At 64.5% G+C, this 55907-nt stretch carries 53 protein-coding genes and 1 pseudogene (2 of these 54 only partly in view); 33 read left to right on the forward strand and 21 right to left on the reverse strand.

What is annotated here, in order from left to right:
• A protein-coding gene (gene hemF / locus PNI01S_RS14400; protein WP_084358471.1) for an oxygen-dependent coproporphyrinogen oxidase crosses the window boundary here: on the reverse strand, window positions 1–862 show its 5' portion. 53 nt of this gene lie to the left of the window's left edge; 862 of the gene's 915 nt are visible here — the first part of the coding sequence; it begins with the start codon at window positions 860–862; its stop codon lies beyond the left edge, outside the window.
• A 182-nt stretch (window positions 863–1044) separates the two neighbouring features.
• Between hemF and PNI01S_RS14405 the strand changes: the two genes are divergently transcribed.
• Window positions 1045–2022, forward strand: a complete 978-nt coding sequence (locus PNI01S_RS14405; RefSeq protein ID WP_084358472.1) for an NADPH:quinone reductase — start codon at window positions 1045–1047, stop codon at window positions 2020–2022.
• Between the two features lie 117 nt (window positions 2023–2139).
• Here the strand turns inward: PNI01S_RS14405 and tsaC are convergent, their stop codons facing one another.
• The 3 genes from tsaC to PNI01S_RS14420 all read right to left on the reverse strand — a co-directional run bounded on the left by tsaC (window position 2140) and on the right by PNI01S_RS14420 (window position 4996).
• On the reverse strand, window positions 2140–2697 hold the full coding sequence (gene tsaC / locus PNI01S_RS14410; RefSeq protein ID WP_084358473.1) for an L-threonylcarbamoyladenylate synthase type 1 TsaC: 558 nt from the start codon (window positions 2695–2697) through the stop codon (window positions 2140–2142).
• Window positions 2698–2738: 41 nt separating this feature from the next.
• Window positions 2739–3839 carry a DNA-processing protein DprA gene (gene dprA, locus PNI01S_RS14415; protein WP_084358474.1) on the reverse strand — a complete coding sequence of 367 codons (1101 nt, stop codon included), beginning with the start codon at window positions 3837–3839 and terminating at the stop codon, window positions 2739–2741.
• Between the two features lie 131 nt (window positions 3840–3970).
• Window positions 3971–4996, reverse strand: a complete 1026-nt coding sequence (locus PNI01S_RS14420; RefSeq protein WP_038803456.1) for a LysM peptidoglycan-binding domain-containing protein — start codon at window positions 4994–4996, stop codon at window positions 3971–3973.
• Window positions 4997–5134: 138 nt separating this feature from the next.
• On the opposite strand from PNI01S_RS14420, the gene def reads away from it, so the two are divergent.
• The 6 genes from def (at window position 5135) to PNI01S_RS14450 (ending at window position 11325) form a co-directional block, all read left to right on the forward strand.
• Entirely contained in the window at window positions 5135–5641 is a 507-nt protein-coding gene (gene def / locus PNI01S_RS14425) for a peptide deformylase (RefSeq protein WP_024763655.1), read from the forward strand.
• Window positions 5642–5695: 54 nt separating this feature from the next.
• Window positions 5696–6655 carry a methionyl-tRNA formyltransferase gene (gene fmt, locus PNI01S_RS14430; RefSeq protein WP_084358475.1) on the forward strand — a complete coding sequence of 320 codons (960 nt, stop codon included), beginning with the start codon at window positions 5696–5698 and terminating at the stop codon, window positions 6653–6655.
• Window positions 6652–7962 (forward strand): 16S rRNA (cytosine(967)-C(5))-methyltransferase RsmB, encoded by a 1311-nt coding sequence (gene rsmB / locus PNI01S_RS14435; protein WP_084358476.1) that lies wholly within the window; start codon window positions 6652–6654, stop codon window positions 7960–7962. Before fmt ends, rsmB begins: the two co-directional genes overlap by 4 nt.
• Before the next feature lie 45 nt (window positions 7963–8007).
• Entirely contained in the window at window positions 8008–9381 is a 1374-nt protein-coding gene (gene trkA, locus PNI01S_RS14440) for a Trk system potassium transporter TrkA (RefSeq protein WP_024763653.1), read from the forward strand.
• 127 nt (window positions 9382–9508) lie between these two features.
• Complete coding sequence (locus PNI01S_RS14445) at window positions 9509–10960, forward strand: TrkH family potassium uptake protein (protein ID WP_084358477.1); 1452 nt, start codon at window positions 9509–9511, stop codon at window positions 10958–10960.
• Between the two features lie 47 nt (window positions 10961–11007).
• The gene (locus PNI01S_RS14450; protein ID WP_084358478.1) at window positions 11008–11325 is read left to right on the forward strand and encodes a tetratricopeptide repeat protein; all 318 of its coding nucleotides are present in this window, start codon (window positions 11008–11010) and stop codon (window positions 11323–11325) included.
• 150 nt (window positions 11326–11475) lie between these two features.
• On the opposite strand, the gene PNI01S_RS14455 is transcribed toward PNI01S_RS14450, so the two are convergent.
• From PNI01S_RS14455 to ehuR, 9 genes are all read right to left on the reverse strand, one after another.
• Window positions 11476–12855 carry an aspartate aminotransferase family protein gene (locus PNI01S_RS14455; protein ID WP_084358479.1) on the reverse strand — a complete coding sequence of 460 codons (1380 nt, stop codon included), beginning with the start codon at window positions 12853–12855 and terminating at the stop codon, window positions 11476–11478.
• A 16-nt stretch (window positions 12856–12871) separates the two neighbouring features.
• Window positions 12872–14329 carry an NAD-dependent succinate-semialdehyde dehydrogenase gene (locus PNI01S_RS14460; RefSeq protein WP_084358480.1) on the reverse strand — a complete coding sequence of 486 codons (1458 nt, stop codon included), beginning with the start codon at window positions 14327–14329 and terminating at the stop codon, window positions 12872–12874.
• 134 nt (window positions 14330–14463) lie between these two features.
• Complete coding sequence (locus PNI01S_RS14465) at window positions 14464–15111, reverse strand: 7-cyano-7-deazaguanine/7-aminomethyl-7-deazaguanine transporter (protein WP_024765028.1); 648 nt, start codon at window positions 15109–15111, stop codon at window positions 14464–14466.
• 259 nt (window positions 15112–15370) lie between these two features.
• Complete coding sequence (locus PNI01S_RS14470; protein WP_024765027.1) at window positions 15371–15859, reverse strand: Lrp/AsnC family transcriptional regulator; 489 nt, start codon at window positions 15857–15859, stop codon at window positions 15371–15373.
• Between the two features lie 13 nt (window positions 15860–15872).
• Window positions 15873–16889 carry a N(2)-acetyl-L-2,4-diaminobutanoate deacetylase DoeB gene (gene doeB, locus PNI01S_RS14475; RefSeq protein WP_084358481.1) on the reverse strand — a complete coding sequence of 339 codons (1017 nt, stop codon included), beginning with the start codon at window positions 16887–16889 and terminating at the stop codon, window positions 15873–15875.
• A gap of 4 nt (window positions 16890–16893) precedes the next feature.
• Window positions 16894–18084, reverse strand: coding sequence for an ectoine hydrolase DoeA (gene doeA, locus PNI01S_RS14480; RefSeq protein ID WP_084358482.1), 1191 nt, complete (start codon window positions 18082–18084; stop codon window positions 16894–16896).
• A 212-nt stretch (window positions 18085–18296) separates the two neighbouring features.
• Window positions 18297–19289, reverse strand: coding sequence for a cyclodeaminase (locus tag PNI01S_RS14485; RefSeq protein WP_084358483.1), 993 nt, complete (start codon window positions 19287–19289; stop codon window positions 18297–18299).
• Complete coding sequence (eutB, locus tag PNI01S_RS14490) at window positions 19282–20256, reverse strand: hydroxyectoine utilization dehydratase EutB (RefSeq protein WP_084358484.1); 975 nt, start codon at window positions 20254–20256, stop codon at window positions 19282–19284. Before eutB ends, PNI01S_RS14485 begins: the two co-directional genes overlap by 8 nt.
• 199 nt (window positions 20257–20455) lie before the next feature.
• Entirely contained in the window at window positions 20456–21850 is a 1395-nt protein-coding gene (gene ehuR / locus PNI01S_RS14495; protein WP_024765022.1) for a MocR-like ectoine utilization transcription factor EhuR, read from the reverse strand.
• A 407-nt stretch (window positions 21851–22257) separates the two neighbouring features.
• Here ehuR and ehuB point away from each other — a divergent pair, with 407 nt between their 5' ends.
• The 4 genes from ehuB (at window position 22258) to ehuA (ending at window position 25383) form a co-directional block, all read left to right on the forward strand.
• Window positions 22258–23112: an ectoine/hydroxyectoine ABC transporter substrate-binding protein EhuB gene (gene ehuB / locus PNI01S_RS14500; RefSeq protein WP_024765021.1), complete on the forward strand. Its 855-nt coding sequence runs from the start codon at window positions 22258–22260 to the stop codon at window positions 23110–23112.
• 77 nt (window positions 23113–23189) lie between these two features.
• On the forward strand, window positions 23190–23846 hold the full coding sequence (gene ehuC / locus PNI01S_RS14505; RefSeq protein ID WP_024765020.1) for an ectoine/hydroxyectoine ABC transporter permease subunit EhuC: 657 nt from the start codon (window positions 23190–23192) through the stop codon (window positions 23844–23846).
• Complete coding sequence (gene ehuD / locus PNI01S_RS14510; RefSeq protein ID WP_024765019.1) at window positions 23846–24502, forward strand: ectoine/hydroxyectoine ABC transporter permease subunit EhuD; 657 nt, start codon at window positions 23846–23848, stop codon at window positions 24500–24502. The genes ehuC and ehuD overlap by 1 nt, the downstream gene beginning before the upstream one ends.
• A 56-nt stretch (window positions 24503–24558) precedes the next feature.
• Window positions 24559–25383, forward strand: a complete 825-nt coding sequence (ehuA, locus tag PNI01S_RS14515; protein ID WP_084358485.1) for an ectoine/hydroxyectoine ABC transporter ATP-binding protein EhuA — start codon at window positions 24559–24561, stop codon at window positions 25381–25383.
• Window positions 25384–25459: 76 nt separating this feature from the next.
• Here the strand turns inward: ehuA and PNI01S_RS14520 are convergent, their stop codons facing one another.
• From PNI01S_RS14520 to PNI01S_RS14530, 3 genes are all read right to left on the reverse strand, one after another.
• On the reverse strand, window positions 25460–25726 hold the full coding sequence (locus PNI01S_RS14520) for a PilZ domain-containing protein (RefSeq protein WP_024765017.1): 267 nt from the start codon (window positions 25724–25726) through the stop codon (window positions 25460–25462).
• A gap of 57 nt (window positions 25727–25783) precedes the next feature.
• The gene (locus tag PNI01S_RS14525) at window positions 25784–27097 is read right to left on the reverse strand and encodes an Nramp family divalent metal transporter (RefSeq protein WP_084358486.1); all 1314 of its coding nucleotides are present in this window, start codon (window positions 27095–27097) and stop codon (window positions 25784–25786) included.
• 97 nt (window positions 27098–27194) lie between these two features.
• Complete coding sequence (locus PNI01S_RS14530; RefSeq protein WP_024765015.1) at window positions 27195–28082, reverse strand: lysophospholipid acyltransferase; 888 nt, start codon at window positions 28080–28082, stop codon at window positions 27195–27197.
• A 159-nt stretch (window positions 28083–28241) separates the two neighbouring features.
• On the opposite strand from PNI01S_RS14530, the gene PNI01S_RS28450 reads away from it, so the two are divergent.
• Window positions 28242–28403, forward strand: a complete 162-nt coding sequence (locus PNI01S_RS28450) for a hypothetical protein (protein ID WP_157837663.1) — start codon at window positions 28242–28244, stop codon at window positions 28401–28403.
• Between the two features lie 336 nt (window positions 28404–28739).
• On the opposite strand, the gene PNI01S_RS14535 is transcribed toward PNI01S_RS28450, so the two are convergent.
• The gene (locus tag PNI01S_RS14535) at window positions 28740–29294 is read right to left on the reverse strand and encodes a DNA-3-methyladenine glycosylase I (protein ID WP_084358487.1); all 555 of its coding nucleotides are present in this window, start codon (window positions 29292–29294) and stop codon (window positions 28740–28742) included.
• A gap of 189 nt (window positions 29295–29483) precedes the next feature.
• Between PNI01S_RS14535 and glyQ the strand changes: the two genes are divergently transcribed.
• The 4 genes from glyQ to PNI01S_RS14555 all read left to right on the forward strand — a co-directional run bounded on the left by glyQ (window position 29484) and on the right by PNI01S_RS14555 (window position 33904).
• The gene (glyQ, locus tag PNI01S_RS14540; RefSeq protein ID WP_015474809.1) at window positions 29484–30431 is read left to right on the forward strand and encodes a glycine--tRNA ligase subunit alpha; all 948 of its coding nucleotides are present in this window, start codon (window positions 29484–29486) and stop codon (window positions 30429–30431) included.
• Window positions 30431–32485 (forward strand): glycine--tRNA ligase subunit beta, encoded by a 2055-nt coding sequence (gene glyS / locus PNI01S_RS14545; RefSeq protein ID WP_084358488.1) that lies wholly within the window; start codon window positions 30431–30433, stop codon window positions 32483–32485. The genes glyQ and glyS overlap by 1 nt, the downstream gene beginning before the upstream one ends.
• A gap of 101 nt (window positions 32486–32586) precedes the next feature.
• Complete coding sequence (gene gmhB / locus PNI01S_RS14550) at window positions 32587–33117, forward strand: D-glycero-beta-D-manno-heptose 1,7-bisphosphate 7-phosphatase (protein ID WP_084358489.1); 531 nt, start codon at window positions 32587–32589, stop codon at window positions 33115–33117.
• Between the two features lie 13 nt (window positions 33118–33130).
• Window positions 33131–33904 carry a lysophospholipid acyltransferase family protein gene (locus tag PNI01S_RS14555; RefSeq protein ID WP_024765013.1) on the forward strand — a complete coding sequence of 258 codons (774 nt, stop codon included), beginning with the start codon at window positions 33131–33133 and terminating at the stop codon, window positions 33902–33904.
• Window positions 33905–33969: 65 nt separating this feature from the next.
• On the opposite strand, the gene gyrB is transcribed toward PNI01S_RS14555, so the two are convergent.
• The 4 genes and pseudogenes from gyrB to dnaA form a co-directional block, all read right to left on the reverse strand.
• Window positions 33970–36387, reverse strand: a complete 2418-nt coding sequence (gene gyrB, locus PNI01S_RS14560; protein ID WP_024765012.1) for a DNA topoisomerase (ATP-hydrolyzing) subunit B — start codon at window positions 36385–36387, stop codon at window positions 33970–33972.
• A 3-nt stretch (window positions 36388–36390) separates the two neighbouring features.
• Window positions 36391–37493: pseudogene (recF, locus tag PNI01S_RS14565) on the reverse strand (DNA replication/repair protein RecF).
• 9 nt (window positions 37494–37502) lie between these two features.
• On the reverse strand, window positions 37503–38609 hold the full coding sequence (gene dnaN, locus PNI01S_RS14570) for a DNA polymerase III subunit beta (protein WP_024765010.1): 1107 nt from the start codon (window positions 38607–38609) through the stop codon (window positions 37503–37505).
• Window positions 38610–38638: 29 nt separating this feature from the next.
• Entirely contained in the window at window positions 38639–40171 is a 1533-nt protein-coding gene (gene dnaA / locus PNI01S_RS14575) for a chromosomal replication initiator protein DnaA (RefSeq protein WP_038803450.1), read from the reverse strand.
• Between the two features lie 521 nt (window positions 40172–40692).
• Between dnaA and rpmH the strand changes: the two genes are divergently transcribed.
• The 17 genes from rpmH to atpD all read left to right on the forward strand — a co-directional run.
• Window positions 40693–40827, forward strand: a complete 135-nt coding sequence (rpmH, locus tag PNI01S_RS14580; RefSeq protein ID WP_003100258.1) for a 50S ribosomal protein L34 — start codon at window positions 40693–40695, stop codon at window positions 40825–40827.
• A gap of 14 nt (window positions 40828–40841) precedes the next feature.
• Entirely contained in the window at window positions 40842–41249 is a 408-nt protein-coding gene (rnpA, locus tag PNI01S_RS14585) for a ribonuclease P protein component (RefSeq protein ID WP_081754025.1), read from the forward strand.
• Window positions 41242–41490, forward strand: coding sequence for a membrane protein insertion efficiency factor YidD (gene yidD, locus PNI01S_RS14590; protein WP_037007231.1), 249 nt, complete (start codon window positions 41242–41244; stop codon window positions 41488–41490). Before rnpA ends, yidD begins: the two co-directional genes overlap by 8 nt.
• Window positions 41491–41492: 2 nt before the next feature.
• Complete coding sequence (gene yidC / locus PNI01S_RS14595; RefSeq protein ID WP_024765009.1) at window positions 41493–43241, forward strand: membrane protein insertase YidC; 1749 nt, start codon at window positions 41493–41495, stop codon at window positions 43239–43241.
• A 107-nt stretch (window positions 43242–43348) separates the two neighbouring features.
• A complete protein-coding gene (mnmE, locus tag PNI01S_RS14600) occupies window positions 43349–44716 on the forward strand; it encodes a tRNA uridine-5-carboxymethylaminomethyl(34) synthesis GTPase MnmE (RefSeq protein ID WP_084358490.1) in 1368 nt (455 codons plus the stop codon).
• Between the two features lie 546 nt (window positions 44717–45262).
• On the forward strand, window positions 45263–47155 hold the full coding sequence (mnmG, locus tag PNI01S_RS14605) for a tRNA uridine-5-carboxymethylaminomethyl(34) synthesis enzyme MnmG (protein WP_084358491.1): 1893 nt from the start codon (window positions 45263–45265) through the stop codon (window positions 47153–47155).
• A complete protein-coding gene (rsmG, locus tag PNI01S_RS14610) occupies window positions 47155–47805 on the forward strand; it encodes a 16S rRNA (guanine(527)-N(7))-methyltransferase RsmG (RefSeq protein WP_024765006.1) in 651 nt (216 codons plus the stop codon). Before mnmG ends, rsmG begins: the two co-directional genes overlap by 1 nt.
• Before the next feature lie 18 nt (window positions 47806–47823).
• A complete protein-coding gene (locus PNI01S_RS14615) occupies window positions 47824–48612 on the forward strand; it encodes a ParA family protein (RefSeq protein WP_024765005.1) in 789 nt (262 codons plus the stop codon).
• A gap of 17 nt (window positions 48613–48629) precedes the next feature.
• The gene (locus PNI01S_RS14620) at window positions 48630–49502 is read left to right on the forward strand and encodes a ParB/RepB/Spo0J family partition protein (protein ID WP_024765004.1); all 873 of its coding nucleotides are present in this window, start codon (window positions 48630–48632) and stop codon (window positions 49500–49502) included.
• Between the two features lie 151 nt (window positions 49503–49653).
• Window positions 49654–50061: a F0F1 ATP synthase subunit I gene (locus PNI01S_RS14625; RefSeq protein ID WP_024765003.1), complete on the forward strand. Its 408-nt coding sequence runs from the start codon at window positions 49654–49656 to the stop codon at window positions 50059–50061.
• Between the two features lie 16 nt (window positions 50062–50077).
• Window positions 50078–50947 carry a F0F1 ATP synthase subunit A gene (gene atpB / locus PNI01S_RS14630; RefSeq protein WP_017518843.1) on the forward strand — a complete coding sequence of 290 codons (870 nt, stop codon included), beginning with the start codon at window positions 50078–50080 and terminating at the stop codon, window positions 50945–50947.
• 110 nt (window positions 50948–51057) lie between these two features.
• Window positions 51058–51315 carry a F0F1 ATP synthase subunit C gene (gene atpE / locus PNI01S_RS14635; RefSeq protein WP_003457994.1) on the forward strand — a complete coding sequence of 86 codons (258 nt, stop codon included), beginning with the start codon at window positions 51058–51060 and terminating at the stop codon, window positions 51313–51315.
• A gap of 52 nt (window positions 51316–51367) precedes the next feature.
• Window positions 51368–51838 carry a F0F1 ATP synthase subunit B gene (locus PNI01S_RS14640; RefSeq protein WP_017518842.1) on the forward strand — a complete coding sequence of 157 codons (471 nt, stop codon included), beginning with the start codon at window positions 51368–51370 and terminating at the stop codon, window positions 51836–51838.
• Window positions 51839–51850: 12 nt separating this feature from the next.
• Window positions 51851–52387 carry a F0F1 ATP synthase subunit delta gene (locus PNI01S_RS14645; protein ID WP_024765001.1) on the forward strand — a complete coding sequence of 179 codons (537 nt, stop codon included), beginning with the start codon at window positions 51851–51853 and terminating at the stop codon, window positions 52385–52387.
• An 18-nt stretch (window positions 52388–52405) separates the two neighbouring features.
• Window positions 52406–53950 (forward strand): F0F1 ATP synthase subunit alpha, encoded by a 1545-nt coding sequence (gene atpA, locus PNI01S_RS14650; protein ID WP_017518840.1) that lies wholly within the window; start codon window positions 52406–52408, stop codon window positions 53948–53950.
• A gap of 52 nt (window positions 53951–54002) precedes the next feature.
• Window positions 54003–54863: a F0F1 ATP synthase subunit gamma gene (gene atpG, locus PNI01S_RS14655; protein WP_017518839.1), complete on the forward strand. Its 861-nt coding sequence runs from the start codon at window positions 54003–54005 to the stop codon at window positions 54861–54863.
• 30 nt (window positions 54864–54893) lie between these two features.
• A protein-coding gene (atpD, locus tag PNI01S_RS14660; protein WP_017518838.1) for a F0F1 ATP synthase subunit beta crosses the window boundary here: on the forward strand, window positions 54894–55907 show its 5' portion. Its footprint extends 363 nt past the window's final position; the window shows 1014 of its 1377 coding nt (coding positions 1–1014); the start codon lies at window positions 54894–54896; its stop codon lies off the right edge, out of view.

Genomic DNA, 55907 nt, shown 5'->3' on the forward strand with positions numbered 1-55907 from the left:
CTTCCTCGCTGCCCGGTTCCGGCTTCCAGTCGTAGCCCCAACGTACCTGCGGCGGCAGGGACATGAGGATCGATTCGGTGCGCCCGCCCGACTGCAGGCCGAACAGGGTGCCGCGGTCGTAGACCAGGTTGAATTCGACGTAGCGGCCGCGGCGGAAGGCCTGGAACTCGCGCTGCTGCTCGGTGTACGGGGTGTTCTTGCGCTTGCGCACGATGGGCAGGTAGGCGGAGAGGTAGGCGTCGCCGATGGCCCGCAGGAAGGCGAAGCTGGTGTCGAAGTCCCACTGGTTCAGGTCGTCGAAGAACAGGCCGCCCACACCGCGCGGCTCGTTGCGGTGCTTGATGTGGAAGTAGCGGTCGCACCATTCCTTGTAGCGCGGGTAGACGTCCTCGCCGAACGGCGCGCAGGCGTCGCGGGCGACCTGGTGCCAGAGCACGCAGTCTTCTTCGTGGGCGTAGTAGGGCGTCAGGTCGAAACCGCCACCGAACCACCACACGGCCTCTTCCCCTGCCTTCTCGGCGATGAAGAAGCGCACGTTGGCGTGGGAGGTTGGCACGTGCGGATTGGTCGGGTGGATCACCAGCGACACGCCCAGCGCCTGGAAGCCGCGGCCGGCCAATTCGGGCCGGTGTGCGCTGGCGGACGGCGGCAAACCGCTGCCGAATACATGGGAGAAATTCACCCCGCCTTTCTCGATCAGGGCACCGTCGCCGATCACCCGCGTACGACCGCCGCCGCCGGCCGGACGCTGCCAGGCGTCTTCGACGAAGCGTGCGCTGCCGTCCTCGGCTTCGAGTGCGGCGCAGATGCGGTCTTGCAGGTCGAGCAGGTAGGCCTTCACGGCCTCGATGCGGTCGGTCACGAGAATCACCTTGGAGCGGGAAAGCCACGCGTGGCGCGGGCCGGAGCGGGATTTAAGAGCGAAAACGGGCGCAAGCATACCATCGCCGCCGGCAAAGCTGGTCTTGACGGCCGTCAAGCTGGCGGCTTGGATGAAAGTCTTTTCCCCGGCGAGGCAGAGCCTCGCGCCATCAGGAGAGCGACATGGCCAAGCGTGTTCAATTCGCCAAGACCGGCGGCCCGGAAGTCCTCGAAATCGTCGACTACACCCCCGCCGAGCCCGGCCCCAACGAGGTGCGGGTGCGCAACCGCGCCATCGGCCTGAATTTCATCGATACCTACTACCGTAGCGGCCTGTATCCCGCACCGGCGATGCCGTCAGGGGTTGGCACCGAAGGCGCCGGCGAGGTGGAGGCGGTGGGCAGCGCGGTGACCAACGTGAAGGTCGGCGACCGCGTCGGCTACGCCACCGGCCCGCTGGGCGCCTACAGCGAGCAGCACACGCTGCCGGCCGCCAGCGTGGTGAAGCTGCCCGATGCGATCACCTTCGAGCAGGCCGCCGCCGTCATGCTCAAGGGCCTGACCGTGCAGTACCTGCTGCGCCAGACCTACAACGTGCAGCCGGGCCAGACCATCCTCTGGCACGCGGCCGCCGGCGGCGTCGGGCTGATCGCCTGCCAGTGGGCAAAGGCCATCGGCGCACACCTGATCGGCACCGTCAGCTCGGCGGCCAAGGCGGCGCTGGCGAAATCCCACGGTGCCTGGCAGACCATCGACTACAGCCACGAGAACGTGGTCGAGCGCGTGCTGGCGCTGACCGACGGCAAGAAGTGCCCGGTGGTCTACGACTCGGTGGGCAAGGATACCTGGCTGACTTCGCTGGACTGCACCGCGCCGCGCGGCCTGGTAGTGAGCTTTGGCAACGCCTCCGGCCCGGTGGACGGGGTGAACCTGGGCATCCTCTCGCAGAAGGGCTCGCTCTACGTCACCCGCCCGACGCTGTTCGGCTACGCCAGCACGCCGGAACGCCTGCAAGCCATGGCGGACGACCTGTTCGACATGATCACCAGCGGCAAGGTGAGGGTGGAGATCAACCAGCGCTTCAGTCTGGCCGAGGCGGCCAAGGCGCAGACGGAGCTGGCGGCGCGGCGTACCACCGGCTCGACCATTCTGCTGCCCTGACCGGAACAGCGCTCGCGAGCAAGGGCTAGGCGCCCCCTCGGTCCTACAGGGTGCGGCGGTATCGCTTTTTGTAGGAGCGAGCTTGCTCGCGAACCGGGTCGCGTCGTGGTGACCGGCTTATGACGGGCGAACGGTCTCGCCGGTGCGCAGGTCGCGGATCAGGCTGGGATTGCGGCGCCCGCCCAGGGCGCCGCCGAGCACGCCGTCCAATTCGCCCCGGAAGTACTGCTCGACGCGCAGGCGGCTGCGCGCGGCGGGGCGGCCGGCGGGGTTGGCCGATGTGGAGATCAGCGGGCCGGTGTAGCGGCACAGTTCGCGCACCAGCGGATGATCGGTGACGCGCAGGGCAACGGTCTCGTGCTCGCCGGTCACCCACTCGGGCAGGCGCCCCTGGTGCGGCACCAGCCAGGTGTTGGGGCCGGGCCAACTGGCGGCGAGCTTGTCCTGCCAGGTTCCGGGCAAGTCGTCGAGGAGGAAGTCGAACTGGCGGATATCGCCGGCCACCACGATCATGCCTTTTTCCACCGGCCGCGCCTTGATCGCCAGCAGGCGGTACACGGCGTCGGCGTTCCACGGGTCGCAGCCCAGGCCCCAGACGGCTTCGGTCGGATAAGCGATCACACCGCCATCGCGCACGACCTGAGCCATGCGCTGGGTACGCCAGTTGCTGTACATCGGGAACTCCTCGGATCTGCGATGCGCGGCAGTTTACGTGCTCAGGGAGCGCGATGCACCCAGACCCCAGCTTCGCAGGTAACCCGTCCGTCCAGCTCCAGTTCGGTCAACGCCACCAGTACGTCAGGCAACGCCAGGCCGCTGCGCAATGCCAGCTGCTCGCTGCTGTGTGGCGCGGCGCGGAGCAGGTCGACCAGCGGGTGGGGCGGCAGAGCCGGCGCGCGCTCCAGCGCCGACGCGCTGCGTGTCCAACCCTGCAGGCCGTCGAGGATGTCCTCGACTGTCTCCACCAGCGTCGCGCCCTGGCGGATCAGTTCGTGGCAGCCACGGGCGCCGGGATGATGGATCGAGCCGGGAATCGCATACACCTCGCGTCCCTGCTCAGCGGCCAGGCGCGCCGTGATCAGGGAACCGCTGGACGGGCTGGCCTCCACCACCAGGGTGCCCAACGACAGGCCACTGATGATCCGGTTGCGCCGGGGGAAGTTCGAAGCCTGGGGCGCGCTGTTCAACGGCAGCTCGGAAATCACGGCGCCGCCTTGCTCGACGATGCGTTTCGCCAGCCCGAGATGACGACGCGGATAGAGGCGCTCCAGGCCTGTACCCAGTACGGCGACGGTCTTTCCGCCGGCCTCCAGCGCACCTTCATGGGCTGCACCATCGATCCCCAGGGCCAGCCCACTGGTGATCACGAAACCGCCGCCGGCCAGGCTGCGAGCGAAGGCTCGCGCCGTATCTAGCCCCGGTTTGCTGGCCCGGCGGCTCCCGACCATCGCCAGTTGCGGCCGCTCCAGCAGGTTCGGCTCGCCGGCCAGGAACAGCAGCGGCGGCGCATCGCCCAGCTCGGCGAGCAGGGCGGGGTAGCCGGGTGCATCCCACATGACCAGATGATGTTCGGCGGCCTCCAGCCAGTGCAGCACCTCTGCTGCCTGCTCGCGGATGGACGCATCGCGGCGCGGTTCGGCGCAGGCGGCCGGCAACCCGAGCGAACGCCAGGCGGCCGCCGGCGCACTGAGTGCAGCGGACGCCGAACCGAAGGCCTCCAGTAGACGATGAAAGCGACGCGGTCCCAGCTCGGGCAGGGCGTGCAGGCGCAGCCGCGCTTCGAGCTCGGCGGGTGAAAGGGTCGGGGCAACGGGCATGGCGCAATCCTTGGCGTGCGGAAGACCCCCGGACTATGCCGCGCCGGCCTGGGCCTTCGCTGTCGGACCCTTCCGGATCACGCCCAACAAAAAACCCCGCCGGAGCGGGGTTTCTTCAAGTCACTTGCGCATCAGGGGTTCAGGACGCGGTCGTTGACTTCCAGCGAGCGGGTAGCGGTCAGCACCAGCCCGTAGCTCAGGCGGTTGTAGGTGCGGAAGACCATCACCAGGCCCGAGCGCTCGTCCGGGATCTTCACCATTTCGTCGGTGACACGATCGCGGACGGTCTCGCCCAGCTTGTAGATGGCCAGCACGTTGCCTTCGGCCAGGCCGTCGCGGGTGCCCTTGTCGATGGTCACCACATCGTACTTGCCGATCTGGGTCACGCCGCGCGGCACATCGATGATGGTGCCCTTGATCGGGGTGCTCGGCTCGCTGGGCATGAAGGTGGAGGTGATCGCGCGCTCCTCGGTGGGGAACAGTCGATCGCCCGAACGGACTTCCTGGGTGGTGCGGGTCAGCATCAGGGTGGCGACGTCGCCTTCCTTGGCCGTGACGTTGGCACCGCCTACGTCCATGGCGTCGATGCCCAGGACTTCGTTGGTCTCCGGGTCGGTGTAGACCTTGGCCTGGCGGAAGATGCCATAGCTGTTCTCTTCCGACAGCGAGTTACCGCGAGCGTAGGCACGGTCGCCGGCGCCGCTGATCACGCTCTCCTGGTCGCCAGCGACCACGTAGGGGGCGTTGGAGAAGTCGGCGTCGCTATCGACGATGCGGTTGGAAAGCAGGAAGGCGTTGATCTTGTCCAGCGGGATGGTCGGGATCGCCTCGGCGATCGGGGTGCTGCGCACCCGCGGCGACAGCTTGATGGTCCCGCGCGACTCGCCGCGATTGAGCATCAGGCGCGGCTGGCCATCGATGTACACCAGGCTCAGCACGTCACCCGGGTAGATCAGGTGCGGGTTCTGAATCTGCGGATTCACCTGCCAGATTTCCGGCCACTTCCACGGCTTGCTGAGGAACTTGCCGGAGATGTCCCAGAGGGTGTCGCCCTTCACCACGGTATAACGATCCGGATGGCCGTCCTTGAGCTGCACGGCAGCCTGCGCCACCCCGCCTGCGGCGAGCAGCAGCAGGGCGAGTAGTGTTTTCCTCATGCGGTGAATCCCTTTATTATGTGTACACATGAAACGCCTGGAAGCCGCCCCTACCGCGCTTTCCAGCCGTTTTTCGATGCTGCTCAGCATATTAGCAGCCGATTTTGACTTTATTCCACAAGTGCATCACAAACGCATATGGCCATTCTGAACATTCTCGAATTCCCCGATCCGCGCCTGCGGACCATCGCCAAGCCGGTCACGGTCTTCGATGACGCCCTGCGCACGCTGATCGACGATATGTTCGAGACCATGTACGAAGCGCCCGGCATCGGTCTGGCGGCGACGCAGGTCAACGTGCACAAGCGTGTCGTGGTGATGGACCTGTCCGAAGACAAGTCCGAGCCCCGGGTCTACATCAACCCCGAGTTCGACTACCTCACCGAGGAAATGGACCAGTACCAGGAAGGTTGCCTGTCGGTGCCCGGCTTCTACGAAAATGTAGACCGCCCGCAGAAGGTGCGGATCAAGGCCCAGGACCGCGACGGCAATTCGTTCGAGGAAGAGGCCGAGGGCCTGCTCGCCGTGTGCATCCAGCACGAATGCGATCACCTGAACGGCAAGCTGTTCGTCGACTACCTGTCCAACCTCAAGCGCGACCGCATCCGCAAGAAGCTGGAAAAGCAGCACCGGCAACAGGCGTGACCCCATCTCCCAAAGGCTTGCCCCGGCAAGCCTTTTCTTTTTGAAGAGCCCGATATGAGCCAAGCACTGCGCATCGTCTTCGCCGGCACCCCGGAATTCGCCGCCGAGCACCTCAAGGCCCTGCTGGATACGCCGCACGAGATCGTCGCCGTCTACACCCAGCCGGACCGCCCGGCCGGCCGCGGCCAGAAGCTGATGCCCAGCCCGGTCAAGCAGCTTGCCGTGGACCATTGCCTGCCGGTTCTGCAGCCGCCGACCCTGCGCGACCCAGCCGCCCAGGCGGAGCTGGCCGCGCTCAAGCCGGACCTGATGGTGGTGGTTGCCTACGGGCTGATCCTGCCGCAGGCGGTGCTGGATATCCCGCGCCTGGGCTGCATCAACAGCCACGCCTCGCTGCTGCCGCGCTGGCGCGGCGCAGCGCCGATCCAGCGCGCGGTGGAAGCCGGCGACGCCGAGAGCGGCGTGACCGTGATGCAGATGGAAGCCGGCCTGGACACCGGGCCGATGCTGCTCAAGGTCGGCACGCCGATTTCAGCCGAGGATACTGGCGGCAGCCTGCACGACCGCCTCGCCGAGCTGGGCCCGAAGGCGGTGGTCGAGGCCATTGCCGGCCTCGCCGCCGGTACGCTCAGGGGCGAGGTGCAGGACGGCGGCCTGGCTACCTACGCACACAAGTTGAACAAGGAAGAGGCACGCATCGACTGGTCGCGCCCGGCCGACGAGCTGGAGCGCCGCATCCGTGCCTTCACGCCGTGGCCGGTTTGCCACACCACGCTCGGTGACGCCGCGCTGAAAGTACTTGGCGCCAAGCCCGCGCCAGGCAAGGGCGAACCGGGCAAGATCCTCGACGCCAGCCGCGACGGCCTGCTGGTCGCCTGCGGGGAAGGCGCGCTGCTGCTGACCCGCCTGCAATTGCCTGGCGGCAAGCCGCTGGCCTTCGCCGACCTGTTCAACAGCCGCCGCGAACAGTTTGCCGCTGGCCGGACGCTTGGCCAGCAAGGGCCGGACGCATGAGTACCAATCCTCGCCTGGCGGCGGCCCGCGCGCTGGCCGCCGTGCTGGCCGGCCGCGCCTCGCTGGGCAGTTCGCTGCCGACCCAACTGGAGAACGTCGAGCCGCGCGACCGTGGCCTGGTGCAGGAGCTGGCCTTCGGCAGCGCCCGCTGGCAGCCGCGCCTGTCCACCCTCGCCGCGCGCCTGCTGCAGAAGCCGTTCAAGGCCGGCGACCGTGACGTCGAAACGCTGCTGCTGGTCGGCCTGTACCAGCTGCTCTACACCCGCATTCCACCGCACGCGGCCATTGGCGAGACCGTCGGCTGCGCGGACAAGCTGAAGAAGCCCTGGGCCAAGGGCCTGCTCAACGCCGTGCTGCGCCGCGCCCAGCGCGAGAGCGAAGCCCTGCTGGCCGAGGTCGACAAGGACCCGGCTGCACGCCTGGCGCATCCACGCTGGCTGCAGAAAGCGCTGAAGAAATCCTGGCCGGAGCAGTACGAGGCCATCTGCGCCGCGAACAACTCCCACCCGCCGATGACCCTGCGGGTGAACCGCCGCCACGGCAGCCGCGATGCCTACCTGGAAGAGTTGAACCGCGTCGGCTTCGAAGCGACCGCCTGCGAGTTCAGCCGTGACGGCATCAACCTCGTGCAGCCCTGCGACGTGCGCGAACTGCCCGGCTTCGCCGAAGGCCGCGTCAGCGTGCAGGACGAAGCCGCACAGCTGGCCGCCGACCTGCTGGAACTGGCACCGAACCAGCGCGTGCTGGACGCCTGCTGCGCTCCCGGCGGCAAGACCTGCCACCTGATGGAGGCCGAGCCCGCACTGGCTGGCGTGGTCGCCGTGGACCTGGAAGAAAGCCGCCTGGTGCGCGTGCGCGAGAACCTTGCACGCCTGCAACTCGATGCCCAACTGTTCGCCGCCGACGCCCGCGACACGGCCAAATGGTGGGACGGCAAGCCGTTCCAGCGCATCCTGCTGGATGCACCCTGCTCCGCCACCGGGGTGATTCGCCGCCATCCGGACATCAAGCTGACCCGCACCGCCGAGGACATCGAGGCGCTGGCGCAATTGCAGGGCGAACTGCTCGACGCGCTGTGGGCGACCCTCGAAGTCGGCGGCGTGATGGTCTACGCGACCTGCTCGGTGATGCCACAGGAAAACAGCGAGCAGATCGCCGCGTTCCTTGGTCGCACCCCCGGTGCCCGCGAGCTGGACCTGTCCGGGCCGTGGGGCCTGAAGCAGCCCCATGGCCGCCAGTTGCTGCCGCAGCAAGGCGGGCATGACGGGTTCTACTATGCCAAGCTGATCAAGATTTCGGCCAAGTAACAGGCGCCGACTCCCAACGGATCGAAACGGAAAGCACCCCGCTCCATGAAGATCATCATCCTCGGTGCCGGCCAGGTCGGCGGCACTCTGGCCGAGCATCTGGCCAGCGAAGCCAACGACATCACCGTGGTCGACACCGACGGCGAACGCCTGCGTGACCTCAACGATCGCCTGGACATCCGCACCGTCCAGGGCAAGGCCTCGTTCCCCACCGTGCTGCGCCAGGCCGGCGCCGACGACGCCGACATGCTGGTGGCGGTGACCAACAGCGACGAGGTGAACATGGTCGCCTGCCAGGTCGCCTACACCCTGTTCAATACCCCGACGCGGATTGCCCGCGTGCGCGAGGCGGCCTACCTGACCCGCGCGGGGCTGTTCGACAACGAAGCGATCCCGGTCGATGTGCTGATCAGCCCCGAACAGGTGGTGACCAACTACATCAAGCGCCTGGTGGAATACCCCGGCGCCCTGCAGGTGATCGACTTCGCCGAGGGCAAGGCACAGCTGGTGGGTATCCGTGCCTATTACGGCGGCCCGCTGGTGGGCCAGGAGCTGCGCCAGCTGCGCGAGCACATGCCCAATGCCGATACCCGCGTGGCGGCGATATACCGGCGCAACCGGCCGATCATCCCCCAGGGCGACACCGTGATCGAGGCCGACGACGAGGTGTTCTTCATCGCCGCCAAAGCCCATATCCGCGCGGTGATGGGCGAGATGCGCCGCCTGGAGGACAGCTACAAGCGGATCATCATCGCCGGTGGCGGCAACATCGGCGAGCGCCTGGCCGAGGCCATCGAGAGCCGTTACCAGGTGAAGATCATCGAGATGAACCCGGCACGCTGCCGACACCTCTCGGACAACCTCGACAGCGCCATCGTGCTCCAGGGCAGCGCCTCCGACCGCGACCTGCTGCTGGAAGAGAACATCGGCGATACCGACCTGTTCCTCGCCCTGACCAACGACGACGAGGCCAACATCATGTCCTCGCTGCTGGCCAAGCGCCTGGGCGCGCGCAAGGTGATGACGCTGATCAACAACCCCGCCTACGTGGACCTGGTGCAGGGCGGCGAGATCGACATCGCCATCAGCCCGCAACTGGCCACCATCGGCACCCTGCTGACCCACGTGCGCCGCGGCGACATCGAGAGCGTGCACTCCCTGCGCCGTGGCGCCGCCGAGGCCATCGAGGTGGTCGCCCATGGCGACGCCAAGTCGAGCAAGGTGATCGGCCGCAGGATCAACGAAGTGCAGCTGCCGCCGGGCACCACCATCGGCGCGGTGATTCGCGACGACGACGTGCTGATCGCCCACGGCGAGACGAAGATCGAGTCCGGCGACCACGTGATCCTCTTCGTGGTGGACAAGAAGCGCATCCGCGACGTCGAGCGGCTGTTCCAGGCCGGCCTGACCTTCTTCTGATCGACCCGGGGCCGCCACAAGGCGGCCCTGCCAGCTAATTCCGAGGCTCTTTCAGACAGGTCCTACTGCGCCAGCCAGCCTCCCTTGTCACCCTGCGCGGCCTGTTCCTGCTTGTCTGCCTCGGGTCATGCGCTACTCCTCCATCGGTCGAATCCTCGGCGTACTGCTGATGCTGTTCAGCGTTACGCACCTGCCGCCACTGCTCGTGGACCTGCACTACGCCGAGCACTCCTGGCAGCCCTTCGCGCTGTCCTTCCTGGTCACCCTGCTGACCGGCTTCACCCTCTGGTGGCCATGCCGCCAGCACAAGCAGGACCTGCGCATCCGCGATGGCTACCTGGTTACGGCGCTGTTCTGGATCGTCCTGGGGTCGTTCGGCGCCTTGCCCTTCGCGTTGTCCGACGCACCGCACATGGGCCTGATCGACTCGCTGTTCGAGTCCTTCTCAGGCCTCTCCACCACCGGCGCAACCGTGCTCACCGGCCTCGATGCATTGCCCCACGCCATCCTCTACTACCGTCAGCAGCTGCAGTGGCTGGGCGGCATGGGCATCGTGGTGCTGGCGGTGGCGGTGATGCCGATGCTCGGCATCGGCGGCATGCAGTTGTACCGCGCGGAGATGCCCGGGCCGCTCAAGGACCACAAGCTCTCGCCGCGTATCGCCGATACCGCCAAGACCCTCTGGCTGATCTACTGCGGCCTGACCCTCGCCTGCGCTCTGGCCTACTGGGCTGCGGGAATGAACCTGTTCGACGCCGTCGGCCACAGCTTCTCCACCATCGCCATCGGTGGCTTCTCCACCCACGATGCGAGCATCGGCTACTTCGACAGTCCGCTGATCGAGCTGATCTGCATGACCTTCCTGGTGGTTTCCGGGATCAACTTCAGCCTGCACTTCCTCGCCTGGCGCCAGCGCAAGGTCAGCCACTACCTGAAGGACCCGGAATGCCGGGCCTACCTGGGCATCCTGCTGGTGCTGTTCCTGATCACCGCGGCAACGCTGGTCCTCAAACACCACTACGACTCGCCCTTGCAGGCGATCCGCTACGCGGCGTTCATGGTGATTTCGGTGGCGACCACCACCGGCTTCGGTCTCGCCGACTTCAGCACCTGGCCGACCCTGCTGCCGTATCTGCTGCTCTACAGCACCTTCATCGGCGCCTGCGCCGGCTCAACCGGCGGCGGCATGAAAGTGATGCGCATGCTGCTGGTGTACCGCCAGGGCATGCGCGAATTCCTGCGCCTGCTGCATCCCAACGGGGTATTCCTGGTCAAGCTGGGGCGGCGCACGGTATCCGACCGCGTGGTGGAGTCGGTGTGGGCGTTCTTCTCCATCTACCTGCTGACCTTCGTGACCCTGATGCTGGTGCTGCTCGCCCTGGGCGTGGACCAGCTCACGGCGTTCTCCACGCTCGCCTCCTGCCTGAACAACCTGGGCCCGGCGCTGGGCGAAGCGGCCGTGCATTACGGCCATCTGCCGGGCAGCGCCAAGCTGGTGCTGAGCCTGGCGATGGTGCTGGGGCGGCTGGAAGTGTTCTCGCTGCTGATCCTGCTGACGCCCGCCTTCTGGCGCACATGAGGCACTGATCTTGGGGCAGAATGGCGGCCTGCTGACGGAGGCCCGCCATGATCGATTCACTGGAAAAGATGCTCGCCAAGGGCGTGGACAACTCGCTGCTGCGCTTCGGCCTGGGCAAGGGCTACCTGGATGCCGGCGACGCGGCGAGGGCCGCCGAGCACCTGCGCCGCTGCGTGGAGCAGGACCCGAAGTACTCCGCCGCCTGGAAGCTGTTGGGCAAGGCGCTGCAGGCCGAGGGTGACCTGGACGGCGCCCGCACCGCCTGGACCGACGGGCTGGCTGCCGCTCAGGCCCATGGCGATAAGCAGGCGGAGAAGGAAATGACGGTGTTCCTGCGCAAGCTGGACAAGGCAAAGGGCGCCTAAGCGCCCTTTTCGGTGCCGCCACGCAATCCGGTGGGGATACCTGTAGGACCGAGGGGGCGCCTAGCCCCTGCTCGCGAACGGACCTCCCGGCGGCTAAGGTGCCAAGCCCGTTCGCGAGCAAGCAAAAAGCAATGCTTCTACGCAAAGCCTCTACAGCACCTCGGCAGCCACCGCATCCACTGCCGACTTGGCGATGCCGACGATCTCGTCCGCCTCAGCGCGGGTGAGCACCAGCGGCGGGGCGAAACCGAGGATGTCGCCATGGGGCATGGCGCGGGCGATCATGCCGCGCTCCAAGCAAGCAGCCGACACCTTCGGGCCGACCTTCAGCGCCGGGTCGAAGGGCGTGCGCGCCTCGCGGTCGGCCATGAACTCCAGCGCGGCCAGCATGCCGTCGCCGCGCACTTCACCCACCAGCGGGTGGCCCTCGAAAGTCTGGCGCAGTTGCTGGTTCAGGTAGCCGCCAACCTCCGCGGCGTTGGCGGTGATGTTCTCCCGCTCGAGGATGTTCAGGTTGGCCAGCGCCGCCGCGGCGCAGATCGGGTGGCCGGAGTAGGTCCAGCCGTGGCCCATGGCGCCTTCGCGGCTGGACGCGCTATCGATCACGTCCCATACCTTCTCGCCGACGATCACCGCCGACAGTGGCGCATAGGCGCTGGTCAGGCCCTTGGCCGTGGTGATCAGGTCCGGGCGCATGCCGTAGCGCTGGCTGCCCATCTTGTCGCCGACACGACCGAACGCGCAGACCACCTCGTCGGCGATCAACAGCACGTCGTACTTTGCCAGCACCACCTGGATCGCCTCCCAGTAGCCCTTGGGCGGGACGATGATGCCGCCGGTACCCATCACCGGCTCGCCGATGAAGGCGGCCACCGTATCCGGGCCTTCGGCGATGATCAGGTTTTCCAGCTCCTGGGCGCAGTGGCGGACGAAGCTCGCTTCGTCCATGCCCGCCGGCGCCTTGTAGAAGTGCGGGCACAGCGTGTGCTTCACGCCGTCCACCGGCAGGTCGAAGTGCTGGTGGAAGCTCGCCAGCCCCGTGAGGCTGCCGGTGACGACGCCCGAGCCGTGGTAGCCGCGCTGGCGCGAGAGGATCTTTTTCTTCTGCGGCCGGCCCAGCACGTTGTTGTAGTAGCGCACCAGCTTGACCTGGGTTTCGTTGGCGTCTGAGCCGGAGAGGCCGTAGTAGACCTTCTTCATGCCGGACGGCGCCCAGTCGCGGATGATCCGCGCGGACAGCTCGATGATCGCCTCGGAAGAGTGCCCCACGTAGGTGTGGTAGTAGGCCAGCTGCGTGGCCTGTGCATGGATGGCGTCGGCGACTTCGGTGCGGCCGTAGCCGATGTTCACGCAGTACAGGCCGGCAAAGGCATCGAGCAGCTCGCGCCCCTGGTGATCGCGGATGCGCACGCCGGAGGCACCGGTGATGATCCGCCCCGGCAGCGAGCCGCTGGCGTGATCGTGGGCGTGGGTCGAGGGGTGCATGAAGTGCGCGCGGTCCTCGATGAACAGCTTGGCGTAGTCGGTCATGGCGGTGTTCTCCCGGTCAGATGGCGCCGTGGTGCAAGGCGAAGTACTTGGTTTCGACGAAGGGCTCGAAGCCCTCGCTGCCGCCTTCGCGACCCAGGCCAGAGGCCTTCATGCCGCCGAAGGGAATGGGGTGGCCGGTGAACTTGGCGCCGTTGACCGCCACCATGGCGAACTCCAGGCGCCGCATCAGCGGCCAGAGGTGATCCAGGCGTTGCCCACACAGGTAGGCGGCCAGGCCGTACTCGGTGTCGTTGGCCTGCCGGACGGCTTCGTCCAGGTCGTCGTAGGCGCTCACACCGGCAATCGGTGCGAAGTTTTCCTCGCGCCAGATACGCATCTGCGGGGTGACGTCGGCCAGCACGGTTGGCTGGTGGAACCAGCCGCCGAGTGCATGGGGTTCGCCGCCGGCGAGCAGGCGCGCGCCCTGGTCGACGGCGTCCCGCACGCGCTCGCAGGTGACGTCGAAGGAGCCCTGGTGCATCAGCGGGCCGATCTGGCTGCGCACATCACTGGCCGGGCCGACGCGCAGCTCACGCACGGCGCGGGCGAAACGCTGCAGGAAGGGCTCATAGAGTTCGCTGGCGACCAGGATGCGGTTGGCCGCGCAGCAGTCCTGCCCGGAGGTCTGGAACTTGGCGTCGAGGGCGAACTTCACCGCCTGCTCCAGATCGGCGTCCGGCAGGACGATGAAGGGCGCGTTGCCGCCCAGCTCCAGGGCGACTTTCTTCACGTCGCGGGCGGCGGCTTGCAGCACCAGCTTCCCCACGCGGGTCGAGCCGGTGAAGCTCACGGCGCGCACGCGGCTGTCGCCGACCAGGGTTTCCATGGCCATCTGCGGCTCGCCCAGCACCACGTTGAACACGCCGGCGGGGAAGCCGGCTTCTTCGGCCAGCTGTGCCAAAGCGAACGCGGAATAAGGCGTCTCGTGTGCCGGTTTGACCACCACGCTGCAGCCGGCGGCGAGGGCGGCGGCGGCCTTGCGGGTGATCATCGCCGAGGGGAAGTTCCACGGCGTCAGCAGCGCGGCGACGCCCACCGGCTCGACCACCGTGCCCAGGTGCGCATTGGGGATGTGGCTGGGGATGTTGCGGCCGTTCAGCCGGCGCGCCTCTTCGGCGAACCAGGGGATGAAGCTGGCGGCGTAGTCGATCTCGCCAAGGGCCTCGGCCAGCGGCTTGCCCTGTTCCAGGCTGAGGATCTGCGCAAGGTCGTCGCGGTGCAGGAGGATCAGTTCGGCCCAGCGGCGCAGCAGGGCGCCACGCTCATCCAGGCTGCGCGCGCGCCAGGCCGGGAAGGCCGCGGCGGCAGCGTCAATGGCGCCGACGATCTGTTCGCGGTCGAGCAGCGGCACGTGGCCGATGGCTTCGCGGGTTGCGGGGTTGTCGACGGCGATGCTGGCGCCGCTGGCGCTGTGCAGCCAATGGCCGTTCACGTAGCAGAGCGACTTGAACAGCAGGGGATGGGCGTAGGACATGGCGGCGGCTCCTGGGCGGATGGCATGGGAACCATCCTAGGGGCCGCGGGCGCGCGGTTTTTTCCTAAGCGGGGGACGGCGGCGGCAAATCTTTTTGCAGTTCTGCCGCCGCTGTTGGGCTTTTTCGGGTGGCGTCAGGCCGTGGCGGCGCGACGCAGGTTGCGGGTGATGGCGCTGAGCAGCATGCCGTAGAGCGGCACGAAGAGCATCAGCATGACCGCGAGCTTCACGCCGTAGTCGACCCAGGCGATCTCCACCCAGTGCTCGGCCATGAAGGCGTTGTCGCTGTGCCAGAAGGCGATGGAGAAGAAGGTGAAGGTGTCCAGCAGGTTGCCGAACAGGGTCGAGACCACCGGGGCGATCCACCACTGGCGCAGGCGGCGCAGGCGGTCGAAGACCTGGATGTCGAGGATCTGCCCGAATACGTAGGCCAGGAAGCTGGCCAGGGAGATCCGCGCCACGAAGGTGTTGAATTCGCCCAGCGAGGCGAAACCTCTGAAGGCGCCTTCCTGGAAGATCACCGAAATGACGTAGGAAGCCAGCAGCGCCGGGATCATCACCCGCGCGATGACCAGCCGTGCCGGGCGCTTGCCGAGCAGGCGGACGGTGAGGTCGGTGGCCAGGAAGATGAACGGGAAGCTGAACGCGCCCCAGGTGGTGTGCCAGCCAAAGAGGGTCATTGGCAGCTGCACCAGGTAGTTGCTGGCGATGATGATCAGGATGTGGAACGCGACCAGGCCGGCGAGTGCGCCGCGCCGTGCCGCCGGAAGGGATGCCGACATGCTTGGGCCTTTTTCGTCGATGGGGTGAGGGAACCCATGCCCGGCACCATGCCGAGCGGCGCGCATTGTATACGATCCGGACCGCAAAGTCAGGTTTTGTTGTGCAATTTTTGTTCAGATGAATTCAGGTGCACGGGGCTTTCTCCGCCCCAGCCCCCTCCCGCGGGTCAGCGGTCTTTGGTTTTGCAGGAGCGAGCTTGCTCGCGAACGGCTTCACCGGCCGCGCTGGAGCTGGGCGGGTTCGCGAGCAAGCTCGCTCCTAAAGGGAACCTGCCTCCAGCGCCTCGGCGGGAATCGCCGCCTCCTGGGTCTTGATCACCTTGGTGACGATATAGGTGAAGTAGCGCTCGATCCCCACGTCCTCCAGCAACAGCTGGTCGATGAAGCGCTGGTAGTGGTCGATGTCGCGCGCCTGGATCATCGCGATGTAATCCACCCCGCCACCGGTGGCGTAGCAGAAGCCGACCTCCGGCGACTGCTGCAGGCGCTGCTCGAAACGCCTCATGTCCTGCGCGGTATGCCGCGCCAGGGTGATCTCCACCAGCACCTGCTGCTGCTTGAACAGCACCGGCCAGTCGATCTGCGCGCGGTAGCCCTTGATCAACCCGGCCTCCTCCAGCTTGCGCACACGCTCCCAGGCCGGGCTGACCGAGAGGTTGATCGCCTCGGCCAGGCTCGACTTGGTGATGCGCCCGTCGCCAGCGAGGATGCGCAGGATCTTCAGGTCGTAGCGGTCGAGCTTGATCATGACGGGCTCCCGTTCAGTCCAGTACCTCGGCGACCACCGCCAGGGTGTCGCCACTCTGCACCAGGCCGGGGAAATGCCGCGCGGCGAGGATGCCGCTGCGCTTGGCGCGGTACTCCACCGGCGCGGCGCCGGTGCGCAGCACGTCATGCACCCGCGCCAGCACTTCGCCACGCTCGACACGCTCGCCCAGGTCGCGGCACATCTCCAGCAGGCCGCCGTGCTCGCTGGCGACGAAACAGTCAGCGTCGGGCATGTCGAGCATCACCGACTTCGCCGGCTCGATCTCGCCACACAAAATGCCAGCCTCAACCAGCAGGTTGCGCACACCACGCCGGGCGATGGCCACGGTGCGCGCGCTGCTGGTGCCACCGCCACCCAGTTCGGTGGTGACGAACAGCTTGCCCTGTTCCTCGGCGGCGCTGTCGTACATGCCCACCGCATCCAGCTCCAGCATGCGCATGGCGTAGGGTGCGGCGAAGGCGCGCATCAGCGCCTCGCTGGCTTCCTGCTGGGCCTTGTCCGGCAGCACGTGGCAGGCGGCGAAGGGCAGGAAATCCAGGGTCCGGCCGCCAGAGTGGATGTCCAGCACCACGTCCGCCAGCGGCAGCAGGGTGCGCTGGAAGTAGTCGGCGATTTTCTGCGTCACCGTGCCGTCCGGGCGGCCGGGGAAGCTGCGGTTGAGATTGCCGGCATCGATGGGCGACGTGCGCTTGCCGGCGTGGAACGCCGGGGTGTTCATGAACGGCACGATGATCACCCGGCCGCGCACGTCCTCGGCACGCAGCTCCTGGGCCAGGCGGCTGAGCGCCACCGGGCCTTCGTATTCGTCGCCGTGGTTGCCGCCGGTGAGCAGCGCGGTGGGGCCGTCGCCGTTCTTCACCACGCAGACCGGGATCATCACTGCGCCCCAGGCCGAATCGTCCCGCGAGTAGGGCAGCTTGAGGTGGCCGTGCTGCACGCCGTCGCGCTGGAAATCGACGCTGGCGGCGATGGGGTTTTCGCGCAGCTCTTTATCGAGGGACTGTGTCATCGCCTCACTCCTTCACGAACAGCTGGCGCGGGCAGTCGCAGAAGGTCTCCACGCCGCGCTCGGTGATGAGGATGCTCTCGGTGATCTCCAGACCCCAATCATCCATCCACAGGCCCGGCATGAAGTGGAAGGTCATGCCCGGTTCCAGCACGCTGTTGTCGCTCGGGCGCAGGCTCATGGTGCGTTCGCCCCAGTCCGGCGGATAGCTGATCCCGATGGGATAGCCGCAGCGGCTGTCCTTGTGGATGCCGAACTTCTCCAGCACGCCGAAGAAGGCGCGGGCGATGTCGCCGGTGGTGTTGCCCGGCTTCGCTGCGTCGAGGCCCGCGGCGATGCCGTCGACCACGGCTTTTTCCGCATCGAGGAAATGCTGCGGCGGCTTGCCGAGGAACACCGTGCGCGACAGCGGGCAGTGGTAGCGCTTGTAGCAGCCGGCGATCTCGAAGAAGGTGCCAGCGCCGCGCTCGAAGGGCGTGTCGTCCCAGGTCAGGTGCGGTGCGCTGGCGTCGGCGCCGGTGGGCAGCAGCGGGACGATGGCGGGGTAATCGCCGCCGTGGCCGTCGGCGCCGAGGATGCCGGTACTGTAGATCTCGGCGACCAGCTCATTCTTGCGCATGCCCGGTTCGATGCGCTCGACGATGTGCGCGTGCATCTTCTCGACGATGCGCGCGGCGACGCGCATGTACTCGATCTCGCGCGGCGACTTCACCGCGCGCTGCCAGTTCACCAGGGCCGTGGCATCGACGAACCTGGCGTTCGGCAGGTTCGCCTGCAGCGAGCGGAAGGCGGCGGCGCTGAAGTAGTAGTTGTCCATCTCCACGCCGATGGTCTTGTTCGCCCAGCCGCGCGCCGCGATGACCTCACGGGACAGGTAATCCATCGGATGGCGTTCGGTGGACTGCACGTAGTGGTCGGGGTAGCCGACGATGTTGTCCGCCTGCATGAACACGGTGCGCCGCGCGCCGTTGGCGTCCTGGCCGCGGCCGAACCAGACCGGCTCGCCGTCCAGCGCCAGCAGCACGCACTGGTGCACGTAGAAGGACCAGCCGTCGTAGCCGGTCAGCCAGGCCATGTTCGATGGATCGGTAACCAGCAGCAGTTCAATGCCGCGCTGTTGCATGCTGGCGCGGACCTTGGCGATCCGCTGGGCATACTCCTCCCGGCTGAAGGGGAGGTTGACGACGATTTCGGACATGCGGAAATCCTCTTGGGGGAATCGTTGTCGGGCTTCGTCGGGATAGCCCGAGACTTTTGGTTCCCCTCACCCCAACCCTCTCCCAGAGGGAGAGGGGGCAGTCCGAGCCGGCTGACGCCGCGGCTTCATCCTGCACCTGACGGTCCTCTCTCCCGCTTGCGGGAGAGGGTTAGGGCGAGGGCGCTCTTCCCGCGAAGCGGGACGAAAAATTCTCAGCTGCTGAAACGGAATCCCTTGCCCATCCGCTGTGCCCGCTGGAAGGCGAGGCCGGCGATGGCCGTGTCCTGGGCGCCGGTGCCGGTGAGGTCGCAGAGGGTGATGTCCTCGGCGCGCTCACGGCCCTGGCGTTGCCCGGCGATCACCTGGCCCAGCTCGGCGAAATCGGCGTCGAGGCTGACCTCGCCGGCCGCTACCGCGTGGTGCAGCTCGCCCAGCACCAGGGTCTGGCTGAGGCGGTCGGCGACGTAGTGGTCGACGGCGGCCAGCGCTTGGGCGGCGATCTCGTTCTTGTGCTCGGCGTCGGAACCCATGGCGGTGATGTGCAGGCCGGGGCGCAGGTGTTTTTTCTGGATCAGCGGTTCGCGGCTGGGCGTGGTGGTGATGGCGATGTCGGCGCCTTCCAGCGCTTCGTCGACGCTGGCGCAAGGCGTGACCGCAATGCCCAGGCTGCCGCTCAGCTCTTCCGCACATTGCCGCGCCTTGGCGATGTCCCGCGCCCAGACGCTGGCGCCTTCGATGGGCCGCACCAGGCACAGCGCCTTGAGCTGCAGCCGCGCCTGTTCCCCGGCGCCGATCAGCGCGACCTGGCGCGAGTCCTCGCGGGCCAGCCATTTGGCCGCCACTGCGCCGGCGCAGGCGGTACGCACGGCGGTGAGGTAGCCGTTATCCAGCAGCAGCGCGTCGAGCAGGCCGGTTTTCGAGGACAGCAGCATCATCATGCCGTTGAGGCTGGGCAGGCCCAGCTTGGGATTGTCGAAGAAGCCGGGGCTGACCTTGATGGCGAAGCGCGGCAGGCCCGGCAGGTAGGCGGTCTTCACGTCGACTTCGCCGTTGTGCTCGGGCACGTCCAGGCGAAGGATCGGCGGCATCGCCACCGGTGCCGTGGCCAGCAGGCGGAAGGCCTGTTCGACGGCGTCGAGGCTCTCCCGGTCTATCGCCACGCAGGCGCGCAGGTCGGCTTCGCTGAGCAGGGTGACGTCAGCCATGGGCAGTTTCCTCGAGGATCTGTTGGTGTTGTTCGATGGCAATGTTGCGGCCGCTGACCACCACCACCACCGGGCCGACCGGCTCGATCAGGCCGTCCAGCAGCGCGGCGATGCCAACGGCGGCGGCGCCTTCGACCACCTGCCGCTCCTCGCGGTAGGCGTGACGGATACCGGCGGCAATGGAGGGCTCGTCGAGCAGGTGCAACTGGTCGCAGTAGTCACGGGCGAGTGCGAAGGTGTAGCGGTTGTCCAGGCCGATACCGCCACCGAGGGAGTCGGCCAGGGTCGGCAACTCTTCCACGTCCACCGGGTGGCCAGCGGCGAGGCTGGCGGCCATGGCGGCGCCTCGGCGCATGCTGATGCCGTGCACGCGGATGCTCGGGTCCGCCTGCTTGAGCGCCAGCGCCACGCCACCGAACAGGCCGCCGCCGGAGAGCGGTACCAGCACCTGGCGCACGTCCGGCAGTTGTTCGAGGATTTCCAGGCCCAGGGTGCCCTGGCCGGCGATGATCTGTGGGTGATCGAAGGGCGGCAGCAGCGCCGCGCCCTGCTCACGGGCAATGCGTTCGGCTTCGGCCTGGGCGTCGTCCTGGCTGTTGCCGATAATGCAGACTTCAGCGCCCAGTTCGCGGATGGCCTGCACCTTGTTCGCCGGCACCAACTGCGACAGGCAGATGCTGGCGTGCACGCCGAGCATGCGCGCGGCGTGGGCCAGCGCCCGGCCGTGGTTGCCGGTGGAGGCCGCGACCACGCCCTTGGCCTTCTGCTCATCGCGAAGCTGAGCGATCGCGTTGCTCGCGCCGCGCAGCTTGAAGCTGCCGGTGATCTGCTGGGATTCGAGCTTGAGGTACACCGGCGCGCCGAGCAGGCACGACAGGCTGGGCGAATGCTCCAGCGGCGTCTGCCGCACCAGGCCCTGGATGCGCTGGCGTGCGCGGTACAGCTCGACGAGGGGAATCGGCTCCATCTCGACCTCCGGGGAATGCAGTGGGGCCGAGTGTAGGGGCGGGAAATTGTCGCGATGAATGTACTAGGACGATGTCGTTCGCAGAGGGATTTTCGTAGGAGCGAGGGGGGCGCCTAGCCCTTGCTCGCGAACCGTGCTCCCCGGCGGCTCTGGCGCTGGGCGGGTTCGCGAGCAAGCTCGCTCCTACAAAACAGCCACGTCAGAAATCGTGAATCTTCGGGTACTGCCCGAACAGCTCGCGCATGTCCTCCAGCGCGGACACCATGCGCTCGTCGCTGCACTCCGCCCCCATGCACAAACGCACCGCGCGAGGCCTGGGCGTGCCGCGCACCATGAAGGGATCGGGTGGCGTGACGGCGATGTGCCGATGGCGCAGCTCGCGCACCAGGCTGTCCAGCTCCCAATGCTCGGGAATGCCGATCCAGGCGCTGAGGGAATGCGGATCGCAACCGCGCAGATGCTCGCCAAGATGGTCGCGCACCAAGCCCTGGCGCTTCTCCAGCACCTGGCGCTGCAGGCCGATCAGCGCCTGGGCGTTGCCATTGCGAATCCACCGCGAGGCGACTTCCGCCAGCAACGGCGTGGCCATCCAGCTGTTCACCCGCAGGATGCTCTCGGTGCGCAGTGCCAGCCGCCGCGGCATGGCCAGGTAACCGATGCGCAGGCCGGTCAGCACGCTCTTGGTGAAGCTGGTGCAGTAGAACGACAGGTCCGGCAGGTAGTGGCTGAGTGGCGGCGGGCGGCGCTCACCAAGCAGCGGGCCGTAGACGTCGTCTTCGATCACGTGAACGCCGTAGCGCTGGGCGATGGCGGCGATCTCGCGGCGGCGCGCGTCGGGCATCAGGCAGGAGGTCGGGTTGTTCAGGTTGGGCGTGCAGACCAGCGCGGTGATGCGCTCGTTCGCGCAGAGGTCTTCGAAGTGCTCGGGGTCGATGCCCTGCTTGTCGATCTCCACGCCCTTCAGGGTAAAACCCAGTACCTGGGAATTGCCGATCACGCCGTGGTCGGTGAGCTGTTCGCAGAGCACCACGTCATCCGGCCCGGCCAGTGAGGCGAGCGCGAGGAAGATGCCGTGGGCGGCGCCGTTGGTGATCAGCACGTCATCGCGCTCGCGTTGCAGGCCCAGCTGCGCCAGCCATTGCACACCGGCATCGCGGTGCGCATCGAAGCCGGCGACCGGGCGGCAGGCGCGCATCCAGGGCTGGTCGGTTTCCTGCGCCAGCGCGCGGCAGGTGTCCTGCCAGAGGCGGTCGTGCTCGCGCGTGTGGACGATGCTGGCGATGGAGAAATCCACCAGTGCGCGCTCGGGGTGGTCGACCATGTAATGGGCCATGCCCTCGGTCATCCGCCGCGAGACGAAGCTGCCACGCCCCACCTCGCAGCGCACCAGACCCTGGCGCTCCAGCTCCTTGTAGGCATTGGTCACCGTCTGCACGCTGATCCCCAGGCCATCGGCGACGTGGCGCTGCGGCGGCAGGCGCTGGCCGTCGCTCAGGCGGCCCTGCTCGATGTCGCCGGCAATGGCCTGCACCAATGTCTTGTACTTGGATTCGCCGACCCGCAGGTCGGCCAGGGCGCGACGCCAGGCTTCCATCTTCAGCGCTCCGTCTGGTCAGGGGTGCAGAGTGACCGACCGGCACACCGGCGGCAATTGTCCTAGTGCAATGTCGATAAAGAAGTGGCTTGCGTATGCTCGGGCGCAGGACACCGCATGGCACACCGGGTCGCATTGTCAGGCCCGCGCAGAAAAAACCTTCGGATGCGTTCGTCGCGACGGTGGCTTTTTCCCGCCGCGCAGCTGTCGATCGGGAAGAGCCGCAAGGCGCCCGGCCTTAGTCTGGCGTCGAGCTTCTCGGCAACGTCTGCGACAGCGCCGAGAGAACTTCGGAAGGCCCCACCCGGGGCCCGACCTACAAGAACAACAGTCGTACGACATTGCTACCTGCCATCCATCGCCGCGCGCCATGAGCGTTCGGCAAGAGAAGTCCAGGAGATCCGAAGATGAGTACCGCCCCTGTTTTCCTGCGCCGCCTGAGCCTCGCCTGTACCCTCGCCGCCGGCGCCCTGGCCAGCGCCGGCAGCTACGCCGAAACCACCCTGGAACGCATCCAGAGCACCGGCACCGTGCGCATCGGCTACGCCAACGAAGCGCCCTTCGCCTACACCGAGACGTCCGGCAAGGTCACTGGGGAATCCCCGGAAATCGCCACGCAGATCTTCACGAAAATGGGCGTGAAGAAGATCGAGCCGGTGCTCACCGAATGGGGCGCGCTGATCCCCGGCCTGCGCGCCGGCCGCTTCGACGTGATCGCTGCCGGCATGTACATCACCCCGCCGCGTTGCCAGCAGGTGATCTTCACCGACCCCCACTACCAGATTCCCGACACCCTGCTGGTGAAGAAGGGCAACCCGAAGAACCTGCACAGCTACGCCGACGTGAAGAACAATCCGGACGTGAAGCTGGCGATCATGTCCGGCACCGCCGAGATGGGCTACGCCCGCGCCGAAGGCGTGGCGGAAGAGCAGATCGTCCAGGTGCCGGATACCACCGCACAATTGCAGGCCGTGCGCGCCGGCCGCGCCGATGCCAGCGTCGGCACTGCGCTGACCATGAAGGGCCTGGCGGCCAAGGGCGGTGACGCGGTGGAAGCCATCAGCGACTTCAAGGACGACCCTGCGCACATCGGCTACGGCGCCCTGGCCTTCCGCCCGGAGGACAAGGACCTGCGCGACGCGGTGAACCAGCAGCTCAAGGGCTGGCTGGGTGGCGCCGAGCACCTGGCGACGGTGAAACCGTTCGGCTTCGACAAGTCCAACGTCACCGACAAGACCGCTGCCGAGCTCTGCAAACAGTGACCGTCGCGGGCGCGCGCCTGCCATAGGACGCGCCCGGCCGGCCATTGAGTCGAACCTGTCGTTACAGGATGCGCATCATGGGTGAATTACTTCCTCTGCTGCTGCAGGGCGCCTGGGTCACCGTCCAGGTGACTGTCTTCGGTTCCCTGCTGGCGGTGGCCGCCGCCATTCTTGCCGCGCTCGGCCGGCTCGCGCCGTGGCCGGCGGTACGCTGGCTGGCGATCGGCTACATCGAGCTGTTCCGCGGCACATCGCTGCTGGTGCAGCTGTTCTGGCTGTACTTTGTGCTGCCGTTGCCGCCGTTCAACCTGGAGATGAGCGCCTACAGCGTGGCGATCATCGGCCTGGGCCTGCACATCGGCGCCTACGGCGCGGAAGTCATGCGCGGCGCCATCGGCTCGGTACCCAAGGGACAGTACGAGGCGGCGCTGGCGCTGAACATGACACCGTTCACGCGCTTTCGTCGGATCATTCTGCCGCAGGCGCTGCTCTGCGCGATTCCGCCGGGCACCAACCTGCTGATCGAGCTGCTGAAGAACACCTCGCTGGTGTCGCTGATCACCCTCTCGGACCTGACCTTCCGCGCGCGCCAACTGGACCAGGCGACCTTCGAGACCATGAAGATCTTCGCCCTCACCCTGGTGCTGTACTTCGTCATGGCCCAGCTCATCGTCTTCCTCATGCGGCGCCTGGAGCGCTGGCTGGGGCACGGCCGCATCCACGGAGGCCTGTGATGAAACTCTTCGACTGGGACTTCGCCTGGCAGATCCTGCCGCAACTGCTGCACGCCTCGCTGCGCACCATCGCCATCACCCTGGTGGGCTTCGCCCTGGCGGTGGTGTTCGGCCTGCTCTTCGCCATCGCCCGGCGCAGCCGCCACGCGTGGCTTTCTTGGCCGGCGGCCTGGCTGATCGAATTCATCCGCAGCACGCCGCTGCTGATCCAGGTGTACTTCCTGTTCTACGTGCTGCCGCTCTACGGGCTGAGCATGACCGCACTGGTGGCCGGCACCCTGGGCATCGCCCTGCATTACGCCTGCTACACCGCCGAGGTCTACCGCGCCGGTCTGGAAGCGGTGCCGCGCGGGCAATGGGAGGCGGTTACCGCGCTGAATTTCTCGCCCTTCAAGGCCTACCGCGAAGTGATCCTGCCCCAGGCCATCCGCCCGGTATTGCCGGCGCTGGGCAACTACCTGATCGCCATGTTCAAGGACACCCCGGTGCTCTCCGCGATCACGGTGGTGGAAATCATGCAGCAGGCGAAGAACATAGGCTCCGACAGCTTCCGCTACCTGGAGCCGATCACCCTGGTCGGGGTGTTCTTCCTGCTCATCTCCATCAGCCTGGCCAGCGTCGTGCGCCAGGTGGAAAAACGCACGGCGCTGCCATGACTGACTCTTCCGGAGGAAAACCGATGACTGTTCACTCCCTGCAAACTGCCGGAGCCATGTCCTCCCGCATCGCCACCGAGGATTCGCCGACCGCGCGCGCCGAGGCAGCCCAGCCCATGGTCAGCTTCCGCAACGTGTGCAAGAGCTACGGCAGCTTCAGCGTGCTCAAGGACCTCAACCTGGAAGTGGGCGCCAACGAGAAGGTCGCCATCATCGGCCCCAGCGGCTCGGGCAAGTCGACCCTGCTGCGCGCGCTGATGACCCTGGAGAGCATCGACAGCGGCGTGATCGAGGTGGACGGCGAACCGCTGACCCACGTCAAGCGCAACGACGCCCTGGTGCGCGCGCCGGAAAGCCACGTGCGCAAGGTGCGCAGCAAGATCGGCATGGTGTTCCAGAGCTTCAATCTGTTCCCGCACATGAGCGCGCTGCGCAATGTGATGGAAGCGCCGGTGCAGGTGCTCGGCATGCGCCGCGACGAAGCGCGCGAGCGGGCGGTGGAGCTGCTCGAGATGGTCGGCCTGGGCAACAAGCTCGAGCACTATCCTTCGCAGCTTTCCGGCGGCCAGCAGCAGCGCGTGGCCATCGCCCGTGCCCTGGCGATGCGGCCCAAGGTGATGCTGTTCGACGAGGTGACCTCGGCGCTGGACCCGGAGCTGTGCGGTGAAGTGCTCAACGTGGTGCGCAAGCTGGGCGCCGAGCACAACCTGACGATGCTCATGGTCACCCACCAGATGGGCTTCGCCCGCGAGTTCGCCGACCGCGTGTGCTTCTTCCACCAGGGCAGCATCCTCGAGCAGGGCAGCCCGCAGCAGTTCTTCGGCAACCCGAAGCACGAGCGGACGCGGGCGTTCCTGAGTGCGGTGAACGAGGCGAACTGATGGATTCGGAGGCTTTGCCTTACCTGTAGGACCGAAGGGGCGCCTAGCCCTTGCTCGTTCCTACAAAAAGCAGCCTTCAGGCGTCTGCGACGAAGCGGAAGCCGGCGCCCTCGGCGTCGGTGCGCATCACTTCCATCTCAAGAATCGGTGCATCGAAGGGCATGTCCTGCACCTGGCCGGTGACGCGCGTCCCCGCGGGCAATGCGGCGAGCACTTCATGGCGAACGTAGACGCCGCCGTCCGACAAATCACGGGTGTGGCCGAACACGTCGCCGAAGTCGGGGTGGCTGATCTTGATCCGGCACTTCATCGGGGTCCGCGGGTACTGCCTTTGGTTGGCCATGGATGGCATCCGTCCTGAATGTCAGCGCATTAATGGGCCTCAAACCCATGGGTCAGGTCAAGCCAGCAGTTGCAGCAGCAGCCAGAGATTGGCGGCGCTGATGACACAGAACAAGGTCCACGCCAGCACGCGGGTCAGCAGGCTGTTGACGAACTCGCCCATCAGCGCGCGATCGCTGGTGAAGCGGATCAGCGGCCAGAGTGCGAAGGGCAGTTGCAGGCTGAGCACCACCTGGCTGAGCACCAGCAGCTTGCCGATCGCCTTGTCGCCCAGCATCAGAACGCCGATCAGCGCCGGGATCAGCGCCAGCGCGCGGGTGATCAGGCGGCGCTGCCAGCAGGGAATCTTCATCTGCAGGAAGCCTTCCATGATCACCTGCCCGGCGATGGTGCCGGTGAAGGTGGAACTCTGCCCCGAAGCGAGCAGCGCAACGCCGAAGAGAATCGCCGCCAGCCCGGTACCCACCAGCGGCTCAAGCAGGCGGTAGGCGTCCTGGATCTCGGTGACGCCGGTGTGGCCGTTCTCGTGGAAGGCCGCGGCGGCGAGGATCAGGATGGCGGCGTTGATCAGTAGCGCGAGACTCAGCGAGACCACGGTGTCGATGCGCGTCAGGCGGATCGCCGCAGCCTTGCCGTTGCTGCCGCTGACCTGGCGCGTCTGCACGATCGAAGAGTGCAGGTAGAGGTTGTGCGGCATCACCGTGGCGCCGAGGATACCGATGGCCAGGTACAGCGGCTCGCGTTGGCTGATGGCGTCCCAGCTGGGCAGGAAGCCGGCGGCAACGTCCGGCCAGTGTGGCTTGATGAGAATCAGCTCGACCAGGTAGCAGCCGCTGATGGTGATGATCAGGCCGAGCATGATCGCTTCCAGGTGGCGGAAGCGCTGGCCCTTGAGGCCGAGCACGATGAGCGTGTCGAAGGCGGTGAGGATGACGCCGGTGACCAGGTCGACACCCAGCAACAGGTGGAAGGCGAGGGCGCAGCCGAGCACTTCGGCAAGGTCCGTGGCGACGATCGACAGTTCCGCCAGCAGCCATTGCAGGCGAGCGCCGCCCAGGCTGTAGCGACTGCGCGACAGCTGCGCCAAGTCCTGGCCAGTGACGATTCCCAGACGCATGGCCAGGCACTGCAGGACCATCCCCGCGAGGCTCGACAACAGCACCACGAACAGCAACTGGTAGCCGAAACCGGAGCCGGCCTCGATGGCGGTGGCCCAGTTGCCCGGGTCCATGTAGCCGATGGAGACCAGCAGGCCGGGGCCGGCGAACTGCAGGATGCGCTTCCACAATGGCGCGCTGGCCGCAACCTGGATGCTGCCTTTGACTTCCGAGGGACAGAACGGCGCGGTGGCGGTGGTCGGCAGGCCGAGCATGGGGGGGGTTCCTGGAGCGTGGGACGTTCAGCCTGACGCCCCACGCTTCAATAATCCAGGGGCGCCGTGCCTATCGGGTCGATTGAGCGACGCGCGCTCAGTACCACTTCGCCTCGCCTTCGGGCCGCTTCTTGAAGCGCTTCATGGTCCACATGTACTGGCTCGGGTAGGCGCGCACGTACTTGGCCAGCTCACGGCTGAGGGCTGCCACCGACACTGCCATGTCCTTGTCGTACATGTCCGCCGGCGCCGCTTCGAGGATCACCTTGTAGCCGCTGCCATCGGGCAGGCGCACGGCGTGGAAGAACACCCCGCGCGCCTTGCCGCGCGAGAGCAGCGACGGCACGAACTTGCTGGTCAGCGCGGTGGTACCCAGGTAGGGCACGAACAGGCCCGAGCCGAGGTCCGGTTCCGGGTCACAGGGAATGCCGACGCAGCCGCCATTCTTCACTTCCTTGATCACGCTCTTGATGCCTTCGGGCGTGGACGGCGCTACGCGGTTGCCCAGCTGCACGCGCTGCTTCTTCAGCAGGTCGTCCACCGCCTTCAGCTTGGGCGGGCGGTAGAAGATGATCGGCTTGGCGTAGGAGCAGTAGAAGTGGTTGAGCACTTCCCAGTTACCCAGGTGGCTGGTGATGCCGACCAGGCCGTCACCGGAGGCCAGCGCTTCTTCCAGCACTTCCATGCCTTCCACTTCGCGGATGTACTGCAGCGATTTCTGCGGCGACCACATCCAGGCGCAGGCGCTCTCGGTGAGCGTGCGGCCGATGTCCATCAGACTCCGGCCGACGAGCTTTTCCAGCTCGGCTGCGGACAGCTCGGGGAAGCAGTGCGACAGGTTGATCCGAACGATCTCGCGGGAGCGGTTGGGCAGCTTCCACATCAGCCAGCCAATACCCGCGCCCAATGCGCCCACCGCGCGCCACGGCAGCATGGCGAACAACCGCAGGAAGCCCACCACCAGTGCGCCCTTGAATTTCTCCACGGAAAACTCCTTCAAGCAGATGGCGGCCATTGTAGCCGCTCGCGCCGGCATTTCGGGCATCGCCGGCCGCCTCCACCCAATCAGCACAGAGCGAACACGCGGCGCCCACACCGCGCGCGCAACCTGCGGCCATCCGATCCACAGGCCCGGAGGCCCGCGATGCGTACCCGAACCTTACTTGCACGGCTGTGCTGCCTGCTGGCGATGGGCGCCAGCCTGACGGTGCTGGCTGCCGACGACAGCTCCTCGAATGAAAACAAGGCCCGGATCCGCAGGCGAGCCAGCCCGTCGATGAACTCCTGCCGTTGCCCCAGGGCGTGAACGACAGCGCCATCGGCAGCGCGGTGCCGGGCACACCCGATCCCGGCGCCTGGGGCTCACTGGGCTCAGTGCGTGGTGGTGGCGGAGGAGGGCGGCATGACGCGCCGCCTGTTCGGCTGGAGGTGGTTGCTGCTCGCCGCGCTGGCGGCCTGGCCCAGTTGGCTGCGGCCGACGCGCAAGCTGCACCCGTCGGAAGACTGCTTCCGCGCAACCGGTTACCGCATCGAGCAGATCCAACTGCGCAAGCGCGTGGGAGCAGAAGGTTTGCAGCGCTGCTTCGTCGTCACGCGCGACGGCGTGACGTTGCAGGTCTGCGACTACATCCAGGACGCTGCCTTAGGCGGGGGTCAGCTGGTTGTAGCGGTCGCAGTCGGTGGTGTGGTCCATCACCATGCCGGTGGCCTGCATGAAGGCGTAGCAGATGGTCGGGCCAACGAAATTGAAACCGGCCTTGCGCAGCGCCTTGCTCATCGCCTCGGCCTCGGGCGTCACCGCCGGCACCTGGCCGCGTTCGCTGAAGTGATTGACCTTGGGCTTACCGCCGACGAAGGACCAGAGGAACGTCACCGGGTCATCCAGCTCCAGCCAGGCCCGGGCGTTCTGGCGCGCCGCCTTGAGCTTGGCGAAGTTGCGGATGATGCCCGGGTCCTGCATGCGCTCCTCGATCTCCTCGTCGCTCATGCGCGCCAGGCGCTCGGGGTCGAAGCCGAACAGCACCTCACGGTAGCGCTCGCGCTTCTTCAGCACGGTGATCCACGAAAGCCCCGCCTGCGCGCCTTCGAGGATGAGCATCTCGAACAACGCCCGCGGATCGCGCTGGGGCACTCCCCATTCGGCATCGTGGTAGGCGATGTACAGCGGGTCGTCGTTACACCAGAAGCAGCGGGGCATGGCGATCGTCCTGACAGGGAAAGCCCGACTATAGACAATTCACTGTATGAAAATACAGTCATCCGGCAAATTTTCCGGTCGATTCGTGAACTTCCGCCGGGCGGCCGGAAATCGCTGAGAAGCCCAAGCTGCAGGCGTCTTGGGGTATACTGCCGGGTTTTAGTCGCATATCCAGCACAGGTGAAATTCGTGAGCCAGACTACGCCCGCCGTGCCCACCTTCCAGGACCTGATCCTCGCCCTGCAAAAATACTGGGCCGATCAGGGCTGTGTGGTGCTGCAGCCCTACGACATGGAAGTAGGCGCCGGCACCTTCCACACCGCTACCTTCCTCCGCGCCGTGGGCCCGGAAACCTGGAACGCGGCGTACGTGCAACCCAGCCGCCGCCCCACCGACGGCCGCTACGGCGAGAACCCCAACCGCCTGCAGCACTACTACCAGTTCCAGGTGGTCCTGAAGCCCAACCCGGAAAACTTCCAGGAGCTGTACCTGGGCTCGCTGCAGGCCATCGGCATCGACCCGCTGGTGCACGACATCCGTTTCGTCGAGGACAACTGGGAATCGCCGACCCTCGGCGCCTGGGGTCTGGGCTGGGAAATCTGGCTGAACGGCATGGAAGTCACCCAGTTCACCTACTTCCAGCAAGTGGGCGGCATCGAGTGCTACCCGGTCACCGGTGAGATCACTTACGGCCTGGAACGCCTGGCCATGTACATCCAGGGCGTCGACTCGGTGTATGACCTGGTGTGGGCCGATGGCCCGTTCGGCAAGGTCACCTATGGCGATGTGTTCCACCAGAACGAAGTGGAGCAGTCGACCTACAACTTCGAACACGCCAACGTCGAGAAGCTGTTCGAGCTGTTCGACTTCTACGAAAGCGAAGCCAACCGCCTGATCGAGCTGCAACTGCCGCTGCCTACCTACGAGATGGTCCTCAAGGCCTCGCATACCTTCAACCTGCTGGACGCTCGCCGCGCCATCTCGGTGACCGAGCGTCAGCGCTACATCCTGCGCGTGCGCACCCTGGCCCGCGCCGTGGCGCAGAGCTACCTGCAGGCCCGCGCCCGCCTCGGCTTCCCGATGGCCACACCCGAACTGCGTGACGAAGTACTGGCCAAGCTGAAGGAGGCCGAATAATGAGCGCGAAGGATTTCCTCGTCGAACTGGGCACCGAAGAGCTGCCACCCAAGGCGCTGAAGAGCCTCGGTGAAGCCTTCCTGGCCGGCATCGAGAAGGGCCTGAAGGCCGCCGGCCTGACTTACGCCGCCGCCCGCTGCTACGCCGCGCCGCGCCGCCTGGCCGTGCAGATCGACCAGCTTGCCGTGCAGCAGCCCGACCGTACCGTGAACCTCGACGGCCCGCCGCTGCAGGCTGCCTTCGACGCCAGCGGCAACCCGACCCAGGCCGCCCTGGGCTTCGCCAAGAAGTGCGGCGTGGACCTGGAGCAGATCGACAAGAGCGGCCCGAAGCTCAAGTTCAGCCAGAGCATCCCCGGCCAGCCAGCCGTGGGCCTGCTGCCGGGCGTCGTCGAAACCTCGCTGAACGAGCTGCCGATTCCCAAGCGCATGCGCTGGGCTGCCCGTCGTGAAGAGTTCGTGCGTCCGACCCAGTGGCTGGTGATGCTGTTCGGCGATGACGTCGTCGACTGCGAGATCCTCACCAAGAAAGCCGGTCGCGAATCCCGCGGCCATCGCTTCCACAATCCGGCCAACGTGCGCATCAGCGCCCCGGCCAACTACCTGGAAGACCTGCGCAGCGCCCACGTGCTGGCCGACTTCGCCGAGCGCCGCGAGATCATCTCCAAGCGCGTCGCCGAGCTGGCCGCCGAGCAGAAGGGCAGCGCCATCGTCCCGGCCGACCTGCTGGACGAAGTGACCGCGCTGGTCGAGTGGCCGGTCCCGCTGGTGTGCTCCTTCGAGGAACGCTTCCTCGCCGTGCCGCAGGAAGCACTGATCACCACCATGCAGGACAACCAGAAGTACTTCTGCCTGCTGGACGCCAACGGCAAGCTGCTGCCGCGCTTCATCACCGTGGCCAACGTCGAGAGCAAGGCACCGGAGCACATCGTCTCCGGCAACGAGAAGGTGGTGCGCCCGCGCCTGACCGACGCCGAGTTCTTCTTCAAGCAGGACCAGAAGCAGCCGCTGGAAGCCTTCAACGCCCGCCTGAAGAACGTGGTGTTCCAGGCCCAACTCGGCACCGTGTACGAGAAGGCCGAGCGCGTCTCCAAGCTGGCCGCCTACATCGCCGAGCGCATCGGCGGTGACGCGACCAACGCCGCCCGCGCCGGCATCCTCTGCAAGTGCGACCTGGCCACCGAGATGGTCGGCGAGTTCCCGGAGATGCAAGGCATCGCCGGTTACTACTACGCCACTGCCGGTGGCGAAGCCAAGGATGTCGCCCTGGCGCTGAACGAGCAGTACATGCCGCGCGGCGCTGGCGCGGAATTGCCGGGCACCCTCACCGGCGCCGCAGTCGCCGTGGCCGACAAGCTCGACACCCTGGTCGGCATCTTCGGCATCGGCATGCTGCCCACCGGCAGCAAGGACCCCTACGCCCTGCGCCGCGCCGCCCTGGGCGTGCTGCGAATCCTCATCGAGAAGCAGCTGGACCTGGACCTGGTCGACGCCATCGGCGTGGCTGTGGCCCAGTACGGCGACAAGGTGAAAGCCGAGGGTCTGTCCGAGCAGGTACAGGACTTCGTCTTTGATCGCCTGCGTGCCCGTTACGAGGACGAGGGCGTGGACGTCGCCGTGTATCAGGCCGTCCGCGCGCTCAAGCCGACCGCTCCGCTGGACTTCGACCAGCGCGTGCAGGCCGTCCAGGCGTTCCGCCAGTTGCCAGAAGCCGCAGCCCTGGCCGCTGCCAACAAGCGCGTGTCGAACATCCTGGCCAAGGCAGAAGGCGAGGTGCCTGCCACCGTCAACGCCAGCCTGTTCGCCGAGACCGCCGAGAAGGCCCTTGGCAGCGCCGTGGCAAGCGCCGAAGCGGAAGTAGCTCCGCTGGCCGCGGCTCGCGATTATCGCGCAGCCCTGGCCCAACTGGCGGCCCTGCGCGCACCGGTCGATGCCTTCTTCGAGGAAGTACTGGTCAACGCGGACGACAGCGCCGTGAAGGCCAACCGCTACGCACTGCTGGCCAAGCTTCGCGGGCTGTTCCTCGGCGTCGCCGACATCTCGCTGCTGGGCTGATGCCTGCCTGAGGAAGCCGGGAGTTCGAAACGGTTCACCGTAACGGACTCCCGGCTTTTTCGTTTCCGACTTCTCCACGCGCCCGACTTACCGAAGCCCCCATGAAGCTACTGATCCTCGACCGTGACGGCGTCATCAACCAGGACTCCGACGACTACATCAAATCCCTTGCCGAGTGGATTCCGATCCCCAGCGCCATCACTGCCATCGCGCGCCTCAGCAAAGCCGGCTGGACCCTAGCCGTGGCCACTAACCAGTCCGGCATCGCCCGGGGCTATTACGACCTGGCCACGCTGGAAAGCATGCACGCGCGCCTGCGGGAATTGGTGGCGGAGCAGGGGGGTGAACTCGGGATGGTGGTCTACTGTCCCCATGGTCCCGACGACGGCTGCGACTGCCGCAAGCCGAAACCCGGTATGCTGCGGCAGATAGCCCAGCACTACGGCGTAGATCTGACGGGCGTCTGGTTCGTCGGTGACAGCCGGGGTGACCTGGACGCCGCGCTGGCCGTCGATTGTCTGCCTGTGTTGGTAAAGACCGGCAAGGGCGAGCGTACGTTGGCCAAGACGTTGCCAGAAGGCACGCTGGTATTCGACGATCTGGCAGCGGTTGCCGACCACCTACTTTCCTGAGGATCCATCTCCCATGTCGATAGTGCAGGCCATCAGAACCGTTCTCTTCTACCTGCTGCTGTCGTCCAGCGCCTTCGTCTGGGGCACCCTCAGCCTGCTCATCGCGCCCTTCCTGCCATTCCGCGCGCGCTACCGCTTCATCGCGCAGGCCTGGTGCAAGTTCGCCGTCTGGCTCGCCGGCGTGATGGTCGGCGTGCGCTACGAACTCAAGGGTGCGGAGAACATCCCGGATCAGCCCTGTGTGATCCTCGCCAAGCACCAGAGCACCTGGGAGACCTTCTTCCTCACCGGCTACTTCGAGCCGCTCAGCCAGGTACTCAAGCGCGAGTTGCTGTTCGTTCCCTTCTTCGGCTGGGCCATGGCGCTGCTCAAGCCCATTGCGATCAACCGCGAGCAACCGAAGCTGGCCCTCAAGCAGATCGCCAAACAGGGTGACGAGCGCCTCAAGCAGGGCGCCTGGGTACTGATCTTCCCGGAAGGCACCCGCGTCCCCACGGGCCAGATCGGCAAATTCTCCCGTGGCGGCGCGGCACTGGCGGTCAACGCCAACCTGCCGGTTCTGCCGATCGCACACAACGCCGGGCACTGCTGGCCGAAGAATGGCTGGGCGAAGTTCCCCGGCACCATCCAGGTGGTGATAGGCCCGGCCATGTATGCAGAAGGCGAGGGCGCACGCGCCATTACCGAGCTCAACCAGCGCGCCGAGAACTGGGTTGCGCAGACCCTGCGCGAGATGGGCGAGCTGCCGGCCGATGCCACGCCGCAGGCAGTTGCCGAAGCCTCCTGACGCTCACGCCGACAAAAGAAAAGGGCCCCGAAGGGCCCTTTCTTTTTGCCTGTCGCTTTCCCGAATCAGACGTCCAGGTTGGACACCGCCAGGGCGTTGCTCTCGATGAAGTCGCGGCGCGGCTCCACGGCATCGCCCATCAGGGTGTTGAACAGCTGGTCGGCGGCGATGGCATCCTCGATGGTCACCTTCAGCATGCGGCGCACGTTCGGGTCCATGGTGGTTTCCCACAGCTGGTCCGGGTTCATCTCGCCCAGTCCTTTGTATCGCTGGATGCTGTGACGCTTGGTGCCTTCGGTCATCAGCCACTCCAGGGCTTCCTTGAAGCTGCTGACGGCCTTCTTGCGCTCGCCCTTCTGCACATAGGCGCCTTCTTCCAACAGACTGTTCAGCTTGGCGCCCAGCTCGGTCACCGAGCGGTAGTCATTGCTGGCGAAGAAGTCGCGGTTGAAGGTGACGTAGCTCGACAAGCCATGGGCAACCATCTCGACTTCCGGCAGCCACAGGTGACGCTCGCGGTCTTCCCGCAGGCTGACCTTGTACACCAGACCGGATTTCTCCGCGGCCTTCAGGCGAGCCTGGTACTGGTCCAGCCAGCCCTGCATGGCAGCCTGGTCGCCCAGTTGGTCGACATCGATGCGCGGCAGGTAGACGAAGTGCTCGGTCAGGTCCTGCGGATAGAGACGGGACAGGCGGGACAGCGTACGCATGACCGTGCGGTACTCGTTGACCAGCTTCTCCAGCGCTTCGCCGGACAGGCCCGGGGCGCTTTCGTTGACGTGCACGCTGGCCTCTTCGAGGGCCGACTGGGTCATGTACTCTTCCATGGCCACGTCGTCCTTGATGTACTGCTCCTGCTTGCCGCGCTTGACCTTGTACAGCGGTGGCTGGGCGATATAGATGTAGCCGCGCTCGACCAGCTCCGGCAGCTGACGGAAGAAGAAGGTCAGCAGCAGGGTACGGATGTGCGAACCGTCGACGTCAGCATCGGTCATGATGATGATGTTGTGGTAACGCAGCTTGTCGATGTTGTACTCCTCGCGACCGATACCGCAGCCCAGTGCAGTGATCAGCGTGCCGACCTCCTGGGAGGACAGCATCTTGTCGAAGCGAGCCTTCTCGACGTTGAGGATCTTGCCCTTGAGCGGTAGGATCGCCTGGGTCTTGCGGTTACGGCCCTGCTTGGCAGAACCGCCCGCGGAGTCACCCTCCACGATGTACAGTTCGGAGAGGGCGGGGTCCTTCTCCTGGCAGTCGGCGAGTTTTCCCGGCAGGCCGGCGATGTCCAGCGCGCCCTTGCGGCGAGTCATCTCACGAGCCTTGCGCGCGGCCTCACGGGCGCGGGCGGCGTCGATCATCTTGCCGACCACGGCCTTGGCTTCGTTCGGGTTCTCCAGCAGGAAGTCGGCGAAGTACTTGCCCATCTCCTGCTCGACGGCGGTCTTCACCTCCGAGGAAACCAGCTTGTCCTTGGTCTGCGAGCTGAACTTAGGATCCGGTACCTTCACCGAAATGATCGCGGTCAGACCTTCACGGGCGTCGTCGCCGGTGGTGGCGATCTTGAACTTCTTCGCCAGGCCTTCCTGCTCGATGTAGTTGTTCAGGTGGCGGGTGAGGGCGGAGCGGAAGCCTGCCAGGTGGGTACCGCCGTCACGCTGCGGAATGTTGTTGGTGAAGCAGAGGATGTTCTCGTTGAAGCTGTCGTTCCACTGCAGGGCGACTTCCACGCCGACGCCGTCTTCTTCGCGCTGGCAGTTGAAGTGGAAAACCTGGTTCACCGCGGTCTTGTTGGTGTTCAGGTACTCGACGAAGGCACGCAGGCCACCCTCGTACTTGAACAGCTCTTCCTTGCCGGCACGCTCATCGCGCAGGACGATGCCCACGCCGGAGTTCAGGAAGGACAGTTCGCGGATCCGCTTGGCCAGGATGTCCCAGCTGAAGTGGATGTTGTGGAAGGTTTCTGGAGAGGGCTTGAAGTGAACCTCGGTGCCCGAACCTTCGGTGTCGCCCACCGGGCGCAGCGGGAATTGCGGAACGCCGTGGTGATAAACCTGTTCCCAGACCTTGCCCTCACGGCGGATGGTCAGGCGCAGCTCATGGGAGAGGGCGTTCACCACCGACACACCTACGCCGTGCAGGCCGCCGGAGACCTTGTAGCTGTTGTCGTCGAACTTACCGCCGGCGTGAAGGACGGTCATGATGACCTCTGCCGCGGAGACCCCTTCTTCCTTGTGGATATCCACCGGAATGCCGCGGCCGTTGTCGCGCACGGTGATGGATTCATCGGTGTGAATGGTGATGCTGATCTCGCTGCAGTAGCCCGCCAGCGCTTCGTCGATCGAGTTGTCCACGACCTCGAAGACCATGTGGTGCAGGCCAGTGCCGTCGTCGGTATCACCGATGTACATGCCCGGACGCTTACGTACGGCGTCCAGTCCCTTCAGTACCTTGATACTGGAAGAGTCGTAGGTGTTCTCGCTCATTCTTCACTCCCGATGGTAGTGTCCTGAGAGACGCGCCCATGTTCCACGTGGAACATCGACACCGGCGTTTCCATTCGCCAGCCGTCTTTCAATAAGTGCGGGTCGACGCAGGTGATGAATACCTGGCAACCCAGATCTTCGAGAAGCCGGCACAAAGACAACCGATGCTTCTCATCCAATTCGGAGGGGAGGTCATCCACCAGGTAGACGCATTGCCCGCGTTTCGCCTGGTTGATCAAATGCCCCTGGGCGATCCGCAACGCGCAGACCACCAATTTCTGTTGACCGCGGGACAGGATCTCCGCGGCATTGTGTCCTCCCAGGCGAATTCGCAGATCCGCCCGTTGAGGCCCCGCCTGGGTGTGGCCCATCTGCTGATCACGCAGCAGGCTGGACGACAGCACCTCACTCAATTCGCGTTCCTTGTCCCAGCCCCGGTAATAGCTGAGCGTCAGGTCGTCGAGCTGGATGAGCTCGGCCAGAGTACGCTCGAACTGGGGTTTCAAGGCCTGGATATAGGACCGCCGATACGCATCGATTTCGTCGCTCGCCGAGCATAATTCCCGGTCCCACGCAGCTTGCGAAGCACCGTCCAGTCTACCATGCCGGAGCCACGAGTTCCGCTGCCGCAGGGCCTTCTGCAGTCTTTGCCAGGCGGCCATGAAGCGTTGTTCCACGTGGAACACACCCCAGTCGAGAAACTGCCGGCGAATCTTCGGCGCACCTTCCAGCAAACGGAAACTGTCCGGATTGATCAGCTGCAGCGGCAAGGTCTCGGCGAGCTGGGCGGCACTGCGTGCATTCTGCCCATCGATACGAATCTGGAACTCGCCCTGGCGATCCCGTGAAACACCCAGGCTGCTATCGAAGCCATTCCCCAGACGTACCTGTCCGAACACCGTGCAGGCCGGTTCTTCGTATTGGATGACAGGTTGCAGACGCATGCTGCGGAACGAACGCGCGAGGCCGAGCAGATGGATGGCTTCCAGCACGCTGGTCTTGCCGCTGCCATTTTCGCCGTAGAGGATGTTGATGCGGGGGGAGGGGGAGAAGGTCACCGGGTGCAGGTTGCGCACCGCGGTGACCGAAAGGCGGGTAAGGGACATCGATACGCGTCAGAGGCGCATCGGCATGACGACGTAGGCAGAATCGTCGTTGTCCGCTTCCTGCAGCAGCGCACTGCTGTTGGAGTCAGAGAGAATCATGCGTACCTGCTCGGTACCCATCACACCCAGGACGTCCAGCAGGTAGCTGACGTTGAAGCCGATTTCCAGACTGCCACCGTTGTAGTCGACCTGCACTTCTTCTTCCGCCTCTTCCTGCTCCGGGTTGTTCGCCTGGATCTTCAGGAGGCCATTGGAAAGCTGCAGACGGATACCGCGGTACTTCTCGTTGGAAAGAATCGCAGTACGGCTGAAGGCTTCGCGCAACACCTGGCGATCACCGATCACCAGCTTGTCACCGCCTTTGGGCAGCACACGCTCGTAGTCGGGGAACTTACCGTCCACCAGCTTGGAGGTGAAGGTGAACTCGCCGGTGGTCGCACGGATGTGATGTTGGCCAAGAACGATGGAGACTTCGCCGTCCTGTTCAGTGAGCAGACGAGCCAGCTCCAGGATGCCTTTACGCGGCACGATCACCTGATGGCGATCCTGTGCTTCCGGCACGCCATTGCTCAGCGAGCACATGGCCAGGCGGTGACCGTCGGTAGCCACGGCGCGCAAGGTACCGCCACCGACCTCCAGCAGCATGCCATTGAGGTAGTAGCGAACATCCTGCTGCGCCATGGCGAAGCTGGTGCGATCGATCAGGCGACGCAGCTTGCTCTGCACCAGGCTAAAGGTCAGCGAGCCGGGGCCTTCTTCCACAGTGGGGAAGTCATTGGCGGGCAGGGTGGAGAGGGTGAAGCGGCTGCGGCCGGCTTTCACCAGGAGCTTCTGCTCGTCGACACGGATATCGATCACGGCATCGCTGGGAAGGCTCTTGCAGATGTCCATCAGCTTGCGTGCCGGCACGGTGATTTCGCCCGGCTCAGCGGCATCTTCCAGCGTGACACGGCCAACCAGTTCGACTTCGAGGTCGGTACCGGTGAGCGACAGTTGCTGACCTTCGACGACCAGCAGGACGTTGGAAAGAACCGGCAGCGTCTGGCGGCGCTCGACGACGCCAGCGACCAGCTGCAGGGGTTTCAACAGAGCTTCGCGTTGAATAGTGAAATGCATGGTCTAGTCCCTTGCCTCGTGAGGCTGCGTCAGGTGGTCAGAGTACGCAGCAGGTTCTTGTAGTCCTCGCGGATATCCGCGTCGGATTCCTTGAGTTGAGCGATCTTACGACAGGCGTGCAGCACCGTGGTGTGATCCCGACCGCCGAAGGCCACGCCGATTTCCGGCAGGCTGTGGTTGGTCAGTTCCTTGGAAAGTGCCATGGCTACCTGGCGTGGACGCGCCACCGAGCGCGAACGGCGCTTGGACAGCAGGTCGGCGATCTTGATCTTGTAGTACTCGGCGACGGTGCGCTGGATGTTGTCGATGCTGACCAGCTTGTCCTGCAAGGCCAGCAGATCCTTCAGCGACTCGCGGATCAGCTCGATGGTGATCGGCCGGCCCATGAAGTGGGAGTGCGCGATCACACGTTTGAGCGCGCCTTCCAGCTCCCGCACGTTGGAGCGAATGCGCTGGGCGATGAAGAATGCAGCGTCATGCGGCAACTCGACCTTGGCCTGCTCGGCCTTCTTCATCAGGATCGCCACACGGGTTTCCAGTTCCGGCGGCTCCACGGCCACCGTCAGGCCCCAGCCGAAGCGGGACTTCAGGCGCTCTTCCAGGCCTTCGATTTCCTTCGGGTAACGGTCACTGGTCAGGATGACCTGCTGGCCGCCTTCGAGGAGGGCGTTGAAGGTGTGGAAAAACTCTTCCTGGGAACGCTCTTTGCGGGCGAAGAACTGGATATCGTCGATCAGCAGAGCATCTACCGACCGGTAGAAACGCTTGAACTCGTTGATGGCATTCAGCTGCAGCGCTTTCACCATGTCCGCGACGAAGCGCTCCGAATGCAGGTAGACGACCTTGGCATTGGGGTTCTTCTTCAGCAGGTGGTTACCCACAGCGTGCATCAAGTGGGTTTTACCCAGGCCGACGCCCCCATAAAGGAAGAGCGGGTTGTAGCCGTGCTTGAGGTTGTCCGCCACCTGCCAGGCTGCCGCGCGGGCCAACTGGTTGGATTTACCCTCGACGAAGTTCTCGAAGGTGAAGGTGCGGTTGAGGTAGCTGGTGTGCTTGAGCGCACCTTCTACCTGCACGTTGCGCTCGCTACGCACGGTAGCAGCGGGCATCGCCGCCGCCAGCGGATCGATCCCCGGGCTCGACTCGTCCAGATCGGCAATGGTCTGCACCGGCGCAGCCTGGATTGACTGGGGCTCGGAAACGGACACCGCAACGGGCGCCGGAGCAGCAGAGGACGCCGGGGCAACCGCCGGCTGCGCTACAGGCTGCACGTTGACCTGGGGCGTCGGCACCAGGGCAGGCCTTGGCGTGCGGCTACGGCGACTGCCGATCAGCAGCGAAATCGCCGGGATCTGGCCATTGCCACGCTCGCCCAGCAGCTCCAGCAGGCGGCCCATGTACTTCTCATTGACCCAGTCGAGTACGAAGCGGTTGGGTGCGTAGACGCGCAACTCTTCCCCCTCGGCCTCGACCTGCAAAGGTCGAATCCAGGTGTTGAATTGCTGGGACGGCAGCTCGTCGCGCAGAAGCTCCACGCACTGCTGCCAAAGTTCCACGGACACGGATATCCCCCAAAAGAAGTCGCAAAGCGAAACAGACCGCCATTGTATCCGCGCCAGACCAACTTATCCACAGTTAAGCGTGCCAGGACACAAGCAAAATCAAGGTGTTAATGATTTTACCGGTGGTCGGGTAATGGCGCCTTGAACCTTGTGGATAACAGCTTGATGGGGCAGGGGACGACGCAGGGGATCAATCTGTGGAAAAAACTTCTGTGGAAAAAACCGCATTCCATACCCAGCTTTCCAACCGGCCCCACACAACCCGCGCACGACTTCCCGACACGGTTATCATTGGCTGTACCCCGCGCACCCTGTTCCCTTGGAGGAGTTATGCACAGGCAGATACCTGCATAAACATAATCATCGATTCAATCTTTAAAGAAAGAGATTTCCTTCCTTTCTATAGATTTTGTTTCCGATGCTGGTTGGAAATTGACCTGACCGCATGATTTCACTAGAATCGCCGGTCTCTTTAAACGGGGTCACTGCGACCTCATGTCGTCAAACCCAGGTACCGAATCATGAAACGTACTTTCCAACCCAGCACCCTCAAGCGCGCTCGCGTTCACGGCTTCCGCGCTCGCATGGCAACCAAGAACGGTCGTCAGGTTCTGTCGCGTCGTCGCGCCAAGGGCCGCAAGCGTCTGACCGTCTGATTTGTCCGACACAGGTGGTGAGTCAAGATTTCAGCCGGGAAAAACGTCTTCTGACAGCCCGGCAATTCACAGCAGTCTTCGACTCCCCCACCTCCAAGGTTCCCGGCAAGCACATTCTGCTGCTGGCGCGCGAAAACGGTCTCGATCATCCCCGCCTCGGCCTGGTGATCGGCAAAAAGAACGTCAAGCTCGCCGTCGAGCGTAACCGCCTTAAACGCCTTCTCCGCGATTCCTTCCGCCTCAACCAGCAGAAGCTGGCTGGTCTGGATATCGTGGTGATCGCGCGCAAAGGTCTTGGCGATCTGGAGAATCCGGAGCTGCACCAGCAGTTCGGCAAACTCTGGAAGCGCCTGTTGCGCAATCGGCCAAGTCCGGAACCCGCGACAGAATCTCCGGGAGTGGCCGACAGTTCCCATGCGTAGACTGGCGCTGTTACTGATCCAGTTTTACCGCTACGCCATCAGTCCCATGATGGGCAGGCACTGTCGTTTCTACCCCAGCTGTTCCTGCTACGCGCAGGAGGCCATTGAAATCCATGGCTTCCTGCGTGGTGGCTGGCTGGCCGCTCGTCGCCTAGGCCGCTGCCATCCCTGGCACCCCGGTGGCTACGACCCGGTACCGCCAGATCCTTCCAAGCCCGCCCCTTCCTCGACGGCCGAGTAACCATGGACATCAAACGTTCAATCCTATTCGTCGCCCTGGCAATCGTGTCCTACGCGCTGGTTCTCCAGTGGAACAAGGACTACGGCCAGCCCGAACTGCCGGCGCAGACCGCGACCTTCAATCAGACTGAAGGCCTGCCGGACACTTCCGTGCCTGCCGGCAACGCGGCCAACGCTGACGTACCCACCACGCAGAACGCCCAGGCCAGCCTGCCTAACGAGCAGAAGCCGGCAGCAGCCAGCGAACAGCTGATCCGCGTGAAGACTGATGTCCTGGACCTGACCATCGACCCGCGCGGCGGCGACGTGATCAAGCTTGGTCTGACCCAGTACCCGCTGCGCCAGGACCGCCCGGATGTGCCGTTCCCGCTGTTCGAGCGTGACAACCAGCGTACCTACCTGGCCCAGAGCGGCCTGACCGGTGCCAATGGTCCGGACGCCGCTGCCAGCGGGCGCCCGCTCTACGCTTCGGCTAAACCTGTCTACGAACTGGCGGACGGCCAGGACCAGATGGTCGTCGACCTGACTTATGCACAGGACGGCGTCAGCTACATCAAGCGCTTCACCTTCCACCGCGGCCTGAAAAGCGACTGCACCGAGAAAGAAAAGGCGCAGAAGAAGCTCGAGTGCATCAACCCCAATGCCTATCAGGTCGGCGTGAGCTACCTGATCGACAACCAGAGCGACAAACCGTGGAGCGCCTCGCTGTTCGCCCAGCTCAAGCGTGACGCCAGCGTCGACCCGTCCTCTACCACCGCGACCGGTGTGTCGACCTACCTCGGCGCCGCGGTCTGGACCCCTGAAAAGCCCTACGTAAAAGTGTCCATGAAGGACATGGACAAGGAGCAGTTCAAGGAAACCGTCCAGGGAGGCTGGGTAGCCTGGCTGCAGCACTACTTCGTCACCGCCTGGGTTCCCGCCAAGGGCGATACCCACAGCGTGATGACCCGCAAGGACGCTCAGGGCAACTACATCGTCGGCTACACCGGCCCCAACCTGACGGTTGCGCCGGGTGCCAAGGGCGAAACCAGCATGACCCTGTACGCCGGCCCCAAACTGCAGGCGTACCTGAAGGAACTGTCCCCGGGCCTGGAACTGACCGTCGACTACGGTCCGCTGTGGTTCATCGCCCAGCCGATCTTCTGGCTGCTGCAACATATCCACAACCTGGTGGGTAACTGGGGCTGGTCGATCATCTTCCTGACCATCGTCATCAAACTGGCCTTCTTCCCGCTGTCCGCCGCCAGCTACCGCTCCATGGCCCGCATGCGCGCCGTGTCGCCGAAACTGGCCGCCCTGAAGGAACAGCACGGCGACGATCGCCAGAAGATGTCCCAGGCGATGATGGAGCTGTACAAAAAAGAGAAGATCAATCCGCTGGGCGGCTGCCTGCCGATCCTGGTGCAGATGCCGGTCTTCCTCTCCCTGTACTGGGTACTGCTTGAAAGCGTCGAGATGCGCCAGGCTCCGTGGCTGGGCTGGATCGTCGACCTGTCGGTGAAGGATCCGTTCTTCATCCTGCCGATCATCATGGGCGCTACCATGCTGGTTCAGCAGATGCTCAACCCGACTCCGCCGGACCCCATGCAGGCCAAGGTCATGAAGCTGATGCCGATCATCTTCACCTTCTTCTTCCTGTGGTTCCCGGCTGGTCTGGTTCTGTACTGGGTTGTGAACAACTGCCTGTCCATCGCGCAGCAGTGGTACATTACCCGTCGGATCGAGGCTTCCGCGAAGAAGGCTTCCGCCTGATATCGCAGCCTCAAACCGATCGACAAGACGCCCCCTAGTGGGGCGTTTTGCTATGTGGATAACGTTGCTTTCCCGCGCGCCACGAACACAACCGCGAGACCGCCGACATGAATACAGCCCGTGAAACCATCGCCGCCGTTGCCACCGCTCAGGGCCGTGGCGGGGTGGGCATTGTCCGCGTCTCCGGTCCCCGTGCCCGCACCATGGCCATTACCCTGAGCGGGCGCGAGCCGCAGCCTCGCCATGCGCACTACGGGCCGTTCCATGCCGATGATGGCGACGTTATCGACGAAGGCCTGCTGCTCTTCTTCCCCGGCCCGAATTCCTTCACCGGCGAGGATGTGCTCGAACTGCAGGGCCACGGCGGCCCGGTGGTGATGGATATGCTGCTGCAACGTTGCCTGGAGCTGGGAGCGCGCCAGGCCCGTCCGGGTGAGTTCAGCGAACGCGCCTTCCTCAACGACAAGCTCGACCTGGCCCAGGCTGAAGCCATCGCCGACCTTATCGAGGCCAGCTCAGCCCAGGCTGCGCGCAATGCCGTGCGTTCACTGCAAGGAGAGTTCTCCCGCCGCGTGCACAGCCTGACCGATCAATTGATCGGCCTGCGCATATATGTCGAGGCCGCCATCGACTTCCCGGAAGAGGAAATCGACTTCCTCGCCGATGGCCATGTGCTGTCGCAACTGGATGCGGTGCGCGCAGAGCTTGCCTCGGTATTGCGCGAGGCTGGCCAGGGCGCGCTGCTGCGCGATGGCATGACCGTAGTGATCGCCGGGCGTCCCAATGCCGGCAAATCGAGCCTGCTGAACGCCCTGGCCGGCCGCGAAGCCGCCATCGTCACCGATATCGCCGGCACCACCCGCGACGTGTTGCGCGAACATATCCACATCGACGGTATGCCGCTGCACATTATCGACACCGCCGGTCTGCGCAGCACTGATGATCATGTGGAAAAGATCGGCGTGGAACGCGCGCTGAAGGCAATCAGCGAAGCCGACCGCGTGCTTTTGGTAGTGGACTCCACCGCGCCGGAAGCCAGCGACCCCTTCGCCTTGTGGCCTGAGTTCCTGGACAGCCGACCCGATCCGGCGCACGTGACCCTAATCCGCAACAAGGCGGATTTATCCACAGAGTCAGTCGGGCTGCAGGAGAGCGCTGACGGTCACGTCACCATCGCCTTGTCCGCCCGCTCGGGGAATGGGCTGGACCTGTTGCGCGAGCACCTGAAGGCCTGCATGGGCTTCGAGCAAACAGCAGAGAGCAGCTTCAGCGCCCGCCGCCGGCACCTGGAGGCCTTGCGCCAGGCAGGAGATAGCCTCGAGCATGGCCGCGCACAGCTCACCCTGAGCGGCGCAGGTGAACTGCTGGCCGAGGACCTGCGCCAGGCCCAGCAGGCACTTGGCGAGATTACCGGCGCCTTCACGCCGGACGACCTTTTAGGCCGAATCTTCTCCAGCTTCTGCATCGGCAAGTAATCCACAACCCAGCCTTTCCCCACCGGTGACGGAGCCATTCCGTCACCGCGCATCCTGCCGTCCCCGTTTTCCCTCTGGAACATCTATCCACAGCCATGAATACAGCTGAAGCCTAGTGATGCGTGGCTTTCAGAGAATAAAAGGATCCTTCCACAGGCATTCGTGAACCCTGTGGAAAAGTACCGTACAGCTTAGTAGACAACCCCTGCACCATCCTGTGGGTAAATCCACCTGTTGATAACATGCTACTTCATCCACAGGCTGAACACGGGAGATCCCCTGCAACCTGACAGCATCGACACAGGGTTGTTATCGGCTGAAACCTTTATGGTTCAAGGCCTGCATCGGCTTATCCACAGAAAACCGCTTCACCATACATAAACACAAGCTCTAAAAAGATTTAAAAAAGTTCCTCTCTTTTATTTTCTATAGCGTCGAACAAAACCGATTGGCTATTTTTTGTTCAGCGCCTTCAATCGAAAGCCCTTAACCCCTATACTGTCCGGCTCTCTTCTTTCTCCTTGATCAACAGGCACGAGGTGCGTGGTGGATTTCCCTTCCCGTTTTGACGTGATCGTGATCGGCGGCGGCCATGCCGGCACAGAGGCCGCATTAGCGGCTGCACGCATGGGCGTGAAGACGCTGCTGCTCACCCACAATGTGGAAACCCTCGGCCAGATGAGCTGCAACCCCGCCATCGGTGGGATCGGCAAGAGCCATCTGGTCAAGGAAATCGATGCCCTGGGCGGCGCCATGGCGCTGGCCACCGATAAAGGCGGCATCCAGTTCCGCGTCCTGAACAGCCGCAAGGGCCCGGCCGTACGCGCTACGCGTGCACAGGCAGACCGCATCCTCTACAAGGCAGCGGTGCGGGAAATCCTCGAGAACCAGCCCAACCTCTGGATATTCCAGCAGTCCTGCGATGACCTGATCGTCGAGCAGGATCAGGTGCGCGGCGTGGTGACCCAGATGGGTCTGAAATTCCATGCGGATAACGTCGTGCTTACCGCCGGCACCTTCCTCGGCGGACTTATCCACATCGGTCTGCAGAATTACTCCGGCGGCCGCGCAGGCGATCCGCCCTCCATCGCCCTGGCCAAGCGCCTTCGCGAGCTGCCGCTGCGTGTCGGTCGCCTGAAGACCGGGACGCCTCCGCGCATCGATGGTCGCAGCGTCGATTTCAGCGTGATGACCGAACAACCGGGCGATACCCCGATTCCCGTGATGTCCTTCCTCGGTTCCAGGGAAATGCATCCGCGCCAGGTCAGTTGCTGGATCACCCACACCAACTCGCGGACCCACGAGATCATCGCGTCCAACCTCGATCGCTCGCCCATGTACTCCGGTGTGATCGAAGGTGTCGGTCCGCGTTACTGCCCGTCGATCGAAGACAAGATCCATCGCTTCGCCGACAAGGACAGCCATCAGGTTTTCCTCGAACCCGAGGGCCTGACCACGCACGAGCTGTATCCGAACGGCATCTCCACGTCGCTGCCCTTCGATGTGCAGCTGGATATCGTCCGGTCGATCCGCGGCATGGAGAACGCGCATATCGTTCGCCCGGGCTACGCCATCGAGTACGACTACTTCGACCCGCGTGACCTCAAGTACAGCCTGGAAACCAAGGTGATCGACGGCCTGTTCTTTGCTGGCCAGATCAATGGCACCACCGGCTACGAAGAAGCCGGCGCCCAGGGCCTGCTCGCCGGCACCAACGCCGCACTGCGTTCACAAGGCCGCGACAGCTGGTGCCCGCGTCGTGACGAGGCCTACATCGGCGTACTGGTCGACGACCTGATCACCCTCGGTACCCAGGAGCCGTACCGCATGTTCACCTCGCGCGCCGAATACCGGCTGATCCTGCGCGAGGACAATGCCGATCTGCGCCTGACCGAAAAGGGCCGCGAGCTGGGTCTCATCGACGACGAGCGCTGGGCTGTATTCGAAGCCAAGCGCGAAGGTATCGAGCGTGAAGAACAGCGGCTGAAGAGCACCTGGGTTCGCCCCAACACTGCGCAGGGCGATGCCATCGCCGATCGCTTCGGCACTCCGCTGGCTCACGAATACAACCTGCTCAACCTGCTGGCCCGTCCGGAAATCGACTACGCAAGCCTGGCCGAAGTGACCGGCGCTGGCGCAGAAGACCCGCAGGTCGCCGAACAGGTGGAGATCCGCACCAAGTACGCCGGCTATATCGATCGCCAGCAGGAAGAGATCGCTCGCCTGCGTGCCAGCGAGGACACCCGCCTGCCTGTGGATATCGACTACCAGTCCATTTCCGGGCTGTCGAAGGAGATTCAGCTCAAGCTGGGTAATGCCCGACCGGAAACCCTCGGTCAGGCCGGCCGCATCCCGGGCGTGACACCGGCGGCGATTTCCCTGTTGCTGATCCATCTGAAGAAACGCTCGTCCGGTCGTCAGCTGGAGCAGAGCGCCTGATGTCCGTGGTCACTGCCCGTCACGCCGACGAACTCGCGCGTGGCATCCAGACGCTCGGCCTGGATATCGACGCCGCTGCCCAGCAACGACTGCTGGACTACCTGGCCCTGCTGGCCAAGTGGAACAAGGCCTACAACCTCACCGCCGTGCGCGATGTGGATGAAATGGTCTCGCGCCACCTGCTCGACAGTCTGAGCATCGTCGCGCAATTCGAAGCCGCCGGCGGTGAGCGCTGGCTGGATGTCGGCAGCGGTGGAGGCATGCCTGGTATCCCGCTGGCCATACTGTTCCCCGCAAAGTCCCTGACCCTGCTGGACAGCAACGGCAAGAAGACCCGCTTCCTGACCCAGGTGAGGCTGGAGCTCAAGCTCGACAACCTGCAGGTTATCCACAGCCGTGTGGAAGCCTTCCAGCCCGAGCAGCCGTTCGACGGGATCGTCTCGCGGGCTTTCAGCAGCCTCGAAGACTTCACGAACTGGACGCGTCACCTGGGTGACACTCGAACCAACTGGCTGGCCATGAAAGGCGTGCACCCCAGCGACGAGCTCGCGGCACTCCCGGAAGATTTCCGGGTCGAAGCCGAACACGCTCTGGCGGTGCCGGGTTGCCAAGGCCAGCGCCATCTGCTGATACTGCGCCGCACTGCATGACGGGGAGTGGGGAAAACCATGGCTAAGGTATTCGCGATCGCCAACCAGAAGGGCGGCGTCGGCAAGACCACGACCTGTATCAACCTCGCGGCATCGCTGGTCGCCACCAAGCGACGCGTGCTGCTGATCGACCTCGATCCACAGGGCAATGCCACCACCGGCAGCGGTGTGGATAAGTTGTCCCTGGACCATTCCATCTACGACGTGCTCACCGGCGAATGCGACCTGGCCCAGGCCATGCAGTTCTCCGAGCACGGCGGTTACCAGCTGCTGCCCGCCAACCGCGACCTCACCGCGGCGGAAGTGGTGCTGCTGGAGATGGACATGAAGGAACATCGCCTGCGCCACGCGCTGGCGCCGATCCGCGAGAACTACGACTTCATCCTCATCGACTGCCCGCCGTCGCTGTCGATGCTGACGGTCAACGCCCTGTCCGCCTCGGACGGCGTGATCATCCCGATGCAGTGCGAGTACTACGCACTGGAAGGTTTGACCGACCTGATGAACAGCATTCAGCGCATTGCCGAGCGACTGAACCCGGCGCTGAAGATCGAAGGCCTGCTGCGCACCATGTACGACCCGCGCATCAGCCTGACCAACGACGTCAGCGCGCAGTTGCAGGAACACTTCGGCGACAAGCTCTACACCACCGTGATCCCGCGCAACGTGCGACTCGCTGAAGCCCCCAGCTTCGGCATGCCGGCGCTGGTCTACGACAAGCAATCGCGCGGTGCCCTCGCCTACCTGGCGCTGGCCGGCGAGCTGGTGCGCCGTCAGCGCGCCGCTCGCACCACCGCACCCGCCTAAGAGATTAAGGAACCCGCATGGCCGCCAAGAAACGAGGTCTCGGACGCGGGCTGGACGCCCTGCTCAGTGGCTCCAGCGCCGCTACGCTGCAGGAAGAAGCCGTTCAGGTGGACAGCAAGGAGCTGCAACACCTGCCGCTGGACCTGATCCAGCGCGGCAAGTACCAGCCCCGCCGCGACATGGACCCGCAGGCCCTCGAGGAACTCGCCCAGTCGATCAAGGCCCAGGGTGTGATGCAGCCGATCGTGGTGCGCCCCATCGGCAACGGTCGCTACGAGATCATCGCCGGTGAGCGCCGCTGGCGCGCCACCCAGCAGGCCGGCCTGGACAAGATCCCGGCGATGGTCCGCGAAGTGCCCGACGAAGCTGCCATCGCCATGGCACTGATCGAGAACATCCAGCGCGAAGACCTCAATCCTATCGAGGAAGCGGCTGCCCTGCAGCGCCTGCAGCAGGAATTCCAGCTGACCCAGCAACAGGTCGCCGACGCCGTGGGCAAATCCCGCGTCACCGTGGCCAATCTGTTGCGGCTGATCGCTCTGCCGGAGGAGATCAAGACCCTGCTCTCCCATGGCGACCTGGAAATGGGCCATGCCCGCGCCTTGCTCGGACTGCCGGAGAATCGGCAGGTTGAGGGTGCGCGACATGTTGTCGCACGCGGTTTCACTGTGCGTCAGACCGAAGCACTAGTGCGCCAGTGGCTCAATACATCCGAGGAACCTGTCAAAACGGTCAGGACCGACCCGGACATCAGCCGCCTCGAACAGCGCCTGGCCGAGCGCCTGGGCGCTCCCGTGCAGATTCGCCATGGCCAGAAGGGCAAGGGCCAGTTGGTGATCCGCTACAACTCCCTCGACGAGCTGCAGGGTGTGCTCGCCCACATACGCTGATACGAAAGGCTATGTAGGGGGTCGTCGGAAATCACTACCTGACGGTTGAACGGGTATGCGGCGCCCCCTATACTCTGCGCGCAATTTTGTCGGCACAAAGTATGCCAAGTTGTTGATTTGTGAAGCCGACGCCAGAGGACTGTGAGCTCAGATGGAACCCCGCAAGCCCAATCGTTTGCCCTTCCATCGTCAACCGGCGTTTCGCCTGTTGCTCGTCCAACTGGTGGTGCTGCTTATCGGTGCAGCAACCCTGTGGTTTGCCCGGGGATCGGTCGCAGGTTATTCCGGATTGCTCGGAGGCCTGATTGCGTGGTTGCCGAATCTGTACTTTGCTCGCAAGGCGTTCCGTTATAGCGGCGCGCGTTCTGCCCAGCTGATAGTCCGGTCCTTTTATGCCGGTGAGGCGGGAAAACTGATTCTGACGGCAGTGCTCTTCGCACTGACGTTCGCAGGTGTGAAGCCGCTGGCGCCCCCGGCGCTGTTCGGCCTCTACCTGCTGACCCTCGCGGTCAGCTGGTTTGCACCCCTGCTGATGCGAAACACATTTACAAGACCTTAGAGCGATTGAGGCAAACATGGCAGCAGAAAGCGCTTCGGGTTACATCCAGCACCACTTGCAGAACCTGACCCTGGGTCGTCTGCCGGATGGTTCCTGGGGGTTCGCCCACACCGCCGAACAAGCCAAGGAAATGGGCTTCTGGGCATTCCACGTTGATACCCTGGGCTGGTCCGTATTCCTCGGCCTGGTGTTCATCCTGATCTTCCGCATGGCAGCCAAGAAGGCCACCAGCGGTCAACCTGGCGGCCTGCAGAACTTCGTCGAAGTTCTCGTGGAGTTCGTCGACGGCAGCGTGAAGGACACCTTCCACGGCCGTAATCCGCTCATCGCACCGCTGGCGCTGACCGTGTTCGTCTGGATCTTCCTGATGAACCTGATCGACCTGGTGCCCGTGGACTTCCTGCCGCTGGCGGCTCAGGCGGTCACCGGCAACGAGCACCTGTTCTTCCGCGCCGTGGCCACTACCGACCCGAATGCTACCTTCGGCATGTCGATCGCCGTGTTCGCGCTGATCATCTTCTACAGCATCAAGGTCAAGGGCATCGGCGGCTTCCTCGGCGAGCTGACCCTGCACCCGTTCCACAGCAGCAACATGGTGGTTCAGATCATCCTGATCCCCGTGAACTTCCTGCTGGAGTTCGTGACCCTGATCGCCAAGCCGGTATCCCTGGCACTGCGTCTGTTCGGCAACATGTACGCCGGCGAGCTGATCTTCATCCTGATCGCCGTGATGTTCGGTTCCGGCATCCTCTGGCTGGGCGGCATGGGCGTCGTGCTGAACTGGGCGTGGGCCGTGTTCCACATCCTGATTATCACCCTGCAGGCCTTCATCTTCATGATGCTGACCATCGTCTACCTGTCGATGGCCCACGAAGACAGCCACTGATCCAAAGATTCTATGCGCCCATTCCCTCGCGGGAGTGGGCGTAAGAAGAGCTTCACCACCTTAACTTGCTTCAACCTTTAACCAACACGACAAAAAAGTCGGGAGGAAAAATGGAAACTGTAGTTGGACTCACTGCTATCGCCGTTGCACTGCTGATCGGTCTGGGCGCTCTGGGTACCGCCATCGGCTTCGGCCTGCTGGGCGGCAAGTTCCTGGAAGGCGCTGCTCGTCAGCCGGAAATGGTTCCGATGCTGCAGGTCAAAATGTTCATCGTCGCCGGCCTGCTCGACGCCGTGACCATGATCGGTGTTGGTATCGCTCTGTTCTTCACCTTCGCTAACCCGTTCATTGCTCAGGTTGCCCAGTAATTTCCGCAACGCGGAAATCTGTGACTGAACAACGAACGAGCGAGGTATTGGCGTGAACATTAATGCAACTCTGATCGGCCAGGCCATCGCGTTCGCCATCTTCGTCCTGTTCTGCATGAAGTTCGTGTGGCCTCCGGTCATTGCGGCTCTGCACGAGCGTCAGAAGAAGATCGCCGACGGCCTGGACGCTGCCAACCGCGCGGCTCGTGACCTGGAACTGGCCCACGAGAAAGCGGGTCAGCAACTGCGCGAAGCCAAGGCTCAGGCAGCCGAAATCATCGAGCAGGCGAAGAAGAGCGCTAACCAGATCGTTGACGAAGCCCGTGATCAGGCCCGTGCCGAAGGTGATCGCATGATCGCCCAGGCCAAAGCCCAGATCGAACAGGAACTCAACAGCGTCAAAGACGCCCTGCGTGCCCAAGTGGGTGCCCTGGCTGTCTCCGGCGCCGAGAAGATCCTGGGTGCTTCGATCGATGCCAACGCGCAAAAGCAGCTGGTTGATCAACTGGCCGCCGAGATCTAAGCAGAGGGCGATATGGCAGAACTGACCACATTGGCTCGTCCTTACGCGAAGGCGGCTTTCGAGTACGCCCAGGCTCATCAGCAATTGGCCGATTGGTCTGCTGCTCTGGGTGTGCTGGCTGCAGTGTCGCAGGACGACACCGTGCGCCAGCTGCTCAAGGAGCCTCAGCTGACCGCAGCCGCCAAGGCTGACGCGCTGATCGACGTGTGTGGCGACAAGCTCAATGCTCCGGCCCAGAACTTCGTCCGGACTGTGGCTGAAAACAAGCGGCTCGACCTGCTGCCGACCATCTTCGTGATGTTCGAGCAACTCAAGGCCGAGCAGGAAAAATTGGTCGAGGTCGAGGTCACCAGTGCCTTCGCCCTGGACCAGCAACAGCAGGACAAACTCGCCAAGGCTCTCAGCGCCCGGCTCAGTCGCGAAGTGCGACTTCATGCGTCGGAAGACGCGAGCCTGATCGGCGGCGTGGTTATTCGCGCCGGCGACTTGGTAATCGATGGCTCGGTGCGCGGCAAAATCGCGAAACTGGCCGAAGCGTTGAAATCTTGAGTTTGAAGGGGCAGCGGCATGCAGCAACTCAATCCTTCCGAAATTAGTGAAATCATCAAGGGGCGCATCGAGAAACTCGACGTCGCCTCGCAAGCGCGCAACGAAGGCACCATCGTCAGTGTTTCCGATGGCATCGTGCGCATCTTCGGTCTGGCCGACGTCATGTACGGCGAGATGATCGAATTCCCGGGCGGCGTCTACGGTATGGCGCTGAACCTGGAGCAAGACTCCGTCGGTGCTGTGGTACTGGGTGAATACCAGGACCTCAAAGAAGGCATGAACGCCAAGTGCACCGGCCGCATCCTGGAAGTCCCGGTTGGTCCGGAACTGCTGGGTCGCGTTGTCGACGCCCTGGGTAACCCGATCGATGGCAAAGGCCCGATCGATGCCAAACTGACCGACGCTGTCGAGAAAGTGGCACCGGGCGTGATCTGGCGTAAGTCGGTAGACCAGCCGGTTCAGACCGGTTACAAGTCGGTCGACGCCATGATCCCGGTTGGCCGTGGCCAGCGCGAGCTGATCATCGGTGACCGTCAGATCGGTAAAACCGCTCTGGCCATCGACGCCATCATCAACCAGAAGAACAGCGGCATCCGCTGCGTCTACGTTGCCATCGGTCAGAAGCAATCGACCATCGCCAACGTCGTTCGCAAGCTGGAAGAAAACGGCGCCCTGGCCAACACCATCGTGGTGGTTGCCAGCGCTTCCGAATCCGCCGCTCTGCAATACCTGGCTCCGTACTCCGGCTGCACCATGGGCGAGTACTTCCGTGACCGCGGCGAAGACGCTCTGATCGTTTATGACGATCTGTCCAAGCAAGCTGTTGCCTACCGCCAGATCTCCCTGCTGCTGCGCCGTCCGCCGGGCCGCGAAGCTTACCCGGGCGACGTGTTCTATCTCCACAGCCGTCTGCTGGAGCGCGCTTCCCGCGTTTCCGAAGAGTACGTAGAGAAGTTCACCAACGGCGAAGTGAAAGGCAAGACCGGTTCCCTGACCGCCCTGCCGATCATCGAGACCCAGGCCGGCGACGTTTCCGCGTTCGTTCCGACCAACGTGATCTCGATCACCGACGGCCAGATCTTCCTGGAATCCGCCATGTTCAACTCGGGTATCCGTCCGGCCGTCAACGCCGGTATCTCGGTATCCCGTGTCGGTGGCGCGGCCCAGACCAAGATCATCAAGAAGCTGTCCGGTGGCATTCGTACCGCCCTGGCCCAGTACCGTGAACTGGCGGCCTTCGCCCAGTTCGCCTCGGACCTGGACGACGCGACCCGCAAGCAGCTGGAACATGGTCAGCGCGTTACCGAGCTGATGAAGCAGAAGCAGTACGCGCCGATGTCCATCGCCGAGATGTCGCTGTCCCTGTATGCCGCCGAGCGTGGCTTCCTGCAGGACGTCGAGATCGCCAAGGTGGGCGCCTTCGAACAAGCGCTGATCGCCTACTTCCAACGTGAGAACGCCGCTCTGCTGGCGAAGATCAACGAGAAGGGTGACTTCAACGACGAAATCGACGCAGGCATCAAGGCCGGCATCGAGAAGTTCAAGGCCACCCAAACCTGGTAAGCCGCAGCGGGGGTCGGTGACGGCCCCCGCCTGCTAAACCGATAGGTGTGAAATGGCAGGCGCAAAAGAGATTCGCAGCAAGATTGCGAGCATCAAAAGCACGCAAAAAATCACCAATGCCATGGAAAAGGTGGCGGTGAGCAAGATGCGCAAGGCACAAATGCGCATGGCGGCCGGCCGTCCCTACGCGGAGCGCATTCGCCAGGTGATCGGCCATCTGGCCAACGCCAACCCGGAATACCGTCACCCGTTCATGGTCGAGCGTGAAGTAAAACGCGTCGGCTACATCGTGGTGAGCTCCGACCGTGGCCTGGCTGGCGGCCTGAACATCAACCTGTTCAAGGCGCTCGTCAAGGACATGAGCGGGCAGCGCGATCGTGGCGCGGAGATTGATCTCTGCGTGATCGGCTCCAAGGGTGCATCCTTCTTCAAGAGCTATGGCGGCAACGTGGTTGCAGCTATCAGCCACCTGGGCGAAGAGCCGTCGATCAATGATCTGATCGGCAGCGTCAAGGTCATGCTGGATGCCTACCTGGAAGGTCGTATCGATCGCCTGTACGTGGTTTCCAACAAGTTCGTCAACACCATGACCCAGAAGCCGACCGTGGAACAGCTGATTCCGCTGGTGGCCGAGGACAATGCCGAGCTGAAGCACCACTGGGACTACCTCTACGAACCCGACGCCAAGGCCCTCCTCGACGGCCTGCTGGTGCGCTACGTGGAATCCCAGGTGTACCAGGCCGTGGTTGAGAACAACGCCTGTGAGCAGGCGGCCCGGATGATTGCAATGAAGAACGCTACCGACAACGCCGGTGATCTGATCAGTGGTCTGCAACTGATCTACAACAAGGCACGTCAGGCGGCGATCACCCAGGAAATCTCGGAAATCGTCGGCGGCGCTGCCGCGGTGTAAGAACAGGTTCAAAATTCAGAGGAACCAGACATGAGTAGCGGACGTATCGTTCAAATCATCGGCGCCGTGATCGACGTGGAATTCCCGCGCGATGCCGTGCCGAGCATCTACGAGGCCCTGAAAGTTCAGGGCGTCGAAACCACCCTGGAAGTCCAGCAGCAGCTGGGCGACGGCGTGGTTCGTTCCATTGCGATGGGTTCCACCGAAGGCCTCAAGCGTGGCCTGAACGTGGAAAGCACCGGCGCAGCCATCTCCGTCCCGGTCGGCACCAAGACCCTGGGTCGTATCATGGACGTGCTGGGCAACCCGATCGACGAAGCGGGCCCGATCGGCGAAGAAGAGCGCTGGGGTATTCACCGCGACGCTCCGTCCTACGCTGACCAGGCTGGCGGCAACGACCTGCTGGAAACCGGCATCAAGGTTATCGACCTGGTCTGCCCGTTCGCCAAGGGCGGTAAAGTCGGTCTGTTCGGTGGTGCCGGTGTCGGCAAGACCGTCAACATGATGGAACTGATCCGTAACATCGCCATGGAGCACAGCGGTTACTCTGTGTTCGCTGGTGTGGGCGAGCGTACTCGTGAGGGTAACGACTTCTACCACGAGATGAAGGATTCCGGCGTACTGGACAAGGTAGCCCTGGTTTACGGCCAGATGAACGAGCCGCCGGGCAACCGTCTGCGCGTTGCGCTGACCGGCCTGACCATGGCCGAGAAGTTCCGTGACGAAGGCCGTGACGTACTGCTGTTCATCGACAACATCTACCGTTACACCCTCGCCGGTACCGAAGTATCCGCACTGCTGGGCCGTATGCCTTCGGCAGTAGGTTACCAGCCGACCCTGGCCGAAGAGATGGGCGTTCTGCAAGAGCGCATCACCTCCACCAAGAAAGGCTCGATCACCTCGATCCAGGCCGTTTACGTTCCCGCGGACGACCTGACCGACCCGAGCCCGGCGACCACCTTCGCCCACTTGGACGCCACTGTCGTACTGTCCCGTGACATCGCCTCGCTGGGTATCTACCCGGCCGTGGATCCGCTGGACTCG

The sequence above is a fragment of the Pseudomonas nitroreducens NBRC 12694 genome, assembly GCF_002091755.1.
GTDB classification, from domain to species: Bacteria; Pseudomonadota; Gammaproteobacteria; order Pseudomonadales; family Pseudomonadaceae; genus Pseudomonas; species Pseudomonas nitroreducens.

What these genes read in the sequence shown, in the direction of transcription:
- PNI01S_RS14405 (WP_084358472.1), top strand. Translation starts at nt 1,045, where the DNA reads ATGGCCAAGCGTGTTCAATTCGCCAAGACCGGCGGCCCGGAAGTCCTC.
- tsaC (WP_084358473.1), bottom strand. Translation starts at nt 2,697, where the DNA reads ATGTACAGCAACTGGCGTACCCAGCGCATGGCTCAGGTCGTGCGCGAT.
- dprA (WP_084358474.1), bottom strand. Translation starts at nt 3,839, where the DNA reads ATGCCCGTTGCCCCGACCCTTTCACCCGCCGAGCTCGAAGCGCGGCTG.
- PNI01S_RS14420 (WP_038803456.1), bottom strand. Translation starts at nt 4,996, where the DNA reads ATGAGGAAAACACTACTCGCCCTGCTGCTGCTCGCCGCAGGCGGGGTG.
- def (WP_024763655.1), top strand. Translation starts at nt 5,135, where the DNA reads ATGGCCATTCTGAACATTCTCGAATTCCCCGATCCGCGCCTGCGGACC.
- fmt (WP_084358475.1), top strand. Translation starts at nt 5,696, where the DNA reads ATGAGCCAAGCACTGCGCATCGTCTTCGCCGGCACCCCGGAATTCGCC.
- rsmB (WP_084358476.1), top strand. Translation starts at nt 6,652, where the DNA reads ATGAGTACCAATCCTCGCCTGGCGGCGGCCCGCGCGCTGGCCGCCGTG.
- trkA (WP_024763653.1), top strand. Translation starts at nt 8,008, where the DNA reads ATGAAGATCATCATCCTCGGTGCCGGCCAGGTCGGCGGCACTCTGGCC.
- PNI01S_RS14445 (WP_084358477.1), top strand. Translation starts at nt 9,509, where the DNA reads ATGCGCTACTCCTCCATCGGTCGAATCCTCGGCGTACTGCTGATGCTG.
- PNI01S_RS14450 (WP_084358478.1), top strand. Translation starts at nt 11,008, where the DNA reads ATGATCGATTCACTGGAAAAGATGCTCGCCAAGGGCGTGGACAACTCG.
- PNI01S_RS14455 (WP_084358479.1), bottom strand. Translation starts at nt 12,855, where the DNA reads ATGACCGACTACGCCAAGCTGTTCATCGAGGACCGCGCGCACTTCATG.
- PNI01S_RS14460 (WP_084358480.1), bottom strand. Translation starts at nt 14,329, where the DNA reads ATGTCCTACGCCCATCCCCTGCTGTTCAAGTCGCTCTGCTACGTGAAC.
- PNI01S_RS14465 (WP_024765028.1), bottom strand. Translation starts at nt 15,111, where the DNA reads ATGTCGGCATCCCTTCCGGCGGCACGGCGCGGCGCACTCGCCGGCCTG.
- PNI01S_RS14470 (WP_024765027.1), bottom strand. Translation starts at nt 15,859, where the DNA reads ATGATCAAGCTCGACCGCTACGACCTGAAGATCCTGCGCATCCTCGCT.
- doeB (WP_084358481.1), bottom strand. Translation starts at nt 16,889, where the DNA reads ATGACACAGTCCCTCGATAAAGAGCTGCGCGAAAACCCCATCGCCGCC.
- doeA (WP_084358482.1), bottom strand. Translation starts at nt 18,084, where the DNA reads ATGTCCGAAATCGTCGTCAACCTCCCCTTCAGCCGGGAGGAGTATGCC.
- PNI01S_RS14485 (WP_084358483.1), bottom strand. Translation starts at nt 19,289, where the DNA reads ATGGCTGACGTCACCCTGCTCAGCGAAGCCGACCTGCGCGCCTGCGTG.
- eutB (WP_084358484.1), bottom strand. Translation starts at nt 20,256, where the DNA reads ATGGAGCCGATTCCCCTCGTCGAGCTGTACCGCGCACGCCAGCGCATC.
- ehuR (WP_024765022.1), bottom strand. Translation starts at nt 21,850, where the DNA reads ATGGAAGCCTGGCGTCGCGCCCTGGCCGACCTGCGGGTCGGCGAATCC.
- ehuB (WP_024765021.1), top strand. Translation starts at nt 22,258, where the DNA reads ATGAGTACCGCCCCTGTTTTCCTGCGCCGCCTGAGCCTCGCCTGTACC.
- ehuC (WP_024765020.1), top strand. Translation starts at nt 23,190, where the DNA reads ATGGGTGAATTACTTCCTCTGCTGCTGCAGGGCGCCTGGGTCACCGTC.
- ehuD (WP_024765019.1), top strand. Translation starts at nt 23,846, where the DNA reads ATGAAACTCTTCGACTGGGACTTCGCCTGGCAGATCCTGCCGCAACTG.
- ehuA (WP_084358485.1), top strand. Translation starts at nt 24,559, where the DNA reads ATGTCCTCCCGCATCGCCACCGAGGATTCGCCGACCGCGCGCGCCGAG.
- PNI01S_RS14520 (WP_024765017.1), bottom strand. Translation starts at nt 25,726, where the DNA reads ATGGCCAACCAAAGGCAGTACCCGCGGACCCCGATGAAGTGCCGGATC.
- PNI01S_RS14525 (WP_084358486.1), bottom strand. Translation starts at nt 27,097, where the DNA reads ATGCTCGGCCTGCCGACCACCGCCACCGCGCCGTTCTGTCCCTCGGAA.
- PNI01S_RS28450 (WP_157837663.1), top strand. Translation starts at nt 28,242, where the DNA reads ATGCGTACCCGAACCTTACTTGCACGGCTGTGCTGCCTGCTGGCGATG.
- PNI01S_RS14535 (WP_084358487.1), bottom strand. Translation starts at nt 29,294, where the DNA reads ATGCCCCGCTGCTTCTGGTGTAACGACGACCCGCTGTACATCGCCTAC.
- glyS (WP_084358488.1), top strand. Translation starts at nt 30,431, where the DNA reads ATGAGCGCGAAGGATTTCCTCGTCGAACTGGGCACCGAAGAGCTGCCA.
- gmhB (WP_084358489.1), top strand. Translation starts at nt 32,587, where the DNA reads ATGAAGCTACTGATCCTCGACCGTGACGGCGTCATCAACCAGGACTCC.
- PNI01S_RS14555 (WP_024765013.1), top strand. Translation starts at nt 33,131, where the DNA reads ATGTCGATAGTGCAGGCCATCAGAACCGTTCTCTTCTACCTGCTGCTG.
- gyrB (WP_024765012.1), bottom strand. Translation starts at nt 36,387, where the DNA reads ATGAGCGAGAACACCTACGACTCTTCCAGTATCAAGGTACTGAAGGGA.
- dnaN (WP_024765010.1), bottom strand. Translation starts at nt 38,609, where the DNA reads ATGCATTTCACTATTCAACGCGAAGCTCTGTTGAAACCCCTGCAGCTG.
- rpmH (WP_003100258.1), top strand. Translation starts at nt 40,693, where the DNA reads ATGAAACGTACTTTCCAACCCAGCACCCTCAAGCGCGCTCGCGTTCAC.
- yidD (WP_037007231.1), top strand. Translation starts at nt 41,242, where the DNA reads ATGCGTAGACTGGCGCTGTTACTGATCCAGTTTTACCGCTACGCCATC.
- yidC (WP_024765009.1), top strand. Translation starts at nt 41,493, where the DNA reads ATGGACATCAAACGTTCAATCCTATTCGTCGCCCTGGCAATCGTGTCC.
- mnmE (WP_084358490.1), top strand. Translation starts at nt 43,349, where the DNA reads ATGAATACAGCCCGTGAAACCATCGCCGCCGTTGCCACCGCTCAGGGC.
- rsmG (WP_024765006.1), top strand. Translation starts at nt 47,155, where the DNA reads ATGTCCGTGGTCACTGCCCGTCACGCCGACGAACTCGCGCGTGGCATC.
- PNI01S_RS14615 (WP_024765005.1), top strand. Translation starts at nt 47,824, where the DNA reads ATGGCTAAGGTATTCGCGATCGCCAACCAGAAGGGCGGCGTCGGCAAG.
- PNI01S_RS14620 (WP_024765004.1), top strand. Translation starts at nt 48,630, where the DNA reads ATGGCCGCCAAGAAACGAGGTCTCGGACGCGGGCTGGACGCCCTGCTC.
- PNI01S_RS14625 (WP_024765003.1), top strand. Translation starts at nt 49,654, where the DNA reads ATGGAACCCCGCAAGCCCAATCGTTTGCCCTTCCATCGTCAACCGGCG.
- atpB (WP_017518843.1), top strand. Translation starts at nt 50,078, where the DNA reads ATGGCAGCAGAAAGCGCTTCGGGTTACATCCAGCACCACTTGCAGAAC.
- atpE (WP_003457994.1), top strand. Translation starts at nt 51,058, where the DNA reads ATGGAAACTGTAGTTGGACTCACTGCTATCGCCGTTGCACTGCTGATC.
- PNI01S_RS14645 (WP_024765001.1), top strand. Translation starts at nt 51,851, where the DNA reads ATGGCAGAACTGACCACATTGGCTCGTCCTTACGCGAAGGCGGCTTTC.
- atpA (WP_017518840.1), top strand. Translation starts at nt 52,406, where the DNA reads ATGCAGCAACTCAATCCTTCCGAAATTAGTGAAATCATCAAGGGGCGC.
- atpG (WP_017518839.1), top strand. Translation starts at nt 54,003, where the DNA reads ATGGCAGGCGCAAAAGAGATTCGCAGCAAGATTGCGAGCATCAAAAGC.